At 70.4% G+C, this 57,671-nt stretch carries 50 protein-coding genes, 1 pseudogene and 1 CRISPR repeat array (1 of these 52 running past the window's edge); of the genes and pseudogenes, 41 read left to right on the top strand and 10 right to left on the bottom strand.

The features are described from left to right. Both murJ and SPI96_RS01495 read right to left on the bottom strand, forming a co-directional pair. A protein-coding gene (gene murJ, locus SPI96_RS01500; protein WP_321080597.1) for a murein biosynthesis integral membrane protein MurJ crosses the window boundary here: on the bottom strand, window positions 1–309 show its beginning. 1,572 nt of this gene lie to the left of the window's left edge; only the first 309 of its 1,881 coding nucleotides appear in the window; the start codon lies at window positions 307–309; its stop codon lies off the left edge, out of view. Between the two features lie 51 nt (window positions 310–360). Further along, a complete protein-coding gene (locus SPI96_RS01495; protein ID WP_321080596.1) occupies window positions 361–966 on the bottom strand; it encodes an NUDIX hydrolase in 606 nt (201 codons plus the stop codon). A 75-nt stretch (window positions 967–1,041) separates the two neighbouring features. On the opposite strand from SPI96_RS01495, the gene SPI96_RS01490 reads away from it, so the two are divergent. From SPI96_RS01490 to SPI96_RS01480, 3 genes are all read left to right on the top strand, one after another. Next, on the top strand, window positions 1,042–2,502 hold the full coding sequence (locus tag SPI96_RS01490) for a CCA tRNA nucleotidyltransferase (RefSeq protein ID WP_321080595.1): 1,461 nt from the start codon (window positions 1,042–1,044) through the stop codon (window positions 2,500–2,502). 128 nt (window positions 2,503–2,630) lie between these two features. Continuing rightward, window positions 2,631–4,409: a formate--tetrahydrofolate ligase gene (locus SPI96_RS01485; RefSeq protein ID WP_321080594.1), complete on the top strand. Its 1,779-nt coding sequence runs from the start codon at window positions 2,631–2,633 to the stop codon at window positions 4,407–4,409. A 216-nt stretch (window positions 4,410–4,625) separates the two neighbouring features. After that, window positions 4,626–6,623: an acyltransferase family protein gene (locus SPI96_RS01480; RefSeq protein ID WP_321080593.1), complete on the top strand. Its 1,998-nt coding sequence runs from the start codon at window positions 4,626–4,628 to the stop codon at window positions 6,621–6,623. Between the two features lie 166 nt (window positions 6,624–6,789). On the opposite strand, the gene SPI96_RS01475 is transcribed toward SPI96_RS01480, so the two are convergent. After that, window positions 6,790–7,875: an inositol-3-phosphate synthase gene (locus SPI96_RS01475; protein ID WP_321080592.1), complete on the bottom strand. Its 1,086-nt coding sequence runs from the start codon at window positions 7,873–7,875 to the stop codon at window positions 6,790–6,792. Window positions 7,876–8,049: 174 nt separating this feature from the next. On the opposite strand from SPI96_RS01475, the gene SPI96_RS01470 reads away from it, so the two are divergent. The 8 genes from SPI96_RS01470 (at window position 8,050) to SPI96_RS01435 (ending at window position 16,657) form a co-directional block, all read left to right on the top strand. Continuing rightward, window positions 8,050–9,624, top strand: a complete 1,575-nt coding sequence (locus SPI96_RS01470; RefSeq protein ID WP_321080591.1) for a glycosyltransferase family 87 protein — start codon at window positions 8,050–8,052, stop codon at window positions 9,622–9,624. Window positions 9,625–9,626: 2 nt separating this feature from the next. Then, a complete protein-coding gene (locus SPI96_RS01465; protein ID WP_321080590.1) occupies window positions 9,627–11,078 on the top strand; it encodes a M18 family aminopeptidase in 1,452 nt (483 codons plus the stop codon). A 393-nt stretch (window positions 11,079–11,471) separates the two neighbouring features. After that, a complete protein-coding gene (locus SPI96_RS01460) occupies window positions 11,472–12,287 on the top strand; it encodes a hypothetical protein (protein ID WP_321080589.1) in 816 nt (271 codons plus the stop codon). 279 nt (window positions 12,288–12,566) lie between these two features. Beyond that, window positions 12,567–12,872, top strand: a complete 306-nt coding sequence (rpsF, locus tag SPI96_RS01455; protein WP_321080588.1) for a 30S ribosomal protein S6 — start codon at window positions 12,567–12,569, stop codon at window positions 12,870–12,872. Window positions 12,873–12,921: 49 nt separating this feature from the next. Further along, window positions 12,922–13,503, top strand: a complete 582-nt coding sequence (locus SPI96_RS01450) for a single-stranded DNA-binding protein (RefSeq protein ID WP_321080587.1) — start codon at window positions 12,922–12,924, stop codon at window positions 13,501–13,503. Window positions 13,504–13,690: 187 nt separating this feature from the next. Then, complete coding sequence (gene rpsR / locus SPI96_RS01445) at window positions 13,691–13,930, top strand: 30S ribosomal protein S18 (protein WP_224355990.1); 240 nt, start codon at window positions 13,691–13,693, stop codon at window positions 13,928–13,930. 27 nt (window positions 13,931–13,957) lie between these two features. Next, the gene (rplI, locus tag SPI96_RS01440) at window positions 13,958–14,422 is read left to right on the top strand and encodes a 50S ribosomal protein L9 (protein WP_321080586.1); all 465 of its coding nucleotides are present in this window, start codon (window positions 13,958–13,960) and stop codon (window positions 14,420–14,422) included. A 240-nt stretch (window positions 14,423–14,662) separates the two neighbouring features. After that, window positions 14,663–16,657 (top strand): choline/carnitine O-acyltransferase, encoded by a 1,995-nt coding sequence (locus SPI96_RS01435; RefSeq protein ID WP_321080585.1) that lies wholly within the window; start codon window positions 14,663–14,665, stop codon window positions 16,655–16,657. On the opposite strand, the gene SPI96_RS01430 is transcribed toward SPI96_RS01435, so the two are convergent. Then, on the bottom strand, window positions 16,645–17,871 hold the full coding sequence (locus tag SPI96_RS01430) for an amidohydrolase (RefSeq protein ID WP_321080584.1): 1,227 nt from the start codon (window positions 17,869–17,871) through the stop codon (window positions 16,645–16,647). The two genes, SPI96_RS01435 and SPI96_RS01430, sit on opposite strands and share 13 nt — an antisense overlap. Before the next feature lie 89 nt (window positions 17,872–17,960). Continuing rightward, window positions 17,961–18,788, bottom strand: a complete 828-nt coding sequence (locus tag SPI96_RS01425) for a hypothetical protein (RefSeq protein WP_321080583.1) — start codon at window positions 18,786–18,788, stop codon at window positions 17,961–17,963. 692 nt (window positions 18,789–19,480) lie between these two features. Between SPI96_RS01425 and dnaB the strand changes: the two genes are divergently transcribed. The 8 genes from dnaB to SPI96_RS01385 all read left to right on the top strand — a co-directional run bounded on the left by dnaB (window position 19,481) and on the right by SPI96_RS01385 (window position 27,180). After that, a complete protein-coding gene (gene dnaB / locus SPI96_RS01420) occupies window positions 19,481–20,869 on the top strand; it encodes a replicative DNA helicase (protein ID WP_321080582.1) in 1,389 nt (462 codons plus the stop codon). Window positions 20,870–21,216: 347 nt separating this feature from the next. Next, window positions 21,217–21,762, top strand: a complete 546-nt coding sequence (locus tag SPI96_RS01415; RefSeq protein ID WP_321080581.1) for a hypothetical protein — start codon at window positions 21,217–21,219, stop codon at window positions 21,760–21,762. Between the two features lie 209 nt (window positions 21,763–21,971). Next, a complete protein-coding gene (locus tag SPI96_RS01410; protein WP_321080580.1) occupies window positions 21,972–22,139 on the top strand; it encodes a hypothetical protein in 168 nt (55 codons plus the stop codon). A 224-nt stretch (window positions 22,140–22,363) separates the two neighbouring features. Next, a complete protein-coding gene (locus tag SPI96_RS01405) occupies window positions 22,364–22,801 on the top strand; it encodes a hypothetical protein (RefSeq protein WP_321080579.1) in 438 nt (145 codons plus the stop codon). Between the two features lie 530 nt (window positions 22,802–23,331). Beyond that, window positions 23,332–24,327 (top strand): hypothetical protein, encoded by a 996-nt coding sequence (locus SPI96_RS01400; protein ID WP_321080578.1) that lies wholly within the window; start codon window positions 23,332–23,334, stop codon window positions 24,325–24,327. A 132-nt stretch (window positions 24,328–24,459) separates the two neighbouring features. After that, complete coding sequence (locus SPI96_RS01395; protein ID WP_321080577.1) at window positions 24,460–26,253, top strand: ATP-binding protein; 1,794 nt, start codon at window positions 24,460–24,462, stop codon at window positions 26,251–26,253. A 196-nt stretch (window positions 26,254–26,449) separates the two neighbouring features. Further along, window positions 26,450–26,779, top strand: coding sequence for a hypothetical protein (locus tag SPI96_RS01390; RefSeq protein WP_321080576.1), 330 nt, complete (start codon window positions 26,450–26,452; stop codon window positions 26,777–26,779). 113 nt (window positions 26,780–26,892) lie between these two features. Next, window positions 26,893–27,180, top strand: a complete 288-nt coding sequence (locus SPI96_RS01385; protein WP_321080575.1) for a hypothetical protein — start codon at window positions 26,893–26,895, stop codon at window positions 27,178–27,180. Window positions 27,181–27,267: 87 nt separating this feature from the next. Here SPI96_RS01385 and SPI96_RS01380 read toward each other — a convergent pair whose 3' ends face one another. Next, window positions 27,268–27,573 (bottom strand): helix-turn-helix transcriptional regulator, encoded by a 306-nt coding sequence (locus SPI96_RS01380; protein ID WP_321080574.1) that lies wholly within the window; start codon window positions 27,571–27,573, stop codon window positions 27,268–27,270. Between the two features lie 73 nt (window positions 27,574–27,646). After that, window positions 27,647–28,384 carry a DUF6226 family protein gene (locus SPI96_RS01375; protein ID WP_321080573.1) on the bottom strand — a complete coding sequence of 246 codons (738 nt, stop codon included), beginning with the start codon at window positions 28,382–28,384 and terminating at the stop codon, window positions 27,647–27,649. A gap of 46 nt (window positions 28,385–28,430) precedes the next feature. Here SPI96_RS01375 and SPI96_RS01370 point away from each other — a divergent pair. From SPI96_RS01370 to SPI96_RS01355, 4 genes and pseudogenes are all read left to right on the top strand, one after another. After that, window positions 28,431–28,604, top strand: a pseudogene (locus tag SPI96_RS01370) (helix-turn-helix domain-containing protein); the annotation flags it as partial. Window positions 28,605–28,859: 255 nt separating this feature from the next. After that, window positions 28,860–29,153: a hypothetical protein gene (locus SPI96_RS01365; protein WP_321080603.1), complete on the top strand. Its 294-nt coding sequence runs from the start codon at window positions 28,860–28,862 to the stop codon at window positions 29,151–29,153. 289 nt (window positions 29,154–29,442) lie between these two features. Further along, a complete protein-coding gene (locus tag SPI96_RS01360; protein ID WP_321080572.1) occupies window positions 29,443–29,934 on the top strand; it encodes a hypothetical protein in 492 nt (163 codons plus the stop codon). 190 nt (window positions 29,935–30,124) lie between these two features. Beyond that, a complete protein-coding gene (locus tag SPI96_RS01355) occupies window positions 30,125–30,727 on the top strand; it encodes a helix-turn-helix transcriptional regulator (protein WP_321080571.1) in 603 nt (200 codons plus the stop codon). A 23-nt stretch (window positions 30,728–30,750) separates the two neighbouring features. On the opposite strand, the gene SPI96_RS01350 is transcribed toward SPI96_RS01355, so the two are convergent. Then, window positions 30,751–31,113 carry a type II toxin-antitoxin system death-on-curing family toxin gene (locus SPI96_RS01350; RefSeq protein ID WP_321080570.1) on the bottom strand — a complete coding sequence of 121 codons (363 nt, stop codon included), beginning with the start codon at window positions 31,111–31,113 and terminating at the stop codon, window positions 30,751–30,753. Further along, complete coding sequence (locus SPI96_RS01345) at window positions 31,110–31,313, bottom strand: CopG family transcriptional regulator (protein ID WP_321080569.1); 204 nt, start codon at window positions 31,311–31,313, stop codon at window positions 31,110–31,112. The genes SPI96_RS01350 and SPI96_RS01345 overlap by 4 nt, the downstream gene beginning before the upstream one ends. A gap of 143 nt (window positions 31,314–31,456) precedes the next feature. On the opposite strand from SPI96_RS01345, the gene SPI96_RS01340 reads away from it, so the two are divergent. The 10 genes from SPI96_RS01340 (at window position 31,457) to SPI96_RS01295 (ending at window position 44,956) form a co-directional block, all read left to right on the top strand. Beyond that, window positions 31,457–32,476, top strand: coding sequence for a zinc-binding dehydrogenase (locus SPI96_RS01340; RefSeq protein WP_321080602.1), 1,020 nt, complete (start codon window positions 31,457–31,459; stop codon window positions 32,474–32,476). A 295-nt stretch (window positions 32,477–32,771) separates the two neighbouring features. Beyond that, a complete protein-coding gene (locus tag SPI96_RS01335; protein WP_321080568.1) occupies window positions 32,772–33,998 on the top strand; it encodes a Fic family protein in 1,227 nt (408 codons plus the stop codon). Between the two features lie 105 nt (window positions 33,999–34,103). Then, window positions 34,104–35,054 carry a C-terminal binding protein gene (locus SPI96_RS01330; protein WP_321080567.1) on the top strand — a complete coding sequence of 317 codons (951 nt, stop codon included), beginning with the start codon at window positions 34,104–34,106 and terminating at the stop codon, window positions 35,052–35,054. A 152-nt stretch (window positions 35,055–35,206) separates the two neighbouring features. Then, window positions 35,207–35,995 carry an acetoin reductase gene (locus SPI96_RS01325; protein ID WP_321080566.1) on the top strand — a complete coding sequence of 263 codons (789 nt, stop codon included), beginning with the start codon at window positions 35,207–35,209 and terminating at the stop codon, window positions 35,993–35,995. 75 nt (window positions 35,996–36,070) lie between these two features. Next, on the top strand, window positions 36,071–36,418 hold the full coding sequence (locus SPI96_RS01320) for a DUF6506 family protein (RefSeq protein ID WP_321080565.1): 348 nt from the start codon (window positions 36,071–36,073) through the stop codon (window positions 36,416–36,418). Window positions 36,419–36,643: 225 nt separating this feature from the next. Further along, window positions 36,644–37,396, top strand: a complete 753-nt coding sequence (locus SPI96_RS01315; RefSeq protein WP_321080564.1) for a metal-dependent hydrolase — start codon at window positions 36,644–36,646, stop codon at window positions 37,394–37,396. Window positions 37,397–37,447: 51 nt separating this feature from the next. Further along, window positions 37,448–38,932 (top strand): DUF3375 domain-containing protein, encoded by a 1,485-nt coding sequence (locus tag SPI96_RS01310; RefSeq protein WP_321080563.1) that lies wholly within the window; start codon window positions 37,448–37,450, stop codon window positions 38,930–38,932. Further along, window positions 38,929–39,729 (top strand): DUF4194 domain-containing protein, encoded by an 801-nt coding sequence (locus SPI96_RS01305; protein ID WP_321080562.1) that lies wholly within the window; start codon window positions 38,929–38,931, stop codon window positions 39,727–39,729. Before SPI96_RS01310 ends, SPI96_RS01305 begins: the two co-directional genes overlap by 4 nt. Further along, on the top strand, window positions 39,726–43,133 hold the full coding sequence (locus SPI96_RS01300; protein WP_321080561.1) for an ATP-binding protein: 3,408 nt from the start codon (window positions 39,726–39,728) through the stop codon (window positions 43,131–43,133). The genes SPI96_RS01305 and SPI96_RS01300 overlap by 4 nt, the downstream gene beginning before the upstream one ends. A 278-nt stretch (window positions 43,134–43,411) precedes the next feature. Further along, complete coding sequence (locus SPI96_RS01295; RefSeq protein ID WP_321080560.1) at window positions 43,412–44,956, top strand: alanine/glycine:cation symporter family protein; 1,545 nt, start codon at window positions 43,412–43,414, stop codon at window positions 44,954–44,956. A gap of 87 nt (window positions 44,957–45,043) precedes the next feature. On the opposite strand, the gene SPI96_RS01290 is transcribed toward SPI96_RS01295, so the two are convergent. Beyond that, a complete protein-coding gene (locus tag SPI96_RS01290; protein ID WP_321080559.1) occupies window positions 45,044–46,612 on the bottom strand; it encodes a long-chain fatty acid--CoA ligase in 1,569 nt (522 codons plus the stop codon). A gap of 510 nt (window positions 46,613–47,122) precedes the next feature. Here SPI96_RS01290 and cas3 point away from each other — a divergent pair. Genes cas3 through cas2e form a run of 8 tightly spaced genes read left to right on the top strand, consistent with a single transcriptional unit; the run spans window position 47,123 to window position 56,188 of the window. Beyond that, a complete protein-coding gene (cas3, locus tag SPI96_RS01285; RefSeq protein ID WP_321080558.1) occupies window positions 47,123–49,936 on the top strand; it encodes a CRISPR-associated helicase Cas3' in 2,814 nt (937 codons plus the stop codon). Beyond that, a complete protein-coding gene (casA, locus tag SPI96_RS01280) occupies window positions 49,933–51,597 on the top strand; it encodes a type I-E CRISPR-associated protein Cse1/CasA (protein WP_321080557.1) in 1,665 nt (554 codons plus the stop codon). Before cas3 ends, casA begins: the two co-directional genes overlap by 4 nt. Continuing rightward, window positions 51,594–52,250 carry a type I-E CRISPR-associated protein Cse2/CasB gene (gene casB / locus SPI96_RS01275; RefSeq protein ID WP_321080556.1) on the top strand — a complete coding sequence of 219 codons (657 nt, stop codon included), beginning with the start codon at window positions 51,594–51,596 and terminating at the stop codon, window positions 52,248–52,250. Before casA ends, casB begins: the two co-directional genes overlap by 4 nt. Window positions 52,251–52,289: 39 nt before the next feature. After that, on the top strand, window positions 52,290–53,456 hold the full coding sequence (gene cas7e / locus SPI96_RS01270) for a type I-E CRISPR-associated protein Cas7/Cse4/CasC (RefSeq protein ID WP_321080555.1): 1,167 nt from the start codon (window positions 52,290–52,292) through the stop codon (window positions 53,454–53,456). After that, window positions 53,453–54,154, top strand: coding sequence for a type I-E CRISPR-associated protein Cas5/CasD (gene cas5e, locus SPI96_RS01265; protein WP_321080554.1), 702 nt, complete (start codon window positions 53,453–53,455; stop codon window positions 54,152–54,154). The genes cas7e and cas5e overlap by 4 nt, the downstream gene beginning before the upstream one ends. Continuing rightward, the gene (gene cas6e, locus SPI96_RS01260) at window positions 54,151–54,855 is read left to right on the top strand and encodes a type I-E CRISPR-associated protein Cas6/Cse3/CasE (protein ID WP_321080553.1); all 705 of its coding nucleotides are present in this window, start codon (window positions 54,151–54,153) and stop codon (window positions 54,853–54,855) included. Before cas5e ends, cas6e begins: the two co-directional genes overlap by 4 nt. A 20-nt stretch (window positions 54,856–54,875) precedes the next feature. Continuing rightward, entirely contained in the window at window positions 54,876–55,793 is a 918-nt protein-coding gene (gene cas1e / locus SPI96_RS01255) for a type I-E CRISPR-associated endonuclease Cas1e (protein WP_321080552.1), read from the top strand. Beyond that, window positions 55,790–56,188, top strand: coding sequence for a type I-E CRISPR-associated endoribonuclease Cas2e (gene cas2e, locus SPI96_RS01250; RefSeq protein ID WP_321080551.1), 399 nt, complete (start codon window positions 55,790–55,792; stop codon window positions 56,186–56,188). Before cas1e ends, cas2e begins: the two co-directional genes overlap by 4 nt. A 51-nt stretch (window positions 56,189–56,239) precedes the next feature. Next, a CRISPR array of direct repeats spans window positions 56,240–57,671; the repeat unit is 28 nt; unit sequence GTGCTCCCCGCATGCGCGGGGATGAGCC.

Genomic DNA, 57,671 nt, shown 5'->3' with positions numbered 1-57,671 from the left:
CATCTCGAAGACGTCCACCATGGTGCCGGTGGCGCCGATGGCCACAGTCAGCAGGGCGGCGCGCACGAACCCCAGCACCCGGGACACGAGCGTGCCCGAGGCCATGATCGCGGCGGAGCGGCCCGCGCGTCGTTCACCCTCGGGCACCCGTTCGGCGGGGCCGACGGCGTCCACGGCGGCGGACCCCTCCGGCTCACCGGGGGCGGGGTCGACAACCCCGAGGCGGGCGTCCGACTCGGGGATCCATGCGTGGCGGGGCGTGCCCCGGCGGGGGCCGGGGGAGGCGCTGCGGACGGAGCTGCTGCTCAAGGGTCACCCCTCATGACAGGGACCCGCCCGGGGGCGGGTCGAGCGGGCGGATCAGGGACGCCCCGGCCCGGAGGTCGGGGGGAAGTGGTGGTGCAGGACCTGCCGGGCCAGGTCCACGATCCGCCGCTCGTTGGCGAACGAGAGGCGGCGGGCGACGTCCTCGAGGCGCACCCACGCGACGTCCACGGCCTCATGGTCCGGGTCGTTCTCCGTGGTGAGCTCCCCACCGGTGGCGCGCAGCAGGAAGTGGTGGACGGTCTTGTGCACCCGGTGCCGGGACACGGTGAACCAGTAGTCGATGGACCCGAGCGGCTCCAGGATGTGCCCGGCGATCCCGGTCTCCTCCTCGACCTCCCGCACCGCGGCCTGGCGGTGGTCCTCCGCGCCCTCCGGGTGGCCCTTGGGCAGGCACCACTCGAGCCGTCCGCCGCGGTTGTACCGGGCGATCACGGCGACCTCCAGGGTGCCCTCGTGCTCGCGGATGACGATCCCACCGGCGGAGACCTCCTCCACGGTGGGCAGGCCGGAGGCCGAGCCGGAACGGGGGGCCGGGGCGGGGGAGGGGACCGGCTTCTGGGGGATCGGACGCCGACGCACGGCTCCGAGCGCGGAGGGCAGGGGAGCGCCCCGGCGCGAGGAGGGGTCGGGGGCGGTCATGCGGTCCACTCTAACGCGGGGCCCGTGGGCCGGTGCCGGGCCCGCACCCGAGGATCTGGCACCCTGGTACCCATCATGGAGAACCCCGCCCAGACCCACCCCCTGCCCGCCGGCCTGCCCGCGGACGCCTCGCTGCCCGCCGTCGTCGTGGAGCTGGGGCGGCGGTTCGAGGCCGCCGGGCACGAGCTGTCCCTTGTGGGCGGGCCCGTGCGGGACCTCTTCCTGGGCCGGCCCGTGGTGGACCTGGACTTCACCACGGACGCGGACCCGGACGCCACCGAGCGCGTGGGCGCCGGCTGGGCCGAGGCCACCTGGGACGTGGGCCGGCGCTTCGGCACCATCGGCTTCCAGAAGGACGGCTGGCAGCTGGAGGTGACCACCTACCGGGCCGAGCAGTACGATCCCGCCTCCCGGAAGCCGCAGGTGGCCTTCGGCGACAGCCTCGAGGACGACCTGCTGCGCCGGGACTTCACCGTCAACGCGATGGCCCTGCGCCTGCCCGCCATGGAGCTCGTGGACCCCCACGGCGGGGTGCGTGACCTCGCCGCAGGTGTGCTGCGCACCCCCGGCACCCCCGAGGAGTCCTTCTCCGACGACCCGCTGCGCATGATGCGCGCGGCCCGCTTCGCCTCCCAGCTCGGGTTCGCGGTGGCCCCGGAGGTGGAACAGGCCATGACGGACATGGCCGAGCGGATCACGATCATCTCCGCCGAGCGGGTCCGCGAGGAGCTCGTGAAGCTCGTGTGCGGCCGCGACCCCCGGGCCGGCCTGGACCTGCTGGTCCGCACCGGCCTGGCCGACCATGTGCTCCCCGAGCTGCCGGCGCTGCGCCTGGAATCGGACCAGCAGCACCGCCACAAGGACGTCTACGCGCACTCGCTCACCGTGCTCGAGCAGGCCATCGCGGAGGAGGAGCGGTACGCCCCGACCTCCCCGGACCTGGTGCTGCGCCTGGCGGCGCTGCTGCACGACGTCGGCAAGCCCGCCACCCGCCGCTTCGAGAAGGGCGGGGCGGTCAGCTTCCGCCACCACGAGGCCGTGGGCGCGAAGCTGGTGCGCAAGCGGATGCGGGCCCTGAAGTTCGACAACGACACGATCAAGTCCGTGGCCCGGCTCGTGGAGCTGCACATGCGCTTCTACGGGTACGGGGACTCCGGGTGGACGGACTCGGCCGTGCGCCGGTACGTGCACGACGCCGGAGACCTGCTGCCGCGGCTGCACGCCCTCACCCGCTCCGACGTGACCACCCGCAACCGGCGCAAGGCCGAACGGCTCTCCCACGCCTACGACGACCTCGAGCGCCGCATCGAGGAGCTGGCCGAGGCCGAGGAGCTCGCCGCCGTCCGGCCCGACCTGGACGGCGAGCAGATCATGGCGCTGCTGGGGATCCGCCCCGGCCCGGCGGTGGGCCGGGCCTACCGGCACCTGCTCGAGTGGCGGCTCGACGAGGGCCCGCACAAGCAGGCCGAGGCCGAGGCCGAGCTGCGCCGCTGGTGGGCCGAGCAGCCGGAGGCCCGGGAGGACGCCGAGGACTGAGGCCGCCCTGGCCCGGCTGACTGAGCCCCCCGGACCCGCCGGCCGTGGCCGACGGCCCGGCGGGTGCGTGACGTCGCGAACGGCTCCGTGGACGGCGAGCACTGAGCGTCAATGGCAGGATCGGACCCATGAGCCTGGCCCCGAAGACCGACGCACAGATCGCCGCCGCCCACCCGATCCGCCCCATCGCCCAGATCGCCGCGGACGCCGGCATCGACGAGGAGCTGCTGATCCCCTACGGCCGTCACATGGCCAAGGTAGACGTGCACGCACTGGACGCACCCGAGCACGGCAGGGTCGTGCTCGTCACCGGCATCAGCCCGACGCCGGCCGGCGAGGGCAAGACCACCGTCACCGTGGGCCTGGCCGACGGGCTCAACCTGCTGGCCTCCCACGCGGACGCCCCCGCCGCCGTCGCCGGGGCGCGCACCGTCGTCGCCCTGCGCGAACCCTCCCTGGGGCCGGTGTTCGGCATCAAGGGCGGTGCCACCGGCGGCGGCCACGCCCAGGTGGTGCCCATGGAGGACATCAACCTGCACTTCACCGGCGACTTCCACGCCATCACCTCCGCGCACAACCTGCTGTGCGCCCTCGTGGACAACCACATCCAGCAGGGCAACGTGCTCGGCATCGACCCGCGCACCATCACCATCAAGCGCGCCCTCGACATGAACGACCGCGCCCTGCGCCACGTGGTCACCGGCCTCGGCGGCCGCGCCCAGGGCGTGCCCCGCGAAGGCGGGTTCGAGATCACCGTGGCCACCGAGACCATGGCCGTGTTCTGCCTCGCCGCGGACCTCGCCGACCTCAAGGCCCGCCTCGGCCGCATCACCGTGGGCCACACCTACGACGGCGAACCGGTCACCGCCTCCCAGATCGGCCCCCACGGTGCGCAGGGCGCCATGGCCGTGCTCCTCAAGGACGCCATCAAGCCGAACCTCGTGCAGACCCTCGGCGGCACCCCCGCCCTCGTGCACGGCGGACCCTTCGCGAACATCGCCCACGGCGCCAACTCCGTGATCGCCACCCGCACCGCCCGCCGCCTCGGGGACCTCGTGGTCACCGAGGCCGGCTTCGGCGCGGACCTGGGCGGGCAGAAGTTCATGGACATCACCTCCGTGGCCGGCGGCTTCCCGCCCGCGGCCGTGGTTGTTGTGGCCACCGTCCGCGCCCTGAAGCTGCAGTCCGGCATGTCCCTGACGGACGTGAAGGCCGGTGTGGAGGTCATCGCCGAACGGGACGGGCGCCCCGTCGCGGACGTCGAGGCCGAGCACGTCGGCGCCCTGACCGCCGGCACCGCCAACCTCGCCCGGCACGTGGCGAACATGCAGGCCTACGGGGTGCCCGTCGTCGTCGCCGTGAACCGCTTCGCCCAGGACACCGCCGCCGAGCTCGAGGTGCTGCGCGCCTGGGGCGCCGAGAACGGCGTCGACGTGGCCCTCGCGGACGTCTGGGGCCGCGGCGGCGAGGGCGCCCTCGACCTCGCCCGCACCCTCGGCCAGGTGCTGCCCGCTCCCGGCGAGCCCCAGGCCGAGGTCACCGGCCTCTGGGACGAGGACATGGACGTCGCCGAACGCCTGGAGGCCGTGGTCCGGCGCATCTACCGCGGCACCGGTGTGGAGTGGTCCGCCCTCGCCCGCCGGCAGCTGCGGGCGCTCGCGGACCGGGGCCTGGACCGGCTGCCCGTGTGCGTGGCCAAGACCCAGTACTCGTTCTCGGACGATCCGAAGGCCCTGAACGCCCCCCACGGGTTCACGGTGCACGTGCGGGAGCTGTCTGCGAAGACCGGCGCGGGGTTCGTGGTGGCCCTGACCGGGGACGTCATGACCATGCCTGGCCTGCCGGCCTCCCCGGCCGCGGACCGCATGGACGTGTCCGACGACGGCACCGTCACCGGGCTCTTCTGAGCGCACCGGCGCCCCGGCGGTCCTGGGGTGCCGACGGTGTCCGAATCGTGACCCGAACACGCCGTGTCCGCCCAGGGGCGGGTGGGATGATGGACCGCTGTGAGCCGAGAGAATCCCGCCGGGGCCGCCGCGCCCCGCCATGCGTCCCTGCCCCCTGCGGACACCGCCGGAGGGCAGGTCAGGTGTGGTACGCGGGAGAGCCTGGGCCCGGGGCGGGTGACCGCCCTCGACGGGCTGCGCGGCATCGCGGTGCTCGCCGTGCTCGTGTTCCACGCCTGGCCCGCGGTCCTGCGCGGCGGCTTCATCGGTGTGGACATGTTCTTCGTGCTCTCCGGGTTCCTCATCACCACCGGCCTGGTGCGCTCTGTGGACGCCGGCCGGGGTGTGGCCCTGGGCCCGTTCTGGATGCGCCGCATCCGCCGGCTCGTGCCCGCCATGGTGACCGCCCTCGTGGCCTGCACCGCGCTGGCCTGGCTGGCCGTGGCGGAGTTCCCCACCGGGCTCGGCCGCCAATGGCTGGGCGCGCTCACCTACACCAGCAACTGGGTGATGATCCTCGAGGGCGGGGACTACTTCAACCGGGCCTCCCCGCCCCTGTTCGAGCACCTGTGGTCCCTGGCCATCGAGGAGCAGTTCTACCTGTTCTGGCCTCTGCTGATCTGGGGCCTGCTCCTGCTGACCTGGCCGCGGCGTGACACCGTCTCCTCCGGGAGGGTCGCCGACCGCCGCCGTGTGCTGATCGTGGTGCTCCTGGCCTTGGCCTCCGCCGCATGGATGGCCTGGTCCTCCCTGCAGGGCGCCCCGCAGGCCCGCCTGTACTTCGGCACGGACACCCACGCGTTCGGGCTGCTGTTCGGTGCCGCCGTCGCGCTCGGACTCACCCATCTGCCCCGCCCCGAGGACGGCGGCCCCGCCGTGCACACCTCCGCCCGCCGGACCGCCCTGGCCTGGGGCGGCATCGCCGTGCTGATGACCTCCTTCGCCCTCGTGGACGGCGCCCACGCCTCCACCTACCGGGGGGTGCTCGCCCTGATCGCGGCGGTGGTCGCGTTCCTGGTGTGGCATGTGGTGCAGGGCGACCGCCAGGACTCTCTCTCCCGGGCCCTGGGCAACGGGTTCCTGCGCTGGTGGGGCCGGCGCTCCTACGCCGCCTACCTGTGGCACTGGCCGCTGCTGGTGATCATGCGGATCCTGGTGCCTGTGGACGCGCCCGCCTGGGCTGAGCACGTCGCCGCCGGTGCGGTGCTGCTGCTCACCGCGGTGCTCGCGGACCTGAGCACCCGGCTCATCGAGGAGCCGATCCTCCACCAGGGCTTCCGCGGCACCTTCGCCCGCTGGAGCGAGGCCGCCCGTGCCGCGGCGACCGGCCAGGCCGGGGCCACCGGCCGGGTGGCCGCCGCGGCGGCGGCCCTCGCGCTCGTGGCCGTGCCCGCGGCGGCGGTGGCCGCCGTCGTGCACTCCCCGGCGCAGACCCAGCTGGAACAGGACATCGCGGCCGCCGAGGAGTCCCTGCGCCAGGCGCAGCAGCAGCACGCCACCCCGCGCCCGCCGCAGACCGTGGAGGGCGGCGAGGCCGGCACCGCACCCCCCTCCGCCGGCACCGGCGCCACACCCTCCTCCAGCGAGGGTGAGGCCACGCCCACGCAGGGCCCGAACCGGGGCGACCCCACGGTCACCCGGCCGGAGTTCTCCCAGGCCGATCTGACCGCCGACCTGCCGGCTTCCCGGGTGGGGGAGCGGGTGACCCTCCTCGGGGACTCGGTGGCCCTGTCCGCCGCCCCCATGCTGCTGGAGCAGATGCCGGGGATGTTCATCGAGGCCGAGGTCGGCTACCAGATCTGGGATGCCGCCGACGAGCTCAAGCGCCTCGAGGGCAGCGGGCAGCTCGGCGACGTCGTGGTGGTCGCCCTCGGTGCCAACGGCACCACCCACCGGGGCGACTGGGAGAAGATCCTGGACGTGGTGGGGGAGGACCGGCTGCTGGTGCTCGTGGTGCCGCACGGGCCGATGGCCTGGATCGCGGACATCCAGGGGCAGATGGCCGAACAGGTGGCCGCGCACCCGGACCGGATCGTGCTGGCCGACTGGGACGCCGCCAGCCAGTACGTGAGCGACTTCGCCTCCGATGGGGTGCACCCGCGTGGCAACGGCCAGCAGATCTACGCGCAGCTGGTGCGGCTCACCATCGAGGAGCGGCTGGGCCTGCGCCCCTGACCGGGCTGCATCCCTGACCAGGCGGGCCCCCGGCCGGGCGGACCCTTGGCTGATCGGGCCCAGGACAGCACAGGACCCCCGGCCGGTCGTCCCGGCACGGGGGTCCTGGTCCGGCGGGGTCTGCCCCACCGCGGCCGGCCGCGCACGGCGGCCGGCCGGTGTCCGGTCAGCGCTCGATCTCGCCCCGGATGAAGGCCTCCACGAGCTCGCGGGCCTCCTCGTCGTGGTGCTGCACGGGCGGGGACTTCATGAAGTAGGACGAGGCCGAGAGGATCGGCCCGCCGATGCCGCGGTCCAGGGCGATCTTCGCCGCGCGGACGGCGTCGATGATCACACCGGCCGAGTTCGGGGAGTCCCACACCTCGAGCTTGTACTCCAGGGACACGGGGGCGTCGCCGAAGTTGCGGCCCTCCAGGCGCACGAACGCCCACTTGCGGTCGTCCAGCCAGGCCACGTAGTCCGAGGGGCCGATGTGCACGTCCTTCTCGCCCAGGGCGGCGGAGGTGTTGGAGGTGACGGCCTGGGTCTTGGAGATCTTCTTGGACTCCAGGCGCTCGCGCTCGAGCATGTTCTTGAAGTCCATGTTGCCGCCCACGTTGAGCTGGTACGTGCGGTCCAGGTGCACGCCGCGCTCCTCGAACAGGCGGGCCATCACGCGGTGGGTGATGGTCGCACCGATCTGGGACTTGATGTCGTCGCCCACGATCGGCACACCTGCGGCGGTGAACTTGTCCGCCCACTCCTGGGTGCCGGCGATGAACACGGGCAGGGCGTTCACGAACGCCACACCGGCGTCGATCGCGGCCTGTGCGTAGAACTCGGTGGCCTTCTGGGAGCCCACGGGCAGGTAGCAGACCAGCACGTCGACCTTCGCGTCCTTGAGCGCCTGGACCACGTCCACGGGCTCCGCGGAGGACTCCTCGATGGTCTCCTTGTAGTACTTGCCGAGGCCGTCGTGGGTGGGGCCGCGCTGCACCTCGACGCCCTTGTGGGGGACCTCGGCGATGGTGATGGTGTTGTTCTCGGAGGCCAGGATCGCCTCGGACAGGTCCAGGCCGACCTTCTTGGCGTCCACGTCGAAGGCGGCCACGAAGTCGAGGTCGGAGACGTGATAGTCGCCGAACTGCACGTGCATCAGGCCCGGCACCGAGTCCGACGCCTTCGCGTCCCGGTAGTACTCCACGCCCTGGATCAGGGACGTCGCACAGTTGCCCACGCCGGCGATGGCGACGCGGATGGGGTTCTCAGCCACGGTCAGTTTCTCTCCTCAGTGGTCCGGGTCGGGCGCATGGCGCGCACAGGCGCGCGAGGGGGCTCGGGGGCGAGCTCTCACCCGGGATCAACCCGTCCAGCTTACGCCGCACGACGCCGGCGCCCGCAGGGTGGATCGGCCCGCCGCCTCTCCCGGGCTTCCTAGGATGGGCCCATGTCACCGGCCCCGGCGCAGCCCGCCTCCCCCGACGATCCGCCCGTCAGCGCCCCTGGCGGCGCCCACCCCCACCCGGAGGCGCCCCGCCCCCGACCCCGCCGTGCGGCCCCCGGCACCCCCGCCGGTTCCGCTGAGGGCGCACACGCGGGCCCCGGCACCCCCCGGCACGACGCCGGCTCCCCCGCCTCCGCAGACCCCCTCACCCTGGCCCCGGGGCAGCGGGGCGGCCGGTTCGGTCTGCCCGGCGGCCTGGCCGCGAACGGGCCCGGCCGCGGCACCGGCGCCTGGGCGAGCCCGCTGGCCCTGACCGCGGTGCTGGTGGCGCTGGGCGCCGTCGTGACCCTCCTGCAGAAGGCCCCGTGCCTGCTGCACGGCTGGGGGGCCCCGGACGTCTACTACGCCGGCTGCTACTCGGACTGGGCCGCGCTCTACGGCGGCCGCGGGTTCGCCGAGGACCCGTGGGCCCCGTTCCGGGCCGACTCCACGTTCGAGTACCCGGTGCTGATGTCCCTCGTGGCGTCCGTGGCGGCGCAGATCACCCACTGGCTGCCGTTCCCGCCGGAGCAGGGCGTCCTCGTGTTCTGGGGGGTGAACCTGCTGGCCGTCGTCGGACTGTGGGCGGTCACCGCGGTGCTCACGGTGCGTGCCGCGGGCCGCCGGTGGACGGACGGGCTGATGGTGGCGGTGGCGCCCGGGATCATCCTGGCGGGCACCGTGAACTGGGACCTGTGGGCGGTGGCCCTGCTGGCCGGCGGCATGCTGGCCTGGCTGCGGGGCCGGCCGGGCTGGGCCGGGGTGCTGATCGGCCTCGGGGCGGCCACCAAGCTGTACCCGCTGCTGATCCTCGGGCCGATGCTCGTGCTCGCCCTGCGCTCGCGCCGTTTCGGTCCGTTCCTGCAGGCCACGGCGGGCGCCGTCGTCGCCTGGCTGGCCGTGAACCTGCCGCTGATGCTCACCCACTTCGACTCCTGGGCGGTGTTCTTCACGTTCTCCTCCGAGCGCGGGCCGGGGCTGTCGAGCGTGTGGAACGCCTGGGACGTGATGGCTGTGCAGGCCGGCTGGCCACTGGTGCCCGAGGGCCGGCTGAGCCTCTACGCGTGGGGGGCGTTCGCGGTGTGCTGCGCGGGTGTGCTCGTGCTGGGCTTGGCCGCCCGACGCACCCCCCGCCTGGCGCAGCTGGCCTTCCTGGTGGTGGCCGCGTTCGTGCTCACCAACAAGGTGTACTCGCCGCAGTTCGTGGTGTGGCTGGTGCCGCTGGCCGCCCTGGCCGTGCCCCGCTGGAAGGACTTCTGGGTGTGGCAGGGCGTGGAGGCGCTGCACTTCTTCGCCGTGTGGATGTACCTGGCCGGGGCGACCTCCGGGTCCATGCCGCAGCACTCCATGGACGACTCCGTGTACGTGGCCGCGATCTTCGCGCACATGGTGGCGCTGCTGTGGCTGTGCGGGCGGGTGGTCGCCGAGGTGCTCAGCCCCGAGGACGACCTCGTGCGCGGCCCCGGCGGCGACCCCGCCCGGGACCCGGACTCGCCGGCGTTCCGGGGCGACGGGCTCCGCCGCGCGGTAGCGTCCTGACCATGAGCACCACGACGCCCTCCTCCGTCTCCGCGCACCTGCAGGACCTCGCCGCGTTCGTGCAGGCCTCACCCTCGAGCTTCCACGCCGCCGAGGAGGTGGCCCGCCGGCTTGAGGCCGTCGGCTTCACCCGGGTGGACGAGTCCGCGGACTTCCCCTCCACCCCCGGCGGGCATGTGCTGGTGCGCGAGGGCGCCGTGGTCGCGTGGATCCTCCCCGAGAGGGCCCCAGCCGAGAACGACGCCGGCCCCGCCGGCGTGCCCGCGTCCGGTGTGCCGGTGTTCCGGGTGCTGGGAGCCCACACCGACTCCCCCGGCTTCAAGCTCAAGCCCCAGCACCGCGGCGTCACCGCCGATGGCTGGGTGCAGGCCGGCGTCGAGGTGTACGGCGGGCCCCTGCTGAACTCCTGGCTGGACCGCGAGCTGCGCTTCGCCGGCCGGCTCGTGCTCGCGGACGGTCGCACCGTGCTCGCCGCCACCGGACCCGTGGGCCGCATCCCCCAGCTGGCCGTCCACCTGGACCGCACCGTGAACGCCGAGGGGCTCACCCTCCAGCGTCAGCGCCACACCCAGCCGATCGTCGCCGCCGAACCCCGCCCCGGCGAGGGCGACTCCGAGGCTGAGGGGGCATGCGGGGCCGAGGGCGACACCGGCGGCGGCACCGTGGTGCGGATGAGCGGTGACGTGATCGACCTGCTCGCCGCCGAGGCCGGCGTGGACCCCACCCAGGTGCGCGGGGCCGACGTCGTGGTGGCCGACGCCCAAGCCCCCGGCACCTTCGGCGCCAACGGTGAATTCTTCGCCTCCGGGCGCCTGGACAACCTCTCCTCCGTGCACGCCGGACTCGTGGCGATGGAGGCGCTCGCGGGTGAGGGGGGTGCGGTGGTGTCCGACGCAGTGCTGGGGGAGGCCGCCGGCGCTCCGGTGATCCCGGTGCTGGCCGCGTTCGACCACGAGGAGGTCGGCTCGGACACCCGCACCGGCGCGGGCGGGCCCCTGCTGGAGGAGGTCATGGCGCGAGTGCTGGACGTGCTCGGCGTGCGGGGCCAGGCGGTGGCGCGGTCCCGGGCCGGCTCCTGGCTGCTCTCGGCCGACGCCGGGCACCTCGTGCACCCGAACTACACCGAGCGGCACGACCCGGCGAATCACCCGCGCGTGAACGCCGGCCCGCTGCTGAAGATCAACGCGAACCAGCGCTACGCCACGGATGCGGTGGGCGAGGCCGCGTTCACCCGCTGGTGCGAGGCCGCCGGGGTGCCGTTCCAGCGGTTCGTGAGCAACAACGACGTCCCCTGCGGCTCCACGATCGGCCCGATCAGCGCCACACGGCTCGGGGTCCGCACCGTGGATGTGGGCATCGGCCTGCTCTCCATGCACTCGGCCCGTGAGATGTGCGGAGCCCAGGATCCGGGGCACCTGGCGGCCGTGGCGGAAGCGTTCTTCCGCGGCGTGTGAGGGGTGTGAGAGGTGGGGCCTGGAAGTTCGGCCTCCCTCCGCCCCACCCCGGCCCCCTTCCTTCCGCCGAGACTGCAGAAGTGGCGGTCCCGGAGCCCTCCGAGGGCGCCACTTCTGCAGTCTCGGTGAGGGAGCGTCCGGGGGGCGCTCGACCGTGGGGTCCCTCTCGTCCCAGCGCCTGTCCTGGGGCGCTCTCGTCCTAGTGCCCCCCGTGAAGCCCGTCTCGGGGCCCACTCCCGGCTGCCTCACCTCACCCCTTCCACCCCCATCCACTCCTCCCACACCTGCCCGCCATCTCCATCCACTCCTGCACACCCGCCCCGCACTCCGGATTCCTCCACAGATCCGCCCCGAGGGCTGACGTCGTGCCCCCGGGTCCGCTGGGATGGAGGGGTGAGCCCTTCTCCTGACCCCCTCGCCTCCCTCCCCGGCCCGGTGTTCTCCCTCGGGGAGGCCCGTGCTGCCGGGTTCAGGGCCGCACGGGTCCGGAGGCGGGGCCTGGCGGTGCCCGCCCGTGGGGTGCGACGCCGTCGTGACGCCTCCCCGTCGTCCGTTGCCTTCGCGGCGGCGCTGGCGCGGCGGGATCGACGGCTCGTGGTGAGCCATGCGACGGCGGCCCGGGCCTGGGGGATGTGGCTGCCCCAGGCGCTCGAGGACACCGTGCACGTGACCCGTGGTGCGGGCGGGGCGTGGCCGCGGATCGCCGGGGTGACGGGGCACAGCACGCAGGTGCCCCCGGAGCATGTGCGCACGGTGACCGATGCCACCGGCACTTGGCGGCTGACCTCGCCGGCCTGGACCTGGACGGACCTGGCCGCGGTGGGGATGACGGTCGAGGAGCTCGTGATCGCCGGGGACGCCCTGCTGCAGCGCCCGGTCAGGCCGAGGCCCGGCGACCTCGCCCGGCACCCCCTCTCCCACATGGACGAGCTGGCCGAGCTCGTGGCCGCCCGGGGGTCCATCCGGGGCGTCCGGGCGCTGCGGCAGGCCCTTCCGCAGCTGCGGGGCGGGGTCGACTCCCCGCAGGAGAGCCGTCTGCGGCTGGGCCTCGTGGCCTCCGGCTGGCCCGAGCCCGAGGTGAACCCGGAGGTGCCGGTGCTCACGACGCCGGACGGCCGGGTGCTCCGGCACCGGAAGCCGGACCTCGCGTACCGCCGGGTGCGGCTGGGGCTGGAGCCGTTGGACGCGCCGTGGCTGGAGGAGGGGTGAGAGCGGTGGGGGAGAGGCGCTGGCTCGCCGAGACTGCAGTAGTGGCGGCCGCGGAGGGTTTCGGGGCCGCCACTACTGCAGTCTCGGCGGAGCGGGAGGCGGCCCGGCAGCTGGATCGGCAGGCGGACCCTCGCCCCGCCCCGCCCTCACCCCCGGGTGATAGGATGGTCGGGATCCCCTGCGTGCCGCCGAAGAGTGCGGAACGACGCGCGGGGGTCGAGCACAGAACCTCCTGCCACGGAGAGACCGTGGCCGCAAGCCCAGAGGAGGTGGGTTCGCATGCGTGCTTATGAGCTGATGGTGCTGATCGACCCTGAGGTCGACGAGCGCACCGTGGAGCCGACCCTCAAGAAGTACCTCGAGGTCGTCACCAACGACGGCGGCACCGTCGACACCATCGACGTGTGGGGCCGTCGCAAGACCGCCTACGAGATCCAGAAGAAGTCCGAGGCCATCTACGTGGTCGTCAACTTCCACGCGCAGCCGGCCGCCACCAAGGAGCTGGACCGTCTCCTGAACATCAACGAGACCATCCTGCGCACCAAGATCATCCGTCCGGAGGAGCAGAAGGTCACCGCCGAGTGATCTGACGTCCTCGGGTGTCCCACCGCCCCAGCGAACATCAGGAGTGACCATGGCCGGAGAGACCGTCATCACTGTGGTCGGCAACCTCACCGCCGACCCCGAGCTGCGCTTCACCCCGAACGGCGCGGCGGTCGCGAACTTCACGATCGCGTCCACGCCCCGCACGTTCGACCGTCAGAGCAACGAGTGGAAGGACGGGGAGACCCTGTTCCTGCGCGCGTCCATCTGGCGTGAGGCCGCGGAGAACGTGGCGGAGTCCCTGACCAAGGGCATGCGCGTCGTCGCGCAGGGCCGCCTCAAGGCCCGCTCCTACCAGGACCGTGAGGGCAACAACCGCACGTCCTACGAGCTGGACGTGGACGAGATCGGCCCGTCGCTGCGGTACGCCACCGCGAAGGTCACGCGCGCCCAGCGCGGCGGCCAGTCCGGTGGCGGCTTCGGCGGCGGCCAGCAGGGGGGCGGCGGCTTCGGCGGCGGTGCCCCGCAGTCGGGCGGCTTCGGCGCCCCCCAGGGTGGTCAGCCCTCGGGCGGCGGCTGGAACCAGCCCTCCGGTGGACAGTCCGCCCCGCAGCAGGACCCCTGGTCCGGCGGCGGGTGGGACACTCCCGCCGGGGGCGAGCCCCCGTTCTGATCCGTCCACGGGGGACACCCACGGACTCACCGTCCGGGCGCGCGTCGCCCGGAGGCCCACTTCGGGCCACCCACGCACGGCGGCACCGCCGCCGTGCACTCCGTGCCAGGCCCCTCGGGGCCGTGCCGGCGCGGATCCCATCCCGCAGAACCGTTCTGCGGGCTCCAGAGAATGAAGGAGCACCACGATGGCGAAGGCTGAACTCCGCAAGCCCAAACCGAAGTCCAACCCGCTCAAGGCCGCCAAGATCACCGAGATCGACTACAAGGACGTGGCCCTGCTGCGCAAGTTCATCTCCGACCGCGGGAAGATCCGCGCCCGTCGCGTGACCGGCGTGACCGTCCAGGAGCAGCGCAAGATCGCCCAGGCCATCAAGAACGCCCGCGAGGTGGCCCTGCTGCCCTACGCCGGCGCCGGCCGCGGCTGATCGAGCGAGCGAAGGAGAGGAACACAGATGGCAAAGCTCATCCTGACCCAGGAGGTCTCGGGCCTCGGCACCGCCGGTGACGTGGTCGAGGTCAAGAACGGGTACGCCCGCAACTACCTGCTCCCGCGCGGTTTCGCCACCGTGTGGACCAAGGGCGGGGAGAAGCAGGTCGAGTCCCTGCAGGCCGCCCGTGCCGCCCGTGCTGCGGCGAACCTCGAGGACGCCCAGGCCCAGGCCGAGAAGCTGCAGTCCGGCACCGTGCGCATCGAGCGCACCGCCGGCGCCGAGGGCCGCCTGTTCGGCGCCGTTCAGGCTGCCGACGTCGCCGAGGCGATCGAGGCCGCCGGTCTCGGCACCGTCTCCAAGCGGGACATCACCCTGCCCTCCCACATCAAGACCGTGGGCAACCACCAGGCCCAGGTGCGCCTGCACGAGGACGTCGTCGCCGTCGTCGAGCTGCAGGTCGTCGCCGCCAAGGGCTCCAAGAAGTGATCATCCGCTTCTGAGGCACGACGCCGGCCCCCGCCTCCGCGCGGCGGGCCGGCACCGTGCCGGTCGCCTCGGCGACCTCGACCGCCCCGGTCCGCTCCGAACGAGCGGGCCGGGGCGGTCGCGTGTCCGGGGGTGGGGCCGGAGGGCGGGGGATCCCGCCGGGCGCGGGCAGCGGGCATGATACGTACAGCGCAGGCCCCCCGGGGCCTCCCCGCCGCCCCGTTCCGAGAGGACCCCGCCGTGAAGCCCCTGCCCGTCCCGGCCCTGGACGCCACCCTCGAACGCCTCGAGCGGGCGGTGGCCGGCGTCGTGGACGACCGCACCCTCGCCGCCACCCGGGAGCGGATCGCCGCCGCGCACCTGGCCGGCGGTCCCGCCCAGCGGGCCCTCGAGGCGTTCGCGGCCCGGCAGGACGCCGCCGGGGGCAACTGGATGGCCCGGGCCTGGCTGGGGGACTACCTGGCGGTGCGGGACCCGCTGCCGTTGAGCACGAACGTCACCTTCCAGGTGGGCGGGGACTTCGGTGCCCCCGGGATCGATCGGGCCGCCCGGTTCCTGCACCGGGCTGCGGCGGTGCACCTGGCGCAGTCGCGCGGGCGGACGGTGCCCGAGGTGGACGCCCGGGGCACGGTGCTGGATCCGGCCCAGTGGGCCTGCCTCGACGGCGGTCTGCGCCACCCGCGCTCGGAGCAGGACGTGCTGATCCCCGGCCCGGGGGTGGCGGAGGGGCGGGAGATCGGCCTGATCCGCGCCGGCCGGCTGTTCGTCGTGCCCGCCGCGGACGACGCCGGCCGTCCCCTTCCGGAGGCATGGTTCGCCTCGGCGGTGCGGGCGGTGGTCGAGGCCACTGAGGCGGATGGGGCCACCGAGGCCACCGCGGCGGGGGGCGCCGGTGAGGATGGGCTCGGACTCGGGTTCGTGGCGCTCTCGGTGCTCGGCAGCCGGGTGCTCGCGGCCCCGCTGGAGCGTCTGCTCGAGGACGAGCACAACAGCGCGGCCTATCGGCGTCTGGCGGCCACCCTGTTCACGTGCACGATCGTGGACGAGCCCGCCGACGTGGACCACGGGGCCGCCGAACGGCTGCGGCGGGCCACCGTGACCCCCGGCCGAGCCTGGGTGTACAAGCCGATCAGCTACGGGGTCAGCCTCACCGACGGGTGGATCGCCCTGCACTGCGAGCACTCCACGGTGGACGGGGCCACGCTCGTCGAGGTGATCCGCCGGATCCAGGCGGGAGCGGGCGAGGCGGGCGGCGGGCCTGTCTCGGGGACTGGGCCCGGCTCGGGGAACGGTCCCGCCTTGGGTGAGGCCCCTGGCCCGGAGGTGGGGGCGCACGTTGTGCTGGCGGAGCTGACCTGGCGCGTGGGTGAGGGCCTGGCGGCGGAGCTGCGCTGTGCTCTGGCGGACTACCGGGAGCGGGCCGCCCGGTTCCGGGTGGATGTGGTGCGCGTGCCCCGCCCGGACGTGAGCGGCCTGGGGATGCGGGTGAGTGCGGACTTCCTGCAGCAGGCCGTGATGGCGCTGGCCCAGCAGCGGGCGTTCGGCCGGGTGCGCTCCGTGTACGAGTCCGTGGACATGCGGGAGCACGTCGCCGGCCGCACCGAGTGCCTGCGTCCCGTCACCCCGGCCATGGCCGCGCTCGCCGAGGTCCTCGCGGACGGGGTGCACTCCGCGCAGGACGACGACGGCGCCCCCACCCTGCGTGCCCTGTTCACCCAGGCTCTGGACGCCCACCGGGACTGGGTGAAGGCGTGCAAGTCCGGCGCCGGGGTGGACCGCCACCTGTGGGGCCTGGGCAAGGCCGTGGAGGGGACACTGGCCGGGACATCAGGCCGTGCGGATGACAGGACCAAACCATCAGACAGTAGTGATAGCGTGAATGGTGCTGACGCCCCTGGATCCCGTGCTGACCACGGTCCCGCCGTGGTGGGAGAGGAGGCCGCGGCGGTGGTGCGCGCCCTGCTCGCGGACCCGGGGGTGCGTGCGGCGCGGGAGGACTTCCTCTCCACCACGTCGATCGGCGGGGCGGAGCAGATCGTCCGCTACGCCTTCGCCCCGTCCGTTCCCGAGGGGTACGGGGTGTCCTACACGCCGAGCGAGGACGAGTTCGAGTACTGCGTGAGCTCCTGGAGCGGGGCCCGCGAGGGCTTCCTCGCCCAGCTCGGGCCTGCGGCAGCTGTGCTCGCCGAGCTCGTGGACGACCTCAGTGCGCCTGGACCCGCTCAGCCCTCCTGAGCACCCAGCCAGGCCAAGGCGGCGGTGACGGCAGCCTCAGTGCCGGTGCTCAGGGTCGGCTGCAGGGTGGGGGCGAAGAACGGGGAGTGGTTGGCCACCGGCTCCTGCCCCTCGGCCAGCCCGCCGAACACCCAGTAGCAGTACGGGGCGCCGAAGGCGTCGGGGATCCGGGAGAAATCCTCGGAGGCTGTGCCGCGCGGCTGCGTCACCACCCGGTCCTGGCCGAAGCGCGCCTCGAAGGCGGCCCGCACGCGGGAGGTGGCGGCGTCGTCGTTGTGGGTGAGGGGGAAGTCGTCCGACGAGGTGAATTCCGGCTCCTTCGGGGAGCGGGCCGCAGCGCACTCGGCGCGCACGATCCGCTCCACCGCCTCGGTGAGCTGGGCGCGGACCTCGGGGGAGTAGGCGCGGAAGTTCACGCGCAGCACGGCGCGGTCGGAGATCACGTTCGCGGTGGAGCCGGCGTGCAGGGAGCCGACGGTCACCACGCCGAACTCGTCCGGGTCCAGCTCACGGGAGACCACGGTCTGCAGGCGCATCACGATGGACGAGGCCAGCACCACCGGGTCCACGCCCTGGTGGGGCATGGAGCCGTGAGTGCCGGCACCGTGCACGGTGATCTTCATGGAGATCGCCGTGGACAGCGCCGCCCCGGAGCGCACACCCACCAGGCCGGCCGGGGCGGGCACCACGTGCTGGCCGAGACAGACGTCCGGGGTGGGGACCTTCTCCGCGAGACCGTCGGCCACCATGGCCGCGGCCCCCTCAGCGGTCTCCTCCCCCGGCTGGAACAGGGCGATGTACGTGCCGGACCAGGCCTGCCGGGCCTCGGCGAGCAGTGCGGCCGCCCCGAGGGCCGCCGTGGCGTGGACGTCATGCCCGCACGCGTGCATCACGGGCTGGGTAAGGCCGTCACGGTCCTGCCGGGTGGCGGTGGAGGCGTAGTCCAGGCCGGTCTGCTCCTGCACCGGCAGGCCGTCCACGTCCGCGCGGAACAGCACCGTGGGCCCCTCACCGTTCTCGAGGACGCCCACGACGCCGCCGCCGATCCCCTGCACCCGGTACCCGAACCCCTCGAGGCGGCGGGAGATCTCTGCCAGGGTCTCGGTCTCCTGCATGGACAGCTCGGGGTGAGCGTGCAGGTGGCGGTAGTACTCCTCCTGCCACTGTTGCTGGTCTGCGAGAGCGGCGAGGACGGTGCTGGCGGCGGTGGACACGGCGGCGTTCTCCCTGGGGTATAGGGCCTGTGGGGTGGGGGTGAAGGGTGCAGGGCGGTTCCGCCGTCAGTGACGGCAGGGGCGGTCCGTCACCACCGGCCGCCGGGGTAGTAGGCCTGGTTCACGAGGGCGTGCAGCGGGGCGGGGAAGGAGAATTCCTTCGTCTGGATCTCCGAGCCCACCCGGATGCGCACCACGAAGGAAGCCCTCATGGTGGCCTGGCGCTGGTTCGTGTTCGTCACGCGCATCATGTCCGAGAACCACACTTCGAAGGGGGTGCCGACGGTGCGGTAGTCGTTGTCCTGCGTGTTCTGCAGGTTGATCGGGGTGGGGGTGCCGCCGCCGAAGGTGCCCGTGTCGAAGGTGTAGCCGCACACGGCCTCGTTCGGTTCGTAAGCGGAGTGCAGGTCCACGTCGTAGTACGCGGCGTCGGTGAAGTCGCGCACGGTGAAGCTCACGGTGTACTCCGGGGAGGCCCCGTCACCGGTCTTCACCAGTACGGAGGAGTCCGACGGGTAGTTGTGGCCGGTCCACTCGTACTCGGCGCACTCAGTGGTGGTGCAAACGGCGCGCTCCGGGCTGTAGTCCGAGGCGGTCTCACCGATCCATGGCAGGCCCGGGCCGGGGGTGCCGTCGGCGCGGCGGCTGATGGTGTACGTCGCGGTGAAGGACTCCACCGACCCGGGGGCCACGTTCATCACCTGCATGCGGGTGAACAGCTGCAGCTGCTGATCCGTGACGCCGGGGGTGCCGTCGTAGGTGCCCCAGTGGAAGCGGCCAGCGACGAGGGCGACGGGAAGGTGAGCACCGCAGGGCGGGCCGGAGGCGGCGAATGCGGGGGCTGCTGCCGCGGCGGCGACGGCGGGGGCAGACCAGGCGAGGCCAGCGGCCACCTGACGGCGGGAGAGGGTGCTCATGGCGGTGCTCCAGAGAGAGGCGGAAGACAGTCGTCCCCAGACTAGGGGAGAGGGGGTTGGCCCGGGCCCGGGCGTGCCCCAGGTGACTCGGCGGGGCAGTGAACGACTGCGGGGCGGGACGCGTCAACTCGGCTGTCCCCAGATGCGCGATGATTGTCCACAGTGGATCTCCACAACTGTGGACAAGACGGTGGCCTGTGTGGACAGAAACGCCTGTCGGAGCCGATTCCGCCAGTGGATCCCCAGGCTGGTGGAAGGGAAACACGCCCTGCGGGGAGGGGGAGACTTCTTCTCCACAGCCCTCCACAGGGTAAAAGGCCTTGTCAGAAGCGAGTCAATGCTCTCGGCGGAACGTTCTCCACAGTGCTGTCCCCAGGGGGTCCACACGACACGCCGCACTGTCCACCGGTTGTCCACACCGGGTGTGGGAAACGCGGTTGCCCCCGCCTCCCACACCCGCGTAGTGTCCCGTGCTATCCCCATCGCGAGGGCGGGTATTGGCCGCAGGTGACCACTGTTCAGGCGCGCATCCGCCCAGACCGTCGCCCCGGGGACCGCCACGCCCCCACCTGCATGGGGGCGGGCGGCGGGGCGACGTTCCCGCGCCCCTCGGGGCGCACCATCAGAAGGCGAGGCCGGCAACCGGCCCGGGCGCCGCCGTCGTGACGACGGCGGGAAGGGAGTCTCCGCAGGTGACCGACAGCTACGGAGACCCGGGCTCCTACGACGGCGGCCGCTCCGCCGAGCGCTTCCTCCCGCCCCAGGACCTCGAGGCTGAACGCTCGGTGCTCGGCGGCATGATGCTCTCCAAGGACGCGATCGCGGATGTGGTGGAGCTGCTGCGTGGGCACGACTTCTACCGGCCCAGCCACGAGATGATCTACGAGGCGATCGTCGACCTGTACAGCCGCGGGGAGCCCGCGGACGCTGTGACCGTGGCGGACCTGCTGAACAAGCGCCAGGAGCTCTCCAAGGTGGGCGGGCCCGCGGTGCTGCACGAGCTCATCCAGTCCGTGCCGACGGCGGCGAACGCCAGCTTCTATGCCGAGATCGTCGCGGAGAAAGCCGTGCTGCGGCGCCTGGTGACCGCCGGCACGCGCATCACCCAGCTGGGCCAGCGCGGCGACGGCGAGGTCGAGGAGATCGTCAACGAGGCCCAGTCCGAGATCTACAAGGTGGCGGAGAACCGCCAGTCCGAGGACTACGTGCGACTCTCGGCGATCATGGAGCACGCCGTCGATGAGATCGAAGCCGCCGGCAACCAGGGCGAGGGCATGACGGGTGTGCCCACGGACTTCTACGACTTCGACGAGCTCACGCAGGGCCTGCACGGCGGGCAGATGATCGTGATCGCCGCACGCCCGGCGGTGGGCAAGTCCACGCTGGCGCTGGACTTCGCGCGGGCCGCGGCGATCCACCACAACATGGCCACCGTGTTCTTCAGCCTCGAGATGGGCAAGAACGAGATCGCCATGCGGCTGCTGAGCGCGGAGGCGACGATCGCCCTGCAAGACCTGCGCAAGGGCACCATCCGGGACGACCAGTGGTCCAAGATCGCCGCGACGGTGGGGCGACTGAACGACGCACCGTTCTTCATCGACGACTCCCCGAACATGACCATGATGGAGATCCGCGCCAAGTGCCGGCGGCTCAAGCAGAAGAACGACCTCAAGATGGTGGTGCTGGACTACCTGCAGCTGATGAGCTCAGGGAAGAAGGTGGAGTCCCGCCAGCAGGAGGTGGCCGAGTTCTCCCGTGCCCTCAAACTGCTGGCCAAGGAACTGGACGTGCCGGTGATCGCGCTGTCCCAGTTGAACCGTGGGTCGGAGCAGCGCACAGACAAGCGCCCGCAGGTGAGCGACCTGCGCGAGTCCGGATCCATCGAGCAGGACGCCGACATGGTGATCCTGCTGCACCGCGAGGACATCTACGACAAGGAGTCCCCCCGCGCCGGCGAGGCGGACCTGATTGTGGCGAAGCACCGCAATGGGCCGACCAAGACCATTGTGGTGGGGTTCCAGGGGCACTACTCGCGGTTCTCGAACCTGGCGCAGGACGGCGGGGGCGGCGGGGGGTTCTGAAAGATTTCCCTCTCGATATTCCAATAGAAAGGGGTGTTATCCAAGTGGCACTGTATTTTTCCGAGCGGGCCATCCGTGATTACCTAGGTCGTGAGCTTAATGGGACGAAGCTGTCTGAGGGGGGTTCGACTGAACTTAATTCCTTCCTGGAGGTGAAGTCTAAGCGCGTTAGTTCTTCCCTGAGGGCGAGTCGTAAGAGCTTGATTGACATGGATCGATCCCCCATTGATTCTGACATATATCGATGGATTTCAGATGATCTCTCCATTAAGCGTCCTGATCGAGGTGAGCGAATTGAGGTTGGTGATTTCATCGAATCTTAAGTCATCGATTGGAGCCATGGAACCGTGCCCTTCGATACTCGACAGGGTGGGATTTTCAAAAACCATCTCGTGGTTTACATGGGAGTGGGAAAGGTGAGGTTTTACACCGGATTCTCCGCTTGGATTCGTCGAATTCTTCTCCGGTGGAATCCTACGCCAATCACTGTTCAAGCCTTTGGGTCAGCTGATAATTATGCATCTTGGAGCTCGGGTGAGATGCGAGAGAAGATTATGTCCGAGGGTTGGTATCCATCGTCCCCCGGAGGCCTTGTGGACCTTCTTTCAAGAGAGTACGAACTGACGGACAAGTTCAAGATTGAAGAACGCTCCAAGGAGAGACGGGACATTCGGTCACCTGGGCAGTTGAGTAAGAAATTCGACGACATTATTGTCGGTAGGTTCCATAATGCTCACAAGTCAAATGGGACAATCCCTCAGATCGATGGAACTCATAAAATTAATCCTAAGGTAAGGGTGATTGGCTATGTGAATGATGTCCATTTAAATCATAGGGAGGAGGTAGATGCGGTCCTGATTCGACCAATTATCATTTCTGCGAGCAGAAAGTGATAATATATTCGGAGTTCTGCTACGTCGCGTTCGTCACGGATGTGTTTACTCGACGCATCGTGGTCTGAGCCGTCTCCGCCACCCTCCATATCGCGGGACTACCACTGCTCGCCCTCGAACACGCACTACTGATCATAGGTGCCAGCCGTGACCGACAGGGTCTGATCCACCACAGCGAAAGGGGCAGCCAGCATGTCTCCCTGGCATGCTTGGACACCCTCATCACTGCCGAGGTGACGGCATCGGTGGGCGCCGTGGGCGACTCGTACGATAAGGCCCTGGCTTCAGACGGTGAACAGCCTCTACAGGGCCGAACTATCCGCTCCGAGCGGGTGTGGGAGTCGACCGAGGAGATCGAGCTGGCCACGATGGGGTGAGCGCACTGGTGGAACACCGCCCGCCTCCACGAGGGGCTCGGCTACCGCACGCCTGGAGAGGTCGAGGCTGCCTACACTCACGACCGAGACGTAGCACCCGTTGCGTCCTGACCCCGGAACAAAATCCAGGGCGCTTCAAGTGGAGAATAAGGAGCGAAGTTTTGACCACGGCCAACGAGGTAGCTACGGGGCCACGCGAAACAACCCGCAGTGGAGGGGGTACGATGGACAACACCCTGAAATTCTGCTTGAACGTCTGGATTTTCATGGATTGGGCGACGGGCTCCACCGTGCAGGCTAGTGCTACGGCATGTGCGTTCACGGGCACCGAAGGGGACAAAAAGGTTGTGTTGCGGAGCCTTTACGCTACCGACTTACGGACTGGGTCGGGGGTGCGTGCACCCAAGCAGTACGTGCTGACGACGCGGGGCGGGCTGCTGGAAAGCACCCCGCTGATCAGCGGGGTTGATCAGTCGGACCTCGTGCTCGAAGCCGTCGAGGCTCTCGGCGACATGCCGTTGCAGGCCGTCGTGAGGGGCGAGACACCAGGCCCTGCACGAATGCGCGTGCATGATTCGCCTCTGCGCGACACCTCCGTCGTGGAGGAGCGGGCGGATGGGACGCTGGCGACGCGTGGATGTCGCGTCGGTGGCGAGCGGTGAGTGGGGTGGCGACTTCGCCGACGAACCGGACCGTCGAGGCGTTGGTGCGGCCGCAGCGAGCTGGAGATCGCAAGCGCTTGTTGCGCATGTTTGAGCAGCGCGGCTGGGTTGCAAGCGAAGCGACTCGCAGGCAGGTTCGGGTGGCGGTTCTGTTGTACTGTGCGCGGCCTGTTGCTGTACAGGAGGCTCGGCGGGAGCTGGGGGAGTTCTCCCAGTCGATGATGCCGCTCGTCATTGATGAAGTTCGCCTCCGCGAGCCCCGAAGTGAAGACCCACGCCGAGTGGCGCGTGCCGTGGCTCGTAAGCGCGGCTGGCTAGATCGTGCATGGTTGGGTTTGCGTGGGGGCGAGCAGTGGGAGGTGGCTGTCCCCCGGTCCAGTGCGCGCTCCCCCGAGGAGCGACTCCGCGAGGAGGAAACCTGCGCCCAAGAAGCATTTCGTCGATCACCTTTGGCGGGCTGGCATCCAGGCAGCGGCTATCGCGCGACCCTCTCGGCCGAGCCTGCTCGCGTGCACTCTAATGGAGAAGGGGTGGCCAAGGCTGCGGGTTTGATGCTTCTGTTCGTCATGGGGGCCGGCGTGTGGCTGGCTGCAGCCCTGGCGACTGCTGTTCCGATCCTTCCGCTATGGCTGAGGGGCGTCACCCTCGTGCTCGGTGCAGCTATTTCTGTTAGTGTTGCAATGTGGGCAACGGGTTCTCACAAGGGGCGGGTATGGCGCCGAATCGTCGCACCGCTTGTCTCTAGCGCCCTATTTTTATTCCTGGTGTTAGCTCTGAATCGAGGGTGGGGGCGGGGGCTTGAAGACCCTTCGGAATTGTGGGGTCCATTAGTTTTCTCCTTTATTCTACTGGTAGTTGGCCTCACAATATTTCGCGGATGGGTTCATGCTATTATCCTAAGTCCGGGTCTAAAGAACTTCTTATCCTTCTCTGCGATCTCTTTTCTTGTGGCGGTGTCGGCGTCATCGGGTGCCACCCTCCTGTGGATGATGCTTTCTGACCTCGGGGTGCGGAGGAGTGATATCCCGGAAAGTGGTGTTGCGGCTGCTGTCCTCGCGTGTTTCGTTGGATCGGTCATCGTGGTTGTTGTGGCGATCTTTATCGCCGCCGGTGGCTGGGCGATGTATTTCCGAGTGTTCGCGATTCGGGGCTTCGCGGCAGACTTTGTGAAGTTTGTGAATTGGCTACTCTTAGTCTTCATTGGTGTCATCTATGTCTTGGGCATCGCGAGCTTTGTGCTTTCAGATACGCGTCAGCAATTGGACAAGGGTAGCGGTTTGATTTTCGATATCAGTCTCGCTGAGAGGCGCGCCGCATGTAGGGCGATTGAGAATAATGACGGTGTGGGTGTGCAGGCGGGGGAGGTTGTCTCCCTTGTTCGCGGTGATCGTGGGCAGATCCACTGGTGGAAGTCGTCTGTCGCCACGGGAGGGGAGAAAGAGCCTGCGCGTGGAGAGTTCATTCCGGCTCAGTCAATGTCGGTTGCGAACGCCGCGTTCCCCGTGGATGGTGCCTGCGGCGCGTGAGGTTCTCTCATGCCCCATCCATCGGCTGTGTCGAAGTCCATGCTCTGGGACCTGCCGGTGGCTCAGAGGACCGGGGGCGCTTGGACATAATTTTTCTGGCCTGAAAATTATGACTCGTGGCATCCTGGGGGCATGACCATCACTTTCGGCCCGGACCCGGTGCGCATGCGGGTGCAGGAACTGTTGATCCGACTCGACGAGGGCACCGCCCTCGGTGACCCTGACGAGACGGCGCTCGTTGACTTCAAAGAGGACCCGTCCCGCCGCGGGCGGCGGGGCGAGCTGCTCGAGGGCCGGAGGGAAGACGCGGACGCCGCCAAGTTCCTCGCCAAGGAGGCCGCCTGCATGGCCAACACGCCCGGTAGCGGGGCGCTGATCGTCGGGGTTTCCAAGAAGGGGGAGCTGATCGGCACCGCCCTGGACGCCGAGTGGCTGCGCTTCCGCATCTTCGAGGTCACCGGGCGTGCGCTCACGGTGGACGTGCAGGAAGTGGTTGTCCGAGGGACGCGTTTGCTCGTCATCTACCCGCCCAGTGCCGTCGAGCCGATCCGCATGGACGGACGCATCCACTGGCGCGTCGGGGACCACTGCGCTGAGATCGACGCCAGCACCTGGCACACGCGCCAGATGTACCGCCGGCAGTACGACTGGTCAGCCGAAGCCTCGTCCGTGCCGGTGACGGAGGTGCGTGCCTCTGCCGTCGATGTCGCCCGTGCGTTCCTCTACGACAGCGGTGACGAGCGCAGCGAGGACCTCGCCAACGCACCGACCCCGCAGCTGCTGCGCCGGCTGAACGCGGTCACTCCGGAGGGAATGCTGACAAATGCCGGCGTCCTCGCCTTCGTGGGGCGGGCCGAGCCGTCTCTGGACTACACCCACCATGAGGTGGCCGGCGCTGACAGCAGTATCCGCGTCCACCGCGGCGGACGCTCACTCCTGGAGGAACTCGCGGACGTCCTCCAGGCGCTCGAGGCCCGGAACACTGTGCGGCACGTGCAGACGGGCCTGGCCGTCGGACAGCTGCGGGACATCCCCCGGATCGCTGCTCGTGAAGCCCTGGTGAATGGGGTAGCCCATCGCGAATGGGGCCAGCCGGAGGCCACCCGTGTGGAGCACATCGGCCGCACCCTGCGGGTGACCAGCCCCGGCGGGTTCTTCGGCGGAGTGGAGCCGGGGAACATCATCACCCACCCCTCGGTGTCTCGGAACAGGGCCCTCACCCAGCTGCTGGCGGACCTGCGCGTGGCCGAGCGGCAGGGCATCGGTGTGGACCGCATGGTCCGCGAGATGGTGCGTCTGGGGCATCCGAGCCCGGAGATCGAGGAGATCCCCGGCCCGTATGTCCGCACCACCTTGGTGGGTGAGTCCTTGGATGAACCGTGGATGACGTGGTTGGGCAAGGTGGAGCCCCGACACCTCACGCAGGACGTGTCCGCCGTCCTCGTTCTGCGACACCTGGTGGAGCGGGTGTGGATCGATGAACTCACGGCTGCCCGGCTGACCCAGGTCTCTCCGACGGAGGCACGATCGGTGCTGGATCGACTCGGCGCGGCGGCCGTCGGTGATGCCCCCCTGGTGGAGCTCGCGGCAGGAACGCCAGACGCCGCTCCGCCCGTGTGGAAGCTGAGCGACGGGGCCAAGCAGCTGCTTGCAGCGCTGGATGCTGAGATCGGCCGCCACCGCGCGGCACCAGCCCGGCGTGCCGTGGCCATGGGCTTCGCGCGTCAGCGCGGGCGGATCAGCACCACCGAGCTGGCGTCCCTGGTCGGCGGCCACGCCTCCAACATGGGCTCCACCCTGCGCGCGCTGGAGGAAGAAGGCCACCTGGAGCCCTCCACTCCGTCGCGTCGAGGGCGCGGCTTCTTCTACCGCTGGGTGCAGGAGAGGGCCGCGGGCGGCCCGGCGGGCGTCGAGGGAGGGGTATAACTTTCTGGACAAGAAAATTATGGCTCGCCGGTGCCGGGGCGTGCAGTCATAGCTTTCGGGCTCAGCTCGACGAGAGGTGGTCCGCGCGGGGTGGCGCGGATACCACGGAGGAGACGGATCGGGAGACTCCGCCGACCGTCGTCGCCATCCGCGCCCGGATCCCGGTGCTGCAGGTGTGGGTGCTGGAGGGCGACACATGAGCACTGCCGCCGGTGCCGGTCGGGCCGAGGATGATGGGGGCATGACGGTGGAACAGCGACAGACAGACCTGGACGCCCTGGTGGCCGAGGCGAGGGATGCGCTGACGGCGGGCTCAGAGGTCAGGCTCACGGGCTGGATGCTGGAGCACCTGGCGCTGCGCGTCTGGACGCCGCCGTCGCCGGAGACGGTGCTGGCCGACGTCGAGCGCCGGGTGATCGCCGCGCTGAACCCGCCGCTGAACATGACACAGGCCGGGCCGCGACCTCGCCTCAGGGAGGCGAGGGCAGCGATGGCGAAGGCCGCCGTCTCCCAGGGTGAACAGTGATCCGCCGCCTGCGGAGGTGGGCTGAGAACCGACGCCAGCGACGAACCGCCTACGCCACCCTTGCGTGCCGTCGGCTCGATGCGGCCCTGGATGCGGCCCGACCCGGTCACAGTATGGCGCCGGCAGTCCCGGAGGGCGGCTGGGCCTACGCGCGCGGCCGGCTGCGCTCGGGTGCCGCGCTGGAGGTGCGGTACTCCGGCGGCGGCATGATCGACGTCGTGGTGGACGGCATCACCGTGAACACGGACTTCCCGTGGGACGGGCCCGTGGGGGACAAGGCCCCCGAGGGGGTCCTGGCCGAGTCTCTCGGCGAGATGCTGCCGGCGCTGGGGGAGATGACCTACGCGGTGGAGGCCTCCGGTCCCCCCTCCTCGACGAAGTCCCCGTCCGAATCACCCTGATCAGCTGAAGGGGCACCACGAGGGCCTCAGGCAACGGCAGCCTCGACGTCCTCGCCGTGCAGGACGGTGGTCACCGAGACCGGGGCGTCAGGACTCACGGCGCACCCGCACCCTCTGCGGAAGGTGCTCGTCCGCGCGCAGGCGGCCCACCGCCGTCGTGTAGGGGTCCGAGGCTTGGACCACCGGGTCCAGCATGCCGAGCACGCGCAGCACGGAGAAGGTGACGTCCAGCCCGGCTCCACCCCCGCTCTCCAGCTTCGTGAGGGTGGGAGCGGAGATGCCGGCGCGGTCCGCCACCATCTGGGCGGTGAGGCCGAGCAGCTTCCGCTGGGTGCGGAGGTTCTCGCCCAGCTCCCGCATGCTGCGGCGGACAGGGGTGGCGACGTAACGCATGGTGTCCTTGGAGAAGGAAAGATTGGTCTTAACTGGCTTTGCAACAAGGATACTGCGGTTTATCCAAGGCGGGTCAAGCCTGGGAGGCGCCGACGGACCGGCCCGGGAACCAGGCCGCCCGGATACTCACCCGGGTGCCGCGGGGCAGAGCAGGCTGGCCACCGCTCGCCAGCTCCTCACAGGCCCGGACGAGCCTGCGGAACGGCCACCACCGGGGCCCAGCATCACCCTCGGCCCGGCCGGAGGCATCCCACACCACGTGCCAGTCCCGGCGCCGCAGCAGCCCACACCGACCGGTCAGCGTCACCCCGGCGCTCACCGCCCCCAGCACGGCCTCGTCCACGGCGTCGAGTAGATCGGCCGACCCGGGGTCGCACGCGTCGCATCCGCAGTCCGGCAGAGCCTCGCGCACCTGGTCCGGCCGCCCCACGGCGACCCGCAGCACGGGGAGGGTGCCGCCGTCGTTCTGGGGGACGTCCGACTCCAGCAGCCACCAGGGGGCCGCGCCGGCCACCCCCGCCGGCGGGTCCACCCGCAGCGCGCGCTGCACAGGTTCCTCCTCCGGGTTCCAGGGAAAGGCCGGCGCACTGCGCACCGCCTCCGGCACGACGACGGCGCCCGCCTCGGCGAGCACCTGCGCCCACAGCCGGGCCCGCTCGATCACGATCCGGTACCGCTCCGGCTCGCTCACCCGGGAATACTCCTCCTCCGCCGGTGCGGAGTCCTCGGCATGGGGCGCAGGCCAGGAGGGCATGTCGAGGGCCGCGAAGCGCCGCGCGACCTCGGCCCGCAGATGGTCCGTCGTCGTCATGGGGCGAGTCTAGGCCCGGGGCAGGCGGGGGTCAGGGGGATGGGATATGCATGAATGGGTCTGTAGTCGGTATCCTTCCTGCATGACTTTGCTGACGGTGCGAGAGGCGGCAGAACGGGCAGGCGTGTCCAGCAGGCACATGCGGCGCCTCGTGGAATCCGGCGTAGTGGAGGCCTGCCGGTTCGGAGCATCCTGGGTCATCGACGAGCGGGCCTTGGCCCGACACGCACGCAGGCCGCCCGCCACTGGCCGCACATGGGCCCCCCGGACGGCCTGGGCCGCCGTCGACATCCTCTCCGGAGGGAACGGTCGGGACTTCATCGACCAGCCCAGGGCCTCCCGGCTGCGCTCCCGTCTTCGGATACTCACCGCCCCCGAACTGCACCGACTGGCTGAGGGCAGGGCCCGCCTTCATCGCTTTCACGCATCACCGCGTGCCCGGACGAGGGTCGCAGAGCCGCTGGTGCCCTCAGGGGTGTCCGCTGTGGAACGCTCAGGCCTCGCCCGTCGCTTCGGCCTCGCCTCCATGGGCACGGATTCACGCGTGGAGGGGTACCTGATCGGTGACCTGGCCGCCCTCCAGTCCCGTCTCCGGCTCGAATCCTCGGCAGGGGGTGAGGTGCTGATCCGCCTGGTGCCCGCTGAGGTGGACCCCTCCGCCCTGCTGGAGGCCGACACACTCGTAGCCCTGGACCTCATGGACTCGGACGACCCCCGCGAGCGCGCCGCAGGGCGAGACGTGCTCGACGGAATGCTGCGCCATGTCTGAGTGCCCCCGTGTGACGGTGGACGGGAGGGCATGGCCCGACCCCTGGCCGGCGGTCTTCGAGCTGGCCCGGACGGTTCCCTCCGAGCATTGGGCGCTGATCGGTGGCCTGATGGTCCAGCTGCATCACCGTGTTCATGGCCAGGAGCCCAGCCGGGTCACTCGGGACATCGATGCACTCGCCCGGGTGGAGGTTACGTGGCGAGAACACTTCGCGGCCCTTCGACGCGGGCTCCGGACCCTCGGGTATGCAGATGACCCCTCTCTGAACGCCTCGTCCCCGTTGCATCGCATGACCCGTCCAAGCCCATCCGGGACCATGCAGGTGGACTTCCTCATCGCAGACCATGTGCCTCCTCCCGCTGCTGCGGAGCTGCCCAGGCCCCGCCCCGTTCAGGCGCCAGGCGGGCGCAACGCGCTCGAACGGCTCCTCCATGTGGAGATCCGCACACGGGAGACCCCGGTCGTTGTCGCTGTCCCGGACATCATCGGAGCCCTGGAGCTGAAGATCGAGGCGTACACCGGGGATTCCCGCGATCGGGAGCGGCACCTGCGGGACGCCGTGAGTGTGGCCGGGCTGCTGGGCGGCTGTGTTCCCAGCCCACCCCTGCACGGGTCTGCGGCGACTCGCCTTCGTCGCTTCCTGCGATGGATGGACGACGACAGTCGGCTGTGGCTGGCCGGCGTCGGGCGAGACGAAGCGACAGATGCCGCACTTGCGGTGGAGGAGGTGCTGCGAGGGTATGGGGTGAGCGAAGACGAGGTTCCTCCGGCGTCGTCATGAGGCTTGCCAGTGCTGCGCGCCTCGCACCCGGAGCGCGCCGCGGGCTGACGTGAAAGCGCAGGTCAGATCGGGGGCAACGCAGCGTAGCCGGGGTGCGGCGATGGGTAGCGCCCTCACGCGGCGTGCTGCATATCCACGGGTGGACGCCCCGGTGCAGACTGTGCCCGACTCCCGAAGAAAGGTCAGCGTCATGGCACTCGAACACCGCATCAAGGAGCTCCGCACTCGCAACGGGCTCTCCCAGGCCGCGCTCGCGGATCGGCTGCACGTCTCCCGGCAGGCCGTCACGAAGTGGGAGGCGGGGCGCGGTATTCCGGACGTGGACAACCTGCGCGCGATGGCCGCCCTGTTCGGCGTCAGCGTGGACCACCTGCTGGACGGCGCCGGGGACGCCGCGGGGCCCGCCGTGCTGCGCCACGCCGTCGACGTCAGATCCCTCGAGCCCTACAAGCCGGCCGGCCGGCCCCTGGGCGCCAAGAGTCACCGGGCTGTACGCGAGGCCTACCCCGGTGCGGTCATCTACCCCCTCGCGCGGATGCGGTCGAACAACCGAGTGCAGGAGTTCCTCGAGTGGGGGATGATGCTCGCCTTCGACACCCCCTACGGGCTCTTCGGGGTCAGCGACAGCCTCAGCAACCGGGACGCCTACTACCTGGTTCAGGAGAGGAACCGTCACGTGCTCGCGAGGGTCACGCCCCAGGCCGTCGAGGGCCGCGAGCTGCCCGAACCCGTCACGGGCCGCACGTTCACCCTCGGGGCGGACCGTTTCCGGCGCACGGGCCGCCCGCTCTGAGTCGCACCGGCGCGCGGCCCCACTCAGTGCCAGCCGGCGAGCGTGTCCGCGATCTCCTGGAAGGTGCGCTCCCCGGCCGCTGTCCCGACGACGAGGTCGTAGGCGTCGTCGTCGGGGGCCTCGAGCTGGACGCCGTTCACGGAGTAGAACACCACGGTGGCCAGCCAGCCGAGACGCTTGTTGCCGTCGCCGAGGGCATGGTTGCGCACCAGCGACTCCAGCAGTGTGGCGGCCTTCTCGTCCAGGGAGGGATACGCCTCCCGGCCCCAGAGGTGGGTTGCAGGCCGGTGTGCCGCGGAGTCCAGCAGGCCGACGTCCCGCACGGGCCCCACCCGCAGATCGTCGACGAGCGTGAGCAGGTCTTCGAGGGTGAGGTGGACGGTCATCGGCCGAGGCGGTCGAGGAGGTCTGCGTAGCGCTCGCGGGCCTGCCGGGAGGCCGCGCTGACCTGCGCCTCGTGTCCGCGCCGGGCGGCGGCCTCGCGGATCGCGCGCAGCGCCGCCTCGTGCCGGCTGATGCCCTCGGCCTCGGCGAGGAGGGCGAGGGCCTGGGTGTCCTCATCGGTCAGTCGCAGGGTCATGGCCATGCCTGGATGGTATCAGTCTGGTATCACCTGCTCCCCGACGACGGCGGTGCGCACCGTGGTGCGCATCCTCGCCAGGCGTGGGGGAGACTGCACCCATGACCACCGAGACCCCCACCCCCACCACCCCCGAGATCCCCGCCACAATGAAGGCCGTGATCATGCGGGCACCGGGGGACGTCGTCGTGGAGACCGTGGAGACCCCGCGCGTCGAGAAGCCCACGGACGTGGTCCTCAAGCTGGCCGCCGCGTGCGTGTGCGGCTCGGACCTGTGGCCCTACCGCGGCCACAACGAGGTGGACCACCGCCGCATGGGGCACGAGTACGTGGGCACCATCGTGGAGAAGGGCGCGGAGGTCGCCACCCTCGAGCTCGGGGACTTCGTGATCGGGTCCTTCATGGTCTCGGACAACACATGCGAGATCTGCCGGGCCGGGTACCAGTCCCGCTGCGCCAACGCGGGCGGCTACACCGGCAGCCAGGCGCAGTACATGCGCGTCGAGCTCGCCGACGGCACCCTCGTGAAGGTGCCCGGTGGTGCGCCCTCGGACGCCGACCGGCTGGCCGACTACCTGGCCGCCTCGGACGTGCTCGGCACCGGCTGGTACGCCGCCGTGGCAGCACAGGCCGGCCCCGGCAGGACCATCGCGGTGGTGGGCGACGGCGCCGTCGGGCTCAGCGCGGTCCTCGCCGCCAAGGCCCTCGGCGCGGAGACGGTCATCGCGTTCTCCCGCTACGAGGACCGGGGCGCGCTGGCGCGCGAGTTCGGGGCCGACGTCGTGATCGCCGAACGCGGCGAGGAGGGCGCCGCCAAGGTGCGGGAGCTCACCGGCGGGCTCGGCGCGCACGGCGTGGTGGAGGCCGTGGGCACGCAGGGGTCCATGGACCAGGCGCTCGCCTCCGTGCGCCCGGGCGGCCACGTCGGGTTCGTGGGCGTCTCCCATGACCAGACCCTCGACGGATCCGACCTCTTCGGCCGGCAGATCCACCTGGAGGGCGGCCCCGCGCCCGTGCGCCGCTTCCTGCCCGAACTGATCGAGCGCATCCAGGCCGGGGAGATCCACCCCGGCAAGGTGTTCACGAAGCGCCTGCCCATCGACGACGCCGCCGAGGCCTACAAGGCCATGGACGAGCGCCGCGAGATCAAGGTGCTGCTCAAGGTCTGAGCCTCCCGGAGGTCTGAAGCCTCCCGGAGGCCTGAACCTCATGGTGGTCTGAGCCGGGGCCGGGGCAGGGGGAGGCTACTGCGCTGACCGCGCGGCAGAGGCGCCGAAGAGTGACAGTCTCGTTCTCGAGAGTCACACGTCCTGGTCGGATGTAAGTCTTGGGTGTCAATCTGTCGATGTGGATCCGTGCCAGGAGCCGGCCCGGCGGTCACAGCGCCTGACTGACAGTGCAGAACGTTGCGCACGGTCCCGCGTTACGCAACGATCCGGTCCGATCGTTGCGTAAGGTGAGGTCATGGGCAACGATCCGCGCGCGGCGCTCGCCGTCACCTGGGAGACGCACCCCTGGTCGGTCTCCCCGGACGACGTCGGCCCCCTCAGCCGGCGTGCGCGCGCCCGCGCCGCCGGCCCGTATCGGGCCGCCGTCCCCGCCCGGATTGCGGAGCTGGAAGTCAGCCTGCCCCCGGAGCTGTCCGCCGAGGCGGAGGACGCCCTCGCGGAGATCCTCCGGTTCGACGCCGAGACCACCCGCGCCCTGCCCGGCCTCACCGGGGACCTCGCTCCCCTGGATGCCGTGCTGCTGCGCACCGAGTCCGCCTCCTCCTCCCAGATCGAGCACATCACCGCCGGAGCCCGCGCCCTCGCCCTGGCCACCCTCGGTGAGAGGACCCGGCCCAACGCCGCGCTCGTGGCGGCCAACGTGGCGGCGATGCGTGCCGCCGTCGGGCTCGCCGAGGACCTCGACGAGCCCGCCCTCCTCCGTGCCCATGCGGCCCTCATGGTCGGGCAGGATGCAGCCGGGCCCGGTACCTATCGTCGAGCCCAGGTGTGGATCGGTGGGAGTGCGCCGACCCCGCACACCGCGCAGTTCGTGCCACCCCACCAGAGCCGGGTGCTCGCCGCCATGGCAGACCTGTTCACCTACCTGCGGCGCACAGACGTGCCCGTGCTCGTGCAGGCCGCGATCGCCCACGCGCAGTTCGAGACCATTCACCCGTTCGCCGACGGCAATGGCCGCACCGGCAGAGTCCTCGTCCACGCGGTGCTGCGCCGGGCCAGAGCCACCACCGGCATGAGCACTCCGCTCTCGGCAGGCCTGCTCACGGACACCGCCGCGTACTTCGACGCGCTCACCGCCTACCGGGAGGGCGACCCCGAGCCCATCGTCCGCCGGTTCGCTCAGGCCGCACTGGCCGGCGTCGGGAACGGGCGCAGACTGGTGGCGGACCTCGAGGCCGCGGTGCAGGGGTGGACCGAGCGCCTCGGAGCGCTGCGGGTACGGCGGGACGCGGCAGCCTGGCGGGCACTCGGGGTGATCGTGGGCCAGCCAGCGGTGACCGTGGAACATGTGGCCACGGCGCTCGGGGTGTCCCGGCCGGCCGCCCAGCGGGCCGTGGAGCAGCTCGTGACCATCGGGGCCCTGCAACTGCTCAACGCGCAGCGGCGCAACCGGGTGTGGCTCGCCACCGAGGTGCTCGCCTGCCTCGACGAGTTCGCCGCCCGCGCCGGCCGCTGGGACTGACCCGGAGCCGGTCACCCATCCCCCCGGCCAGGGGGCTGTGACAAGGTGAGACGGGCATCCGCCCCCGACGATGACCCCCTCACCGAACAGAAGAGGAGTACTGAGATGGCCAAGATCACTATCACGGATACCGGCACCATGGACCCTGCCGAGGCAGTGGAGTTCCTGGAAGGAGAGGGCCATGAGGTCCTCGTGCTGAACTCCACGGACCCGGAGCTGGTCGTGGAGAAGGCCCCGGACAGCGAGGCGCTGATCGTCAGCTTCATCCCGGTGGACCGGGCCCTGATGGAGCGCCTGCCCCAGCTGAAGGTCGTGGCCACCATGTCCGTGGGCTACAACGGCGTGGACGTCGAGGCCGCCCGCGCCCTGGACATCGACGTCTACAACATGCCCAGCGTCGCCGAGGAGGAGGTCGCCGCTCACGCCCTGGCCGGCCTGCTGTCCATCACCCGCTTCCTGCCCGAGGCCAACACGCAGGTCAAGGAGGGCGGCTGGGACTACGCGGCCCTGCCGATGCCCGCACGTCTGTCCGAGCAGCGCCTGGGCCTGCTCGCCCTGGGCAGGATCGCCCGGCACCTCGTGACCCTGGCGACGCCTGTGGTCGGGGAGATCGTCGCCTACGACCCGTACGTCAGCGAGGAGGACTGGCCGAGCGCCGTGCGCCGCGTCCACTCCCTTGAGGAGCTGCTGCAGGAGTCGGACATCCTCAGCCTCCACGCCCCCCTCACGGAGGAGTCCCGCGGGATGATCGGCGAGCGGGAGCTCGCACTGCTGCCGGAGGGTGCGTTCGTGGTGAACGTGTCCCGTGGCGGCCTGATCGACGAGCCGGCCCTGCTGGCGGCCCTCGAGTCCGGCCAGGTGCGGCGGGCGTTCCTGGACACCCTGGCCACCGAGCCCCCGCCGGCCGGCGATCCCCTCGTGGCCCACCCGCACGTGACGGTCAGCCCCCACTCGGCCTTCCGCAGCGCCAAGACGGCGCGGGACTACGTGGTAATCCCCGCGCAGAACGCGCACGAGGCCCTCGCCGGCCGTCGCCCGGCCACGCTGGTCAACTGACCACTGGCCCGGGCCTGCGGCCCCCACGACGCACGGATATATCGACGATCATCACAGTGATGTCATAAGTGACGATGGGGGCCGCACTCCCCGAACGGGGGTGTTTGAGTGGTCAGACCACACCCGTTGGTCACACTGAGGAGATGGTCGCCATGACCGAGAACCAGAACCGCGTCGCCCCCGTCACCGGAGCCGCCCAGGGCATCGGCCGGGGCATCGCCCTGCGGCTGGCCCAGGACGGCTACGACGTCGCGATCGCCGACCTGGACTTCCAGAAGGAGAAGGGCGAGGGCGTCGTCAAGGAGATCGAGGAGCTCGGCCGCAAGGCCGTGTTCGTGGCCCTGGACGTCACCGACAAGGACGCCTTCGAGAAGGCCGTGGACACCACCGCGGAGGCCCTCGGCGGCCTGCACACCCTGGTGAACAACGCCGGCATCGCCCAGGTCAAGCCGATCCTGGAGGTCACCGAGGAGGAGCTGGAGAAGATCTACCGGATCAACGTCCACTCCGTGTTCTTCGGCATCCAGGCCGCCGTGCGCAAGTTCGAGGAGCAGGGCGTCAAGGGCAAGATCGTCAACGCCGCCTCCATCGCCGCGGTCAAGGGCTTCCCGATCCTCTCGGCCTACTCCTCCACGAAGTTCGCGGTCCGCGGCATCACCCAGGCCGCCGCGCAGGAGCTCGCCCCCAAGGGCCACACCGTCAACGCCTACGCCCCCGGCATCGTGGGCACCGGCATGTGGGACCTCATCGACGAGAAGCTCCACGAGGTCAACGGCAAGCCGATCGGCCAGAACCTCAAGGAGAACGTGGACAGCATCGCGCTGGGCCGCATCGAGACCCCGGAGGATGTGGCCGGCGTCGTGTCCTTCTTCGCGGACGAGCGCTCCGACTACGTGACCGGCCAGGTGCTCCTGGTCGACGGCGGCATGCTCTACAACTGAGCAATCCGGGCGAATCTCGGGGGCGGGGCGAGTACGGTGCGAACCGGACGGCCCCGCCCCCGCGGTCTGCCGCCCGTGCCCCCGCGGGCCGTGCCGGCCCGCCCCCGCAGCAAGGAGAAGATGATGATGAAGGCCGCGTTCGTGTACGTCACCCCGGAGGTCTCCCCGGAGACCCACACCGCCGAGCTCGTCAGCGAGGGCCTGACCCTCACCGTGGTCGGCTGCGTGGACTACGCGCAGGCCGAGCAGGTCGCCAAGGACCTCGTGGCCAAGGGGATCAACGCGATCGAGCTGTGCGCCGGCTTCGGCAACGAGGGCGTCGCCCGGGTCACGAAGGCCGTGGAGGGCAAGGTGCCCGTGGGCGTCGTGCGCTTCGACCGCCACCCGGGCCTGGGCTTCAAGAGCGGCGACGAGCTGTTCTGAGCCGCAGGACCCCTCCGTCGCAGGCCTGACCCTCACGGGCCGGGCCTGCGCGGTCCTGACCCGCGCGGCTCTGACCCTCGCGGTCCTGGACCGCACGGGCGCCCCACCAGCACCCTCGGACACAGCCCGGGGCACGTCCTCGGGCGTGTCCGGCCTTAACGTGTCCGCCTCCTGCGGCATCGTGTGACGGTCCCAAGACCGTCCGCACCCCAGGAGGCCGCCCCGATGATGGGCCCATCCCATGCCGCCACCGGCGCCGCCGCCTGGCTCGCCCTCACCGGGAGCCTCTCCCCGGTCGAGGCCCTGCACATGCCCCCGGAGATCCAGCTGCTCGGCGCCCTCACCACCGCCGGGGCAGCCCTGATCAGCGACTGGGACCACCCCCGCGCCACGGTCGCCCACGCCCTTCCCCCGGTCACCGAGTGGATCTCCCGCGTGGTCAGCCGGCTCTCCGGCGGGCACCGGCAGGGCACCCACTCGATCCTGGGGGTCGCGGCGTTCACGGCGGTGGCCGTCCTGGCCGCGATCCCGCAGGTGGAGATCGCCGGGCACACCTACGCGCCAGGGCAGGGCATCATCGCGGCGTTCCTCGTGGCCGTGGCCGCCAAGGCCCTGAGGCTGCTGCCCGCCCGGGGTGTGCTCGCGGGTTGGGCGCTGGGTGCCGCCGTCGCGGTGCTGGGCACGGTGCTCGGCGGCGGACTGTGGTGGATCCCGGCGTCCGTGGCCATCGGGGTGAGCGTGCACATCCTCGGGGACGCACTCACCGCCGTCGGCGTTCCCCTGCTGTGGCCGCTGTACCCGGGCGCACCCGTGAGGAACCCCCTGTGGACGTCCTCCGGCCGCTTCCGGCTGCCGCTGCTCGGGGCCACCGGCTCCTGGCGGGAATGGCTCGTGGTCACGGTGATCACCGCGTTCGCCGTGGTCCGGGCCGTGGACCTCGCCCCCGCGGCGAGCCGGGCCGTCGTCGCACTGCTGTGACCTCCCCGCCCGGTGCTCAGCGTGTCCGTGGCGCCCGCTAGGTTGGTGGCGATGAAGAACCAGCGCATCGAGGGGGCCTACCAGCGGGCCCGGACGGCCTTCTCCGCGCCCACCCTGCGGCTGCTGCACGGCAGCCAGGCCCCGTTCGTGGTCGCGGCGCTGGGCGTCATGTTCACCTCGGACCGGCAGGCGGTGGCGGTGGCGGACGCCCACGTGGAGATCCAGGACATGCTGGACCGGCTGCGCGCCGAGGGGTACGACGACGACCGCGCCCTCCCCGCCGGCACCGGCCGGGACGTGTGCCGGCGCTGGGCGCAGTCCGGTTGGCTTACCACCCAGATCGAGGAGGACGTGGAGGTCTACCGTCTCTCCGCGCACGCCGTGACGGCCCTGGAGGTCGCCGGCCGCACCGGTCCGGGGCGGGCGAGGGTCTCGGGTTCGCGCGTGCGGACCCTGCTCGACGCCGTCGACCAGCTCGCCCAGGACGCCGAACCGGACCCGGCCGAGCGCATCGCCGCCCTCGAGGCCGAACGGGACGCCCTCGACGCCCAGTTGGCCCGCCTCAAGGCGGGCGAGGAGGAGCCGGTCAGTGAGGAGGAGCTCCGCGAGGAGGCCGAGAACGTCCTGCACCTCACCCGGGAGCTGCCCGCGGACTTCGCCCGTGTGGCCGAGTCCATCACCCGCATCCAGCGGCAGGTGGTCACCCGCCTGCGCGCCGACGACAGCCCCGCCGGGGAGGTGCTGCGCGAATACCTCGAGCAGGCTGACCGCATCATGGAGGCCACCCCGGAGGGGCGCGCGTTCGCCGGCGCCCTGCGGCTGATCGGGGATCCGGAGCAGATCGACCAGCTCACCGACCAGCTCGAGGCCGTCCTCGCCCTGCCGTTCGTCCGCCTGCTCTCGGCCGAGCAGCGGCGCGAGCTGGCCGCCGTCGCCCGCCGCATCGAGCACGGTGTGGACCAGGTGCTCACCGCCCAGCGCCGCGCCTCCCATGTGATCACCGCGCAGGTCCGCACGCACGACCCTGCCCGGGATCGTGAGGTCGACGACCTTCTGCGCCGGGTGATGACCGGTCTGCAGGCCTGGACCGAGCAGACCCGTGGGCGTGCCGCGGACCCGGTGCCGGTGCTGCGCGGACTGCCCGTGGCCGCCGTCGGGAACCTGCGCCTGACCGTGCGGGACCCCCGGCCCCCGGGCCGGCCTGCACCGCTGCACCGGGACATCGCCGACCCCCGCTTCCCAGAGTCCCAAGCCCAGGCCTGGGGCGGGCCCCGGTACCGCGAACTCGAGGAGCACCTGGCCGCGCTCGGTGCCGACGGCACCCAGGAGGTGGACCTCGCCGCCGCGTTCGAGGCCGCCGATGACGACGTCCGCCGCCCTGCGGACCTGCTCGGCCTGCTCGAGCTCGCCCACCGCAACGGCATGCGGCCCGGCGGGGAGGTCTCCGTGGTGGAGGCCCGCCGCCCCGACGGGACCCGCCGCCGCTTCGCCTTCGCCTCGCTCATCGCCAAGACCCACAAGGACGTGACCCCGTGACCGAGCCCCACGCCCTCGAGCCCCACATCCCCGAGCCGCCCGTGGCTGAGCCCCCGGCCCCCGAGGCCCACGCCCCCGAGTCCCCGGCGGAGCCCGGCGGCTTCCTCACCGCCTCCCGCATCGAGGCCGACCCGGACGCCTGCTTCCCCGGTGACCGCGGCGTCCTCGCCCCCGAGGTGCGGCGTGTGCTGGTGCGCCTGCTGCAGCGCCGTGTGCTCGACGCCGACGCCCACCCGCAGGACTGGGCGGTGCTGCTGGAGCACCGGGCCGTGGTGGAGTCCCGCCTGAACGATCTGTTCGTGCGCCTGGTGATCGACACGGACCGCGGCCTGGCCTACAAGCGGCAGGTCCGCTCGGATGAGGTGGACGTGCCGATCCTGCTCAAGGACGACCCCTACACCCGCGCCGAGACCCTCGTGCTCGTGTACCTGCGGGGCGTGTACCAGCGCGAGACCGTCGCGGGGGAGACCGCCGCCCGGGTGGACCTCGAGGAGATCGAGCAGACCGTGCTCAGCTACTTCTCCCAGGACGACGGCGACCTCGCCCGCCGGCAGCGCTCCGTACACACGGCGGTGGCCCGCCTCACCACAGAGGGGGTGGTGGTGCTCGACTCCCCGCAGCGGTACCGGATCACCCCGCTGATCGAGGTGGTGCTCAGCGCCGAGCGGCTGCGTGAGCTCGACGCCTGGCTGCGCGAGCAGGCCGGGCAGGGGGCCGCCGACACCCCGGACTCAGACGCCGACACCCCGGACGACGCCGTCGCCGACGCCCACGCGCAGGAAGGTGATGCACGATGAGCATGGAGGACACCCTGTTCGGCCTGATCCCCACGGCCTCCCGCGGGGAGCAGTGGACGGCCGAGCGCCTGCAGCTGGTCAACTGGGGCGGCTATGACGGCGCCCACCGGGTCCGGTTCTCCCCGGGGGCCACCCTGCTCTGCGGCGGCTCCGGCTCGGGCAAGTCCACCCTGATGGACGCCTACATCGCGCTGATGATGCCGCACCGCACCCCCTTCAACGGGGCCTCCAACGGCGGTGTCACGGGCCGGCCCCGCGGCGAGGACCAGCGCAACATCCTCTCCTACGGCCGCGGCAAGACGGACGAGACCCGCACCGAGTCCGGCACCCGGATGAGTGTGCTGCGCGGCGACGGCGAGGACACCTGGACGGCGATCGCCATGACCTGGCAGGACCACGGCGGCCGCCGCTTCACGGCCCTGCGCGCCTGGTACATCCCCGCGGACGCCACCCTGCTGGAGGACACCGTGAAGGTCCGGGCCGTCACGGACGGGCCCTTCGACCTCGCCTGCCTCGAGGATGCCGCTCAGCGCCGCCTCTCGGACGCCGCCGTTCGGGCGTTGGGCCTGAGCACTGTGCCCACGGACCACGAGTTCTGGGCGCGCGTGCACGCCACCCTCGGCATCGGTGCCGCCGGTGCCGGCGAGCACGCCATGGACCTGCTGGCGAAGATCCAGGCCGGTCAGCCGATCTCCACGGTGGACCGGCTCTACAAGGACTTCGTCCTGGAGCGCCCGCAGACCTTCGCGACGGCGGCGGCCGTCGTGGAGCACTTCGACGAGCTGGAGAGCACCCGGCGCCGTATGGAGACCGCCAAACAGCAGGTCGCCATGCTCCAGCCCGTGCCGGGGCTGCGCGAGCGCATCGAGCAGGCCTCCGACCGGTTGCGCCTGGTGGCCGAGGTCGGCACCCCCACAGAGGCCGCCAGCCCTGCGGGCCTGTGGCACGCCGGCCGGCGGCTCGAGCTGCTGCGCGCCCTCGAGGACGACCTGCGGGCCCGGAGCCGGGGCTCTGAGGCGACCGCCCGGCGTCGTTGGACCGAGCTGACCGCTGTGAGGGACGAGCGTGAGGGCCTCGAAGAGGTGCTGCGCGCCTCCGGTGGGGACCGGCTCGCCCACGCAGAACGGGAGTACGTCCAGGCCGAGCGCCGTGCCGCCGCCGCCCGCCAGCGCCGGGACGCGGCCGCCGAGTCCCTGGCTGTGCTGCGCCCGGACCTGTCCACCCGGGAGGCGTTCACGGCCCTGACCGAGCGGGCCCGGGCCGAGCTCGAGGACACCGACGGGCAGGAGCGCGGGCTGGAGGACCTCATGGCCGCCCGCATCGGCCTGCGGGACGCCCAGGCGGAGGAGAGCGAGCTCAGGAAGGAGCACGCCCAGGTCAGCGCTCTGAAGGACAACATCCCCCCGGAGCTGCACGAGGCCCGGGACCAGCTGGCCCGCGCCACCGGCACGGACCCGGCGCAGCTGCCGTTCGTGGGGGAGCTGGTGCAGGTCAAGACCGAGTACGCCCCCTGGCGGGGCGCGTTCAACCTGGCCCTGGGCGGGTTCGCCACCACCGTGCTCCTCGACGAGGCGGACCTGCCCCGGTTCCGCCGTGCCGCGGATGAGGCCGGGCTGGGCCGGCGGCTGCAGCTGGAGGCCCTGCCCACGGGCCTGCCCGCCGAGGACGCCCTGGACGCCGCCACCCTGCCCGGTCGCCTCGACTACCGCCCCGGCCCGTTCACCGGTGCCCTGCAGGAGCACCTGGTCCGCCGGTTCGGGTACGTGTGCGTGGCCTCTGCCGAGGAGCTCGACCAGCACCCCCGGGCCCTCACCCTGCGGGGGCAGACCGCCGAGCGCACCCGCGGCGCGGTCGGCGGCGACCTGCGGCGCAACGTGCTGGGCTTCTCCAACCGGGACCGGCTCGCCGAGCTCGAACGCCGGCTGGAGGTGGCCCACGCCCGCGTGGAGGAGGCTCTCGAGGAGGCCGAGCACACCCGGCGGCTGCACACGGAGGACACCGGGCGCCGCTCGGCCTGGCAACGGGTCCTCGACCTCGACTGGGGGCAGATCGACGTGCCCGGCGCCGAGGCCGAGCAGCAGCGGTGGGGTGGTGTGATCGAGGAGATCACCCAGAAGGACCCCCGCTTCGGTGAGCTGCGCGGCAAGGTCGCCGCGCTGCGTGAGCGCGAGCAGACCCTCCAGCGTGAGGCGGTGATCGCCGAGGAGGGCGGGCGCGCCCTCAACGCCGAGTGGACGCGCATCACAGAGGAGGTGGACGCCGCCCAGGACGTGCTCGACGACGCCGCCCGCTCCGGCCGCGTCCTCACCGCCGAGCAGCGTGCCTACCTCAGCGCCCGCATCGATCCCGCCGGCGCTGTGGACGCCGGCGCCGTGGGCGCCGGGGGTGGGGGCGCCGTCGTCGGGAAGGAGCCGGTGGAGGCCGACGCGCGGGCCGCCCTGGAACGCTTCGACACCGCCCTGAGCCTGGCCGCGAGCCGGCTGCAGGAGGACCGCGAGGCCGCCCAGGCCGCCCTCGAGCAGAACCGGCAGACGCTGCGCCGCACCCTCGAGACGTTCCTCGAGCGCTGGCCCAACCCCAACCTCCGGGCCGACCCGGACACCTCCGTGGGGGACTTCGAACGGATCCTCGCCGAGCTGGAGGCGGACGGGCTGCACGAGCTCGAGGGGGCCTGGCGGGAGAACCTGCTCAAGCTCTCCGGCAACGACCTCACCAACCTGGACTCCACCCTCACCCGGGCGCTGCGGGAGATCCGCGAACGGATCGAACCGATCAACACGATCATGGCCGACCTGCCGTTCTACGACGACGACCACCGCCTGCGCATCAGCGCCCGGGAGACGCAGTCCGCCTCCCGGCAGCGGTTCCGGCGGGAGCTGCGGGCGGTGCGGTCGCTGATCGAGCAGGCCCGCACCGACGCCGAGCGGGAGGCCGCGTACACGCGCATGGCCCGGCTCATCGAGCGGATCCGCCCGGAGGCCCCCGAGGCGGTGGAGCTGATCGACGTGCGCCAACACGTGCGGGTCAGTGCCGAGAAGATCCACGCGGACACCGGTGAGCACGTGGCCCTGTACGACCACATCGGTGAGAAGTCCGGCGGTGAGTCCCAGGAGCTCGTGGCGTTCATCGTGGGCGCCGCCCTGCGCTACCAGCTCGGCGACGCCGACGCCGCCCGCCCCCGGTACGCTCCCGTGTTCCTCGACGAGGCGATGGTCAAGGCCGACGCCCACTTCACCGAGCGGGCCATCGGTGCGTGGCGGGGCCTGGGCTTCCAGCTGGTGATCGGCGCCCCGAACGACAAGTACAGCGCGATCGAGCCCCATGTGGACGTCGAGTACGACATCCTCAAGGACACCACCGGCCGCTCCCACGCCCGCCTGAAGGTGGCCCTGCCCGAGGGGTGAGAGGCGGGCTCAGCGGGCGTGCGTGATCGGTACCAGTGCCTTCCCCCGCTGGCCGGGCTCCTCCTGGGCGGTGCGCTCGGCGCCATGATCGGGCACCGCACCCGGAGGGGCTGACCGGAGACACCCCAGGGGAGAGCGGCACAGACGTGGCACAGTGTTACGTCACCCCGCCCGTATCCGGCTGAGGGCTCCCGTAGGGTCCCGGAAGGCGCCGGGACACCACCTGCGGCGCACCGGCAACGGAACAACGGGCCGTGTCAGCCCGATGAAGGGACCCCATGGAAGCGTTCATCACCTCGGCCAACGAGATCATGTGGAGTCTTCCCATGGTCTTCGGGCTGCTCGCCCTCGGCGTGTACTTCACCATCCGCATGGCGGCCCCGCAGTTCCGCCTGATCAAGGATATGGTCGGCCAGCTGATCGGCGGAGGCTCCTCCTCGGCCGGCGTCAGCTCCTTCCAGGCGTTCGCCATGGCCCTGGGCGGGCGCATCGGCGTCGGCAACATCGCCGGCGTGGCCGCCGCCATCTACCTGGGCGGGCCCGGCGCGATCCTCTGGATGTGGGTGACCGCCCTGTTCGGCGCCCCCGTGGCGCTCGCAGAGAGCTCCCTGGCGCAGCTCTACAAGCACAAGGTGCGCGGTGAATTCCGCGGCGGCCCGGCCTACTACATCCTCGAGGGCCTCGGCCGGAACTGGCGTTGGCTGGCGGTGGCCTACGCGGCCGCGGCCGTGTTCGCCAGCGTCATCACCGGCCCGCAGATCCAGGCGAACGCCGTCACCGCCGCCACCAGCGAGGCCTGGGGCTGGGATCCGCTGTGGGTGGGCCTGGGCATGGCCGCCCTGTTCTGCCTGGTGGTGTTCGGCGGCATGCACCGGCTGGCCCGCACCGTGGGCCTGGTGGTGCCGTTCATGGCGGCCGCGTACATCGTGGTCGGCCTGATCGTGATGATCGCCATGTGGCAGGCCCTGCCGGCCATGTTCGGTCTGATCTTCTCCAGCGCCTTCGGCATGAACTCCCTCTACGGCGGCCTGCTCGGCGCCGCGATCGCCTGGGGGGTGCGCCGGGCCGTGTACTCCACGGAGATCGGCACCGGCGCGGGCGCCCAGGCCTCCGCGGCCGCGCACGTCTCCCACCCCGTGAAGCAGGGCCTGGCGCAGGCGTTCTCCGCCTACGTGGACACCCTGTTCGTGTGCACCATGACGGCCCTGATGATCATGGCCACCAACAGCTTCAACGTGCTCAGCCCGGACGATCAGAGCCTGATCACCGAGCACCTGCCCGGCACGGAGGAGGGCCCGGCCTACGTGCAGAACGCGGTGGACGCGGTGCTGCCCACCTTCGGCCCCTCCTTCGTGGCGCTGGCCGTGTTCCTGTTCTCCTTCACCACGCTGCTCTCGTTCTCCTTCTACGCGGAGACGAACCTCGCCTACCTGATCCCGAACAAGCGGGTGCAGAAGGCGACCATCACGGTGGCCCGCGTGGCCCTGGCGCTGTCCATGGTGTACGGCTCGGTGCAGACCTCCGCGTTCGTGTGGTCCCTGGCGGACTTCGGCGTCGGGATCTACACGTGGGTGAACATCCTGGCGCTCGTGCTGCTGAGCCCGGTGACCATCCGCCTGTTCAAGGACTACGACCGCCAGCGCCGCGCCGGCCAGGACCCGGTGTTGAACCCGCGCGAGATCGGTGTGGAGAACGCGGCGCTGTGGGAGCAGGTCCACGACGCCTACGAGCGCACCGGCGATCTCGACCGCGCCATGGACTACGTGGCGGACACCGCCCCGGACACCCGGGCCATCCAGATCGTCGATTCCAAGGAGGGCTGAGCGCCCTCACCCCCCACGACGACGACGGCGGCCGGTGCCCTGGCCCGGCACCGGCACCGGCCCCTGCCTGGCCCGGCCCGCCCCGGCTCAGTGCCCGCCCGGGCCGGCGGCGGCCTCCGCCGCCAGCTCCCGTTTGAGGATCTTCCCGGCGGCCACCTTCGGCAGGCCGTCACGCACCGTCACCGTCCGCGGGTACTTGTACGGGGCCACCCGATCCCGCACGAACGCGATCAGCTCCTGCTCGATCGTCCCCTGCCCGCGCGTCGTCTCTCCGCCGGAACGAGCCCCCGGGGCGAGCACCACGAACGCGGCCACCTCCTGCCCCAGCAACGGGTGCGGCACCCCCACCACCGCGGCCTCCGCCACCGCCGGATGCTCGTAGAGCACCTCCTCCACCTCCCGCGGGTACACGTTCATCCCCCCACGCAGGATCACGTCCTTGAGCCGGTCCACGATGTAGTAGTTCCCCTCCGCATCCCGGCGGCCGATGTCCCCGGAACGGAACCAGCCCTCCGAGGTGATCGCCTGCGCGGTCGCCTCCGGGTCACCCCAATACCCGGCCATCACGTTCTCCCCGCGGATCCAGATCTCCCCCAGCCGGCCGCCGTCGTCCCCCTCCGGGATCACCTCACCGGACCGGGCGACCAACTGCATCCGGCAGCCCCGCAGAGGCCGGCCGATCGAGCCGGCCCGGTGCTCCTCACCCGGGCGATTGATGCACGCCACCGGGGACGTCTCGGACAGCCCGTACCCCTCGAGGATCTCGCAGCCGAACGTCGCCTCGAACCGGTGCAGGATCTCCACCGGCAGGCTCGACCCCCCGGACACCACGATCCGCAGCGTCGCCAGATCCTCCGGACGGTCGCCACCGGCGGCCAGCATCGCCCCGAGCATGGTGGGCACCCCCAGCATGATCGTCGCCCGGCGCTCGCGGATGGCCGCCAGGGTGCCGGCGGCGTCGAAGCGGGGGATGAGCACCAGGGACGCGCCCACCGTCACGGAGGTCAGCAGCGCGCACGTCATCCCGAACACGTGGAACAGGGGCAGGCAGCCGAGCACGGTGTCCTCGGCGGTGAGGCGCAGCAGGGTCTCGGCGACGGCGTCCGTGTTCGTGCCCAGGTTCCGGTGCGTGAGCCGGGCCCCCTTGGGGCGGCCGGTGGTGCCGGAGGTGTAGAGCAGGACGGCGTCGTCCTCCAGGGTCCGCGGGGCGGGGGTGTCTGCCGGGCCGGGGCTGGCGGTGAGGTGTGGGGCGATGTGCGGGGCGAGGCCGTCGGGGCCGACCACCCGCAGTTGCACCCCGCAGGCCTGCGCGGATGCGGCCGCCTCGGGGGAGGGGCCGGCCCAGAGCATGGTGGCGCCGGAGTCCGCGAGGACGTGGGTGATCTCCCGTTCCTTGAACAGCGGGTTCATGGGCACCACGACGCCGCCGGCCTCCAGTACCGCGAACAGCAGCATCGGGAACGCTGGGATGTTCGGGAGCATGAGCGCCACCCGGTCGCCCGGGCTGACCCCCTCGGCGCGCAGCAGGCCGGCCAGGTGGCGGACCTGCCGGTGGAACTCGGCGTAGGTGGTCTCCTCCTCGCCGAGGATCAGCGCGGGCGTGCCCGGGTAGGCGGCGGCGGTGTGGGCGAGGCGGGCGGGCAGGGTGAGGGTCACGGGGGCTCCGGGGCTGGTCAGGCGTGTGATGGCTGCGTCGCACAGTAGCGCGTGGGCGGGCGCGGGAGTGCGTGGGCCGGGGTGTGCGGGTGTGGGGTGGGGGCCGATTGTGGCCCCCGTGCGACGACGACGCGCGGGAGGCCTGACGGCATCAGCGCTCAGGTTTCGACCTCCCGCCCGCGCGTCGGGGCCGGAGGGCCGGCCATCCCGGATGACTCCGGGCACACGAGTCGCCCTCAAGCGAAGAAGGGCTCATCACCGAAGCTTCGGTGCGCCCTCCATGGTAAGGAGCCAGGCTGCCCATGGGCGAAGGCGGTGCTGCTGGCCCATGAGGGACGCTGCGGGGGAGGAAGCAAACAGCCGGAGTCATAAGTCAGAACTTCTTAGTTTGGGGGCGTTTGAGGGGGTTGTCTGCAGTGTCCGGCAAGGCTACAGTGTCGGGTGAGAGACGACGCGTGACTGCTCGCACACAGCATGCAGTCGCCAGCGGACCTGTTAAGGAAGTGGAGCATGGAGACGAGCGGACGGCAGTGGAGTCCCCAAGCGGCGAGTCTGTGGGCGAAGACTGGTCCGGAGCCGGAGGACTGGCTCACCCTGACGAGGCATCTCATGGACGCGGCGGAGGTGGCGTCACTGCTGTGGCGGGAATGGCTTGCCCCAGGAGTGCGCCTGGCGCTGGAGGAGGCTCTCGACCTGCAGGGCGAGGGGGAGCGGTTGGTGGCCTGGCTTGCCGCAGTCCACGATCTGGGCAAGGCGACACCTGCGTTCCAAGGCCAGCTCATGTCTCGTCCCGGAAGGGAGGCTTTTGCCGACCGTGTGGTCGACGCGGGCCTCCCGCTGAGCGGTCCCGCGTCCGCGACGGAGTGGCACCCTCATTCAGTCGGGAGCGCCGGTGGCATCGAACGGTGGCTTCTCGCTCGTGTTCCCGGGATGAAAGCCGGGAATGCTTACAGGCTAGCTGCCATCGCCGGTGCGCACCACGGTTTACCGGCGAGGGAGGGCGAGATTCGGGATGCTGAACTCTTCCTGAGCACCCCGTGGAGGCAGGTTCAGGATGAGCTGTTGGATGCGATGGCCGAGTACACCGGGGCTAGGGAGATGCTCGAACGTATCCCCCTGCGGCATTTGAAGCGCGAGCAGCAGATGCAGCTGACGGCCCTGGTCATCCTCGCGGACTGGATCGCGTCCAATCAGGAGCTCTTTCCGTTGACCGCCGCCGAGGAGGCATCCTCTCGGCGGCGTGCCGCTGAGGCGTGGGAGCGGCTCGACCTCGCCGGCTCCTGGACCACGCGGCCTCTGCCGGACACCGCGGACGCCGCCTACAGCGACCGCTTCGGGTGGAGTGCGGACCGCCGACCGTGGCCTGTTCAGGAAGAAGTCCTCCGTGCGGCGGAGAACCTCGACGGGCCGGGCTTGCTCTGCATCGAGGCGCCGATGGGTGTCGGCAAGACCGAGGCGGCCCTGCTGGCCGCAGAGGTGCTGGCACGGCGTACTGGGCGCAACGGCGTCATGGTCGCGGCACCCACGATGGCGACATCGGACGGACTCGTTCCCAGGGTCACATCATGGGCTGAACGTGCGGGTGCGCCGGGAGTGCCGGCCTCGATGTTCCTCGCTCACTCCAAGGCTGCTCTGAATGAGGACGTCCGGACGCTTCCCACTCGGGGTCTGGGCGTGCGCTCCGTGGGGGAGGACGAGGACGCCCCAGGCAGGCGAGGTGCAGTTGTTGCCCACCAGTGGTTGGTCGGCCGGAAGAAGGGGCTTCTCTCGTCCATCGCGGTGGGCACAGTGGACCAAGTGCTTTTCACGGCCCTGCAGTCAAAACATGTGATGCTCCGCCATCTGGCGTTGGCCTCCAAAGTGGTGGTGATTGATGAAGTCCACGCATATGACGCTTATATGAGTCGCTATCTGGCTCGTGCATTGACCTGGCTGGGAACGTACGGAACCCCCGTCATCCTCTTGTCTGCAACACTGCCCCATGGGGCCAAGGCAGAACTCATCGCCGCCTATTCCTCGGGCCTGCACTCTCGAACTGTAGGACCGGAGGAAGTGCCGGATACCGGTGATGCCTACCCCGTGATCACCGCCGCTGGCCGCCAGGGCATCACAGCCACGGCGACGGCTCCTTCCGGCCGGCGGCATACCGTCAATGTCCGCCCGATGGCGGATGACGATGATGCGCTTTCCAGGCTGATGGGTCGGGTGAGGGAAGACGGAGGATGCCTCCTGGTTGTGTGCAGCACGGTCGCTCGAGCACAGCATGCCTACCGTCTCGCGAAGGAAGCTGTCGGAGCCGACGCCCGTTTGCTGCACGCACGCTTCACTGCTGCAGACCGGGTCTCCCGCGAGCGCGAACTGCTGGATCACCTCGGCCCTCGGGCCCACCGGGGTGCTGGACGCCCTCATCGCCGAATCGTCGTGGCGACTCAGGTCGTCGAACAGTCGTTGGATCTGGACTTCGACGTGATGGTCACGGACATCGCTCCGGTGGACCTCGTTCTCCAGCGATGTGGGCGCGTGCATCGGCATGACCGGCCAGACGAGGATCGCCCGGCATGGACGCATGAACCCCAGGTTTATGTGCGAGGAATGGAGAGCATCGGCTCCGAGGAGGCTCCACCAGCCTTAGAGCCCTCCCAAGCCCGGGTTTATCCTCTGGCCGCACTGTTGGCCTCGGCCGGCGTCCTCACCCTCTTCCGGGGTGGGACGGCTGTCCAGTTGCCTGCTGACATTCCATCGCTGGTGAGGCGCGCCTATGGGGGCGACCCTGCTCTGCCTCCCACATGGGAGGAATCGTGGGAGCAGGCGCAGGCGGAGTGGGAAGCCCACCGGGACGAGCAACGGGCCAAGGCGGAGACGTTTCTTTTGCCGTGGGGGAGGCGAGTCTCCGGCCTCGAACAGCTGTGGCCTGTGTCCGGCGCAGACGTTGACTCCCTTCAGGGGGAGGCCAGGGGCTCGGCTCAGGTGCGTGACGCTGACCCGATGTTGGAGGTGCTGCTCACCCGGGAAGCCCCTGGAGGCTATGTCCCCCTCACCTCGGAGAGTGAGGAGAGAGTGCTCTCAGCAGGCATGGTCCCGGCGTGGAAGGACGCACAGAGGATCGCAGAATCGGCAGTGCGCCTTCCTCGACGTTTCAGCCGGCCGTGGTTGTTCGAGCGGGCACTGGGTGAGCTCGAACGTCAGACCGACCTGGCCTGGCAGGACACCCCGTTGTTGCGGGGACAGCTTCAACTCGCACTGGACCGGGACTTCAAAGCCACGCTCGCGGGTGTCACTCTGCACTATGACAGCGAGTTCGGACTCACGGAGGAGAAAGCATGACGGACCTGCACGACGAAGCTGAGGCCTACGACCTCACAACTCGCCCCTGGATCATGTGCTTGGACGTGCATGGCGAACGGCGAATCCTCTCAGTCCGGGAGACCTTCGCCCAGAGCAGGGAGGTGCTCCGCATCGCAGGAGACAGTCCTCAGCAGGACCTGGCTCTGCTCCGTCTGCTCCTCGTGGTCTTCTGGCGGGCTCACCGTCAGGACCCGCGATTGGCAGACGGTTCACCCGAGGAAGCCGCCGAATGGTGGGGGGCTCAGTTCACCGGGGATGAGGACGCCCAGGCTGGCCAGCGCATTCAGAGCTACCTGGATAAGGTCGCCCCTCGTTGGGACCTTCTCCATCCCAGCCACCCGTTCATGCAGGTTGCTGACCTGCACACGGCCAAGGGGGAACACAGTCCCGTCCGCAAGCTGATTCCCGATGCCGAGTCTCCGTACTTCACGATGCGAGCAGGCAAGGGGCTCGAGTCGTTGGACTTCGCGGAGGCGGCCCGCTGGTTGGTTCACCTCCAGGCATGGAACTACTCGGGCATCAAGTCCGGTGCTGTGGGCGACTCCCGGGTGAAAGGTGGGAAGGGGTATCCCATCGGCACCGGATGGTCTGGGCGAGGCGGCGGAGTCATCCTGCATGGCCGCAACCTTGCCGAGACCCTCACCCTGAACACGGTTCCCCACCTCGTGTTCGGGGAACAGGCAGAGCGAGACCTTCCCGTTTGGGAGAGAGCGCCGGACGGGGCTGGTGCCCGTGGTGTGGAACATGCGATGGGTCCATGCGATCTGCTGACGTGGCAGATCCGCCGTGTACGTCTCTTCAGTTCGCAGGGGCGTGTCACGGGTGTCCTGGTCGCCAACGGAGACCGCCTCGAGTCCCAGAACGAGATGTCCGATCCGATGACGGCGTATCGATTGAGCGGACCTCAGTCCAAGAAAGCCGGGCGGGATGTGTGGATGCCTCGCGCGCATTCGGAGACGCGCACCCTGTGGCGTGGCATCGGCCCGTTGCTCGCTCAAGGTGAGGGGGCGAAGGCGGACGTCCGCCCCCCGTCGACGGTCATGGAGCTGCCCCATATGGCACGGGAGGCCGAGGACTTTCTCGACGAAGACCCCCTGGTCACCGTGCAGCTGGTCGGGACGGTCTACGGCACACAGGACGCTGTGGTGGTCTCCACGGTGGATGAGACCATGCCGCTGCGTCTGAGCATCCTCATGCGGGACAAGCAGAGGGCCGCTCCTCTGATCACCTCCACTGCTGAAGCCACCATGCAGGTGGCGATCGGCCTGGGGCAGTTCGCCGGCGTGTTGAAGCAGGCGGCGAGCGGAGACTACGTCTTCGGTGCGGATGCGACGGAAGCGTTCCTCACGAGCCTGAATGAGCCCTTCAAAGCGTGGCTGGCCGCGCTGACTCCGGAGACTGACGCCACCGAATACCGGGCGAAGTGGTTCAAGGAAGCCGAACGGGTCGCTCTGGAACATGCGCGCGCTTTGGCCTCCAGTGTCAGTCCGAGCGCGGTCATTGGCCGTGAGGACGATGAGGGCCGCCTGGTGAGTGTGGCGACGGCGCGCGCGCACCTCGAGTGTTCTTTCCGAAAGCACTTCGGGTCGAAGGCACAGGGCACGAAGACTCTCGCAGAGAAGGGAATGGCCACCTCATGACGGAACAGATGGAGAGGAAGGACGCGATGCCGAACCGCACTCAGGAGGGAGAACCTGCGGCCCCGAGCCTGTATCGGGCAACCGCAGCGGCTGCGCATCGCCTGCAGCGAGAGCTGTTAAGCGCTGACGCACATGCGGTCACTCGCGCTCGAGCAACCCTGAGCCGCCTGCGCCGTGCGGTTGCTCAGGAGCCCGGTGAGGACCCTCGCGCCTGGTGGGAGGTCTCAGAGCACGTGCTGGGGGACCTCCATGACAGGGAACACGGACGCGGCGAAGCGCCCTCGACTTCCGAGTGGGCGGCTTTCGTGGCCATCACCCTGTTCAGCATGCACCAGCAGTCGAACACTATGCCCATGCACGTCACTGGAACCGGGGTGGGTGCAGCCGTGGGTCAGCTCCGCCGTCGTACGGACAGCGAGTCGATCAAGCCTCGACTGGACGCGGTCATGCTCGCCACCACCCCATCCGGGCTCCGCTACCACCTCCGCTCATTGGTCGGTCTCCTGAGCGCACATGGGATCGGCCTCGACTACGGGAGGCTGGCCGAGGACCTGCGACGCCTGCGGGATCCTCAGCGCCGCCGCGAGACGGTCGTGCGCTGGGGCCGCGACTATGCCTCTGCGCTGAGATCCTCGACCACTCCTGCTGACTGACTATCTCCCCACTACACCTCCACGAAAGGACCCACGACCATGAGCATCTTCATCGACATCCACGCCCTGCAGACCCTCCCGCCCAACAACATCAACCGAGACGACACGGGCGCCCCGAAGACGGCGACCTTTGGAGGAGTCCCCCGCCAGCGTGTCTCCTCGCAGGCATGGAAGCGTGCCATCCGTGAGGACTTCAAGAACTATCTGGATCCGTCGGAGCTGGGGGTCCGCACCAAGCGTGTGGTGGAGAAGATCGCCTACCGGGCCGTCTCCCTCCAGGGCATCAGCAACCCAGACCTGGCGGACTCCCAGCACCGCGAGCTTCTGGTGAAGGCCGCCGAAGGTGCCGAGGCCCTTCTGTCGAAGGCGGGCTTCAAGCCGGCCCCGAAGAAGCTCGGCAAGAACGCCACCGAGCAGGAGAAGCTCGACGCGATCTTCGCGGAGGTCGGCTACCTGTTGTTCCTCAGCGACCAGCAGGTGACCCGGATCGCCGAAGCCGTCAACGCGAAGGAAGACACCTCCTGGTCCAAGAAGGAGGCGGCGGAGCTCGTCGACACCGCCCACTCCGTGGACGTCGCCATGTTCGGCCGCATGGTCGCGGACGAACCGTCCTACAACGTCGACGCTTCGGTCCAGGTGGCTCACGCGATCGGTGTCAGCGCCTCGGAGCCGGAGTTCGACTACTTCACGGCCGTCGATGACATGATGTCGGATGCTGAGGAAGCTGGCGCCGGGATGATCGGCACGGTGCCGTTCACCTCCTCCAGCCTCTATCGGTACGCCAACATCAACCTGGACGGCCTCATCGCGAACCTTGGCTCTCGGGAGATGGCGCTGCGTGCTGTGGATGCCTTTGTGAAGGCGTTCATCACCTCCATGCCCACGGGTAAGCAGAACACCTTCGCCAACAACACCATGCCGGAGGTCGTGGTGGTGGCGGTGAGGGAGGACCGCCCCGTGTCCTGGGTCAACGCCTTCGAAGAGCCTGTGGCACAGGATGCAGACGGCGGGCGTCGCCAGGCTGCTGCACGGAAGCTCGCTGCAGAGGCGAACGGGCTGGCCGACATGTATGACGCCCCGGCCCGGCGCACCTGGGTGGTGGCCATGCCGGCCCTCGTCGAGGCGCTGTCCTCCGTGGGAAGCAACGTCAGCCGGGCCCAGCTGCTCGAGGAGCTGGGGGCCGAACTCGCCGAGGTGCTCGCGTGACGGTCCTCGTCCTGAGATTCAAAGGCCCTCTGCAGTCCTGGGGACAGGACAGCCGGCATCAGGAACGGCGCACCCATCATGCGCCGACCAAGTCCGCCGTCGTCGGTCTGCTTGCCGCAGCCGAAGGCCGCCGTCGGAGCGACGCGGTGGAGGACCTGGCCGAGCTGGAATTCGGGGTTCGCGTCGACCAGCCTGGGACCGTTCTGCGGGACTACCAGACAGCGATCGACTGGCGCTCTGGTCCGCCTGCCCGGCTGAGCAATCGGTATTACCTGGAGGACGCCTGCTTCCTTGTGGCCATCGGGGGACCGGACACGCTGATCAAGAGCCTTGAAGCTTCCCTGCGGAATCCTGCGTTCCCGCTCTTCCTCGGGCGGCGAACATGCCCGGCTAACCACGATCTCGTGGTGGGTGTGATGGAGGGCGGAGACGTCGAGTCCGTGCTGCGTTCGGTCGAGTGGCAAGCCTCAGAATGGCATCGCAGGACCCGCCCGACCCGTGTGAGCCTCCCCCTCTACCGCGACGCTCGTCCCGGAGAAGCAGTGGAGGAACAGCTGAGAGACGTACCGCTCAGCTTCGACCCGCAGCGGCGGGACTATGCCTGGCGGGCAGTGCACATGCCCCCGCCGGTCGAGTTCGAGAACTCGAGCGGTCGAAACAGTCGAGACCCCTTCTGGGAGGCGGTGGTCGGAGCATGAGCGTTCTGACTCGAATGGTTCTGAATCCGGCGACTCGTGGCGGCAGGAACCTGCTGTTCAATCGACAAGCGATGCATGCGGCAGTCATGGCTGCGTACTCACCGGACACCCATGCCTCGATGCAGGGCCGTCCTCTGTGGCGAGTGGACCAGGACGGACAGCGGCACACCCTGTACCTCGTGGGTCCTCGAGAGCCGGACCTCACCCATGTGGTGGAGCAGGCAGGATGGGCAGGGGAAGGATGGTCGTCCGTGGACTATTCCCCCTTCCTCTCCCGCCTGCGCAGAGGCCAACAATGGGGGTTCCGTCTCACGGCGAATCCCGTGCACAGTGTTTCGTCGGGGTCGGGAAAGCGGGGGAAGATCCTCCCCCATGTCACGCCTGCCCAGCAGACGCAGTGGTTGAAGGAGCGCTCGTCCCGATGGGGATTCTCCCTGATGGATCAGGAAGGGCAACCTGTTGAAGATGGTCAGGACTCGCCCCTCCTGGTGACGGTGACTGCTCGCCGGGATGAGCGGTTCGGTCGGCGTGCAGAAGGTGAAGAACGGCAGAAGGTCACTCTGCGTATGGCGCAGTTCGACGGCGCGCTCCAGATCGAAGACCCTGAGCGTTTGCGGACTGCTCTGACCGCAGGGATGGGACGCGCCAAGGCGTACGGCTGCGGGCTGATGACGCTGCGGCCTCTCTCCGAGAGGAGCTGAGGGGAGTGGGCGGTCCCCGTATGGAGGCGAAGGAACTGACGAGGGTCGCTGATCGCTATTCCTTCGTCTATATCGAGCGATCGACTATCCATCGGGAGGGGAATGCCGTCACGGCAACGGACCAGGACGGCGTTCTCCACATCCCATCGGCCGCCCTTGGCTGCCTCCTCCTCGGCCCGGGTACTCGTGTCACCCACGCTGCGATGTCGCTGTTGGGGGACTCGGGAGCAACGGTCGTATGGGTGGGAGAGAACGGGGTCCGCTACTACGCCCATGGCCGGCCTTTGGCCCGCTCGACCCGTTTGCTTGTCCGCCAGGCCGAGCTGGTGTCCTCTACCCGCTCTCGATTGGCAGTCGCGCGACGTATGTATGCGCTCCGGTTCCCCGGGGAGGATGTCAGCGCTCTGACGATGCAACAACTGCGGGGCCGGGAGGGAGCCCGTGTGCGTGGCCTGTACCGGGAACATGCTCGTCGGACGGGAGTCGAATGGACCCGACGCGATTACGACCCGGCGCACTTCGAGGAGGGGGACACCGTGAATCGAGCACTCACGGTGGCGAATACCTCCTTGTATGGAGTAGTTCACTCGGTGGTCGCCGCGCTCGGCTGTGCCCCCGGGCTTGGATTCGTCCATACCGGTAACGACAGATCGTTCGTCTACGACGTGGCTGATCTGTACAAGGCGGAGATCACCATCCCGACCGCCTTCGACGCCGCTGCCCACCTCATGGACGGAGACGTCGAGGGGCCGGTCCGACGAGCGGTACGGGATGCTGTCGTAGAGCACAGGCTTTTGGAGCGGTGCGCGCGAGACATCACCGACCTGCTGGGCGAAGATCTCGCGGAGGGCTGGGATCAGGACGACACCTTGTCGTTGTGGAGTGGCCGAGGAGATCGGGTGGTGCCCAGCGGCACCGGCTATGGAGTGGTTCCATGATGGTCCTGGTCATCACCGCAGCCCCCGCAGGGTTGCGGGGAGAACTGACCCGGTGGCTGATGGAGATCGATTCGGGGGTCTTCGTCGGGAACCCCAGCCAGAGGATTCGAGCGGAGCTCTGGCAGAAGGTCAAGGAGGGCGTCCGTGATGGTCGGGCACTTCTGGTGTACCGGGCTCAGAGCGAGCAGCGTCTTCGTGTGGAGACCCATCGCCATCACTGGGAACCCGTCGATCTGGACGGTCTAACACTGATGCGGCGCCCGTTGCCACGGGAGGCTAGAGCGCCGAATGAAGCGGCCCCCACCCGCCGTACAGGCTGGAGCACGGCGAGAGCGGCGTATCGATCGCGACAGCCAGCCTGGAAGCGTGGCGGCCAAAACCGTCAAAGTGAATGAAATCGCGTGGCCCCGTGTGACATACCCTAGTAATCACGCCGGTTCTCAAGTGTGCTCCCCGCATGCGCGGGGATGAGCCCACGGTAGACATTACGGTGCAAGTGCCCTGAATGTGCTCCCCGCATGCGCGGGGATGAGCCCGCGAGCTGCACCTGCACGAGCTCGAGGGTCGGGTGCTCCCCGCATGCGCGGGGATGAGCCCCAGGCCGAGATCAGCAAGGCCGGGCGGTTGCGGTGCTCCCCGCATGCGCGGGGATGAGCCGCTCCCGGACCACCCGGATGCTCAAAGCATCCCGTGCTCCCCGCATGCGCGGGGATGAGCCCGCCGCCCCGAAGGCGCGCACGGCCGGGGCCAGGTGCTCCCCGCATGCGCGGGGATGAGCCCGAGGCCGCCGTGATGATCTCCTGCCACGACGCCGTGCTCCCCGCATGCGCGGGGATGAGCCCAGCACGCGGATGTTCGAGAGCGTCGCGGAGAGGTGCTCCCCGCATGCGCGGGGATGAGCCGGGTTCCAGCTCGACGTGTGGCTGGCCTCCGGCGTGCTCCCCGCATGCGCGGGGATGAGCCGTCGCGCGCGGGCTGGCGCATCGTCCCCACGCAGTGCTCCCCGCATGCGCGGGGATGAGCCCCCGCCGTCGTGCGGCCGGTGTGCCGTCCTGGCGTGCTCCCCGCATGCGCGGGGATGAGCCCCCCGCGTGTTGGCGCGCACTTGCAGCACGTCGGTGCTCCCCGCATGCGCGGGGATGAGCCGGGCGTGAACGGTGAGTTCTACCCCTGCAAGCCGTGCTCCCCGCATGCGCGGGGATGAGCCCTGGCCGCCAGCCTCTACAGAAACGCCTTGACCGTGCTCCCCGCATGCGCGGGGATGAGCCGTCGTAGGTGAGCAGGTAGCCGCCCTCCGTGTGGTGCTCCCCGCATGCGCGGGGATGAGCCGGGTGGCAGGCGTGCCAGGACATGGCCGGAGACGTGCTCCCCGCATGCGCGGGGATGAGCCCGTCGCGCGCCTCTGCTTCTGGGGGGTGGTCATGTGCTCCCCGCATGCGCGGGGATGAGCCCGCGTTCGCGGCGGCCTCGAACTTGCTGGGGCCGTGCTCCCCGCATGCGCGGGGATGAGCCCTGGGCCTGCCCGATGATGTGGTGCAGTTGCTTGTGCTCCCCGCATGCGCGGGGATGAGCCGGTGCGTGTGATCCCGTTCAACGAGATCGTCGAGTGCTCCCCGCATGCGCGGGGATGAGCCTCCACCCTCCGCCTGATCGACAACCACCAGGCGGTGCTCCCCGCATGCGCGGGGATGAGCCCGCGGTGCCAGCCCAATTCTGCTCTACCACATCGTGCTCCCCGCATGCGCGGGGATGAGCCCGTCCAGCAGCGCGTGGCGACATCCGCGCCCGAGTGCTCCCCGCATGCGCGGGGATGAGCCCGCCTCGACGTCCTCCACGCCCCAGACGTACTCGTGCTCCCCGCATGCGCGGGGATGAGCC

Origin of the sequence: Micrococcus sp., assembly GCF_034179925.1 — a bacterium.
GTDB lineage: Bacteria > Actinomycetota > Actinomycetes > Actinomycetales > Micrococcaceae > Micrococcus.
The sequence above is the reverse complement of the archived record's forward strand: the minus strand, read 5'-3'. Positions and strand labels throughout refer to the sequence as shown.

Excerpts from the sequence above, each read along its gene's own strand:
- SPI96_RS01345 (WP_321080569.1), bottom strand. The coding sequence starts at position 31,313 with ATGGCCATGACCCTGCGACTGACCGATGAGGACACCCAGGCCCTCGCC.
- SPI96_RS01450 (WP_321080587.1), top strand. The coding sequence starts at position 12,922 with ATGGCCGGAGAGACCGTCATCACTGTGGTCGGCAACCTCACCGCCGAC.
- SPI96_RS01325 (WP_321080566.1), top strand. The coding sequence starts at position 35,207 with ATGACCGAGAACCAGAACCGCGTCGCCCCCGTCACCGGAGCCGCCCAG.
- cas1e (WP_321080552.1), top strand. The coding sequence starts at position 54,876 with ATGGAGGCGAAGGAACTGACGAGGGTCGCTGATCGCTATTCCTTCGTC.
- SPI96_RS01335 (WP_321080568.1), top strand. The coding sequence starts at position 32,772 with ATGGGCAACGATCCGCGCGCGGCGCTCGCCGTCACCTGGGAGACGCAC.
- SPI96_RS01465 (WP_321080590.1), top strand. The coding sequence starts at position 9,627 with ATGAGCACCACGACGCCCTCCTCCGTCTCCGCGCACCTGCAGGACCTC.
- rpsR (WP_224355990.1), top strand. The coding sequence starts at position 13,691 with ATGGCGAAGGCTGAACTCCGCAAGCCCAAACCGAAGTCCAACCCGCTC.
- SPI96_RS01350 (WP_321080570.1), bottom strand. The coding sequence starts at position 31,113 with ATGACCGTCCACCTCACCCTCGAAGACCTGCTCACGCTCGTCGACGAT.
- SPI96_RS01375 (WP_321080573.1), bottom strand. The coding sequence starts at position 28,384 with ATGACGACGACGGACCATCTGCGGGCCGAGGTCGCGCGGCGCTTCGCG.
- rpsF (WP_321080588.1), top strand. The coding sequence starts at position 12,567 with ATGCGTGCTTATGAGCTGATGGTGCTGATCGACCCTGAGGTCGACGAG.
- cas3 (WP_321080558.1), top strand. The coding sequence starts at position 47,123 with ATGGAGACGAGCGGACGGCAGTGGAGTCCCCAAGCGGCGAGTCTGTGG.
- SPI96_RS01405 (WP_321080579.1), top strand. The coding sequence starts at position 22,364 with ATGGACAACACCCTGAAATTCTGCTTGAACGTCTGGATTTTCATGGAT.
- SPI96_RS01390 (WP_321080576.1), top strand. The coding sequence starts at position 26,450 with ATGAGCACTGCCGCCGGTGCCGGTCGGGCCGAGGATGATGGGGGCATG.
- SPI96_RS01300 (WP_321080561.1), top strand. The coding sequence starts at position 39,726 with ATGAGCATGGAGGACACCCTGTTCGGCCTGATCCCCACGGCCTCCCGC.
- SPI96_RS01380 (WP_321080574.1), bottom strand. The coding sequence starts at position 27,573 with ATGCGTTACGTCGCCACCCCTGTCCGCCGCAGCATGCGGGAGCTGGGC.
- SPI96_RS01395 (WP_321080577.1), top strand. The coding sequence starts at position 24,460 with ATGACCATCACTTTCGGCCCGGACCCGGTGCGCATGCGGGTGCAGGAA.
- SPI96_RS01485 (WP_321080594.1), top strand. The coding sequence starts at position 2,631 with ATGAGCCTGGCCCCGAAGACCGACGCACAGATCGCCGCCGCCCACCCG.
- SPI96_RS01490 (WP_321080595.1), top strand. The coding sequence starts at position 1,042 with ATGGAGAACCCCGCCCAGACCCACCCCCTGCCCGCCGGCCTGCCCGCG.
- SPI96_RS01310 (WP_321080563.1), top strand. The coding sequence starts at position 37,448 with ATGAAGAACCAGCGCATCGAGGGGGCCTACCAGCGGGCCCGGACGGCC.
- SPI96_RS01470 (WP_321080591.1), top strand. The coding sequence starts at position 8,050 with ATGTCACCGGCCCCGGCGCAGCCCGCCTCCCCCGACGATCCGCCCGTC.
- casB (WP_321080556.1), top strand. The coding sequence starts at position 51,594 with ATGACGGAACAGATGGAGAGGAAGGACGCGATGCCGAACCGCACTCAG.
- SPI96_RS01360 (WP_321080572.1), top strand. The coding sequence starts at position 29,443 with ATGACCCGTCCAAGCCCATCCGGGACCATGCAGGTGGACTTCCTCATC.
- SPI96_RS01295 (WP_321080560.1), top strand. The coding sequence starts at position 43,412 with ATGGAAGCGTTCATCACCTCGGCCAACGAGATCATGTGGAGTCTTCCC.
- cas7e (WP_321080555.1), top strand. The coding sequence starts at position 52,290 with ATGAGCATCTTCATCGACATCCACGCCCTGCAGACCCTCCCGCCCAAC.
- SPI96_RS01355 (WP_321080571.1), top strand. The coding sequence starts at position 30,125 with ATGGCACTCGAACACCGCATCAAGGAGCTCCGCACTCGCAACGGGCTC.
- cas6e (WP_321080553.1), top strand. The coding sequence starts at position 54,151 with ATGAGCGTTCTGACTCGAATGGTTCTGAATCCGGCGACTCGTGGCGGC.
- SPI96_RS01330 (WP_321080567.1), top strand. The coding sequence starts at position 34,104 with ATGGCCAAGATCACTATCACGGATACCGGCACCATGGACCCTGCCGAG.
- SPI96_RS01315 (WP_321080564.1), top strand. The coding sequence starts at position 36,644 with ATGATGGGCCCATCCCATGCCGCCACCGGCGCCGCCGCCTGGCTCGCC.
- SPI96_RS01385 (WP_321080575.1), top strand. The coding sequence starts at position 26,893 with ATGGCGCCGGCAGTCCCGGAGGGCGGCTGGGCCTACGCGCGCGGCCGG.
- casA (WP_321080557.1), top strand. The coding sequence starts at position 49,933 with ATGACGGACCTGCACGACGAAGCTGAGGCCTACGACCTCACAACTCGC.
- SPI96_RS01340 (WP_321080602.1), top strand. The coding sequence starts at position 31,457 with ATGAAGGCCGTGATCATGCGGGCACCGGGGGACGTCGTCGTGGAGACC.
- SPI96_RS01425 (WP_321080583.1), bottom strand. The coding sequence starts at position 18,788 with ATGAGCACCCTCTCCCGCCGTCAGGTGGCCGCTGGCCTCGCCTGGTCT.
- rplI (WP_321080586.1), top strand. The coding sequence starts at position 13,958 with ATGGCAAAGCTCATCCTGACCCAGGAGGTCTCGGGCCTCGGCACCGCC.
- cas2e (WP_321080551.1), top strand. The coding sequence starts at position 55,790 with ATGATGGTCCTGGTCATCACCGCAGCCCCCGCAGGGTTGCGGGGAGAA.
- SPI96_RS01495 (WP_321080596.1), bottom strand. The coding sequence starts at position 966 with ATGACCGCCCCCGACCCCTCCTCGCGCCGGGGCGCTCCCCTGCCCTCC.